The organism is Bradyrhizobium sp. LMTR 3, from assembly GCF_001693485.1.
In the GTDB taxonomy this organism is placed as follows: domain Bacteria; phylum Pseudomonadota; class Alphaproteobacteria; order Rhizobiales; family Xanthobacteraceae; genus Bradyrhizobium.
The window spans coordinates 344713-402383 of the sequence record NZ_MAXC01000051.1 but is presented as its reverse complement, the minus strand read 5'-3'; the positions used below and the strand labels follow the sequence as shown (position 1 = coordinate 402383).

General features: G+C 61.3%; 53 protein-coding genes and 1 tRNA gene (2 of these 54 only partly in view). 21 read left to right on the top strand and 33 right to left on the bottom strand.

The genetic code is table 11. The features are described from left to right. Window positions 1-237: the 3' portion of an RT0821/Lpp0805 family surface protein gene (locus tag LMTR3_RS32160; RefSeq protein ID WP_065749014.1), read on the top strand. 171 nt of this gene lie to the left of the window's left edge; only the last 237 of its 408 coding nucleotides appear in the window; its start codon lies off the left edge, out of view; the stop codon is at window positions 235-237. Between the two features lie 124 nt (window positions 238-361). Then, window positions 362-1330 carry a DnaJ C-terminal domain-containing protein gene (locus LMTR3_RS32155; protein ID WP_065748954.1) on the top strand — a complete coding sequence of 323 codons (969 nt, stop codon included), beginning with the start codon at window positions 362-364 and terminating at the stop codon, window positions 1328-1330. A gap of 426 nt (window positions 1331-1756) precedes the next feature. Here the strand turns inward: LMTR3_RS32155 and LMTR3_RS32150 are convergent, their stop codons facing one another. Next, on the bottom strand, window positions 1757-2527 hold the full coding sequence (locus LMTR3_RS32150; protein ID WP_065748953.1) for an anti-sigma factor family protein: 771 nt from the start codon (window positions 2525-2527) through the stop codon (window positions 1757-1759). Window positions 2528-2580: 53 nt separating this feature from the next. Continuing rightward, window positions 2581-3069: an RNA polymerase sigma factor gene (locus LMTR3_RS32145; protein WP_027537716.1), complete on the bottom strand. Its 489-nt coding sequence runs from the start codon at window positions 3067-3069 to the stop codon at window positions 2581-2583. Between the two features lie 199 nt (window positions 3070-3268). On the opposite strand from LMTR3_RS32145, the gene fabI reads away from it, so the two are divergent. From fabI to LMTR3_RS32120, 5 genes are all read left to right on the top strand, one after another. Next, complete coding sequence (gene fabI, locus LMTR3_RS32140; protein WP_065748952.1) at window positions 3269-4099, top strand: enoyl-ACP reductase FabI; 831 nt, start codon at window positions 3269-3271, stop codon at window positions 4097-4099. 12 nt (window positions 4100-4111) lie between these two features. Beyond that, the gene (locus LMTR3_RS32135; protein ID WP_065748951.1) at window positions 4112-4711 is read left to right on the top strand and encodes a histidine phosphatase family protein; all 600 of its coding nucleotides are present in this window, start codon (window positions 4112-4114) and stop codon (window positions 4709-4711) included. Between the two features lie 191 nt (window positions 4712-4902). Then, a complete protein-coding gene (gene aroC / locus LMTR3_RS32130) occupies window positions 4903-5988 on the top strand; it encodes a chorismate synthase (RefSeq protein WP_065748950.1) in 1086 nt (361 codons plus the stop codon). 75 nt (window positions 5989-6063) lie between these two features. Next, a complete protein-coding gene (locus LMTR3_RS32125; RefSeq protein WP_065748949.1) occupies window positions 6064-7251 on the top strand; it encodes an adenylate/guanylate cyclase domain-containing protein in 1188 nt (395 codons plus the stop codon). A 39-nt stretch (window positions 7252-7290) separates the two neighbouring features. Continuing rightward, window positions 7291-7827 carry an REP-associated tyrosine transposase gene (locus LMTR3_RS32120; RefSeq protein ID WP_065748948.1) on the top strand — a complete coding sequence of 179 codons (537 nt, stop codon included), beginning with the start codon at window positions 7291-7293 and terminating at the stop codon, window positions 7825-7827. 39 nt (window positions 7828-7866) lie between these two features. On the opposite strand, the gene clpS is transcribed toward LMTR3_RS32120, so the two are convergent. Then, window positions 7867-8172 carry an ATP-dependent Clp protease adapter ClpS gene (clpS, locus tag LMTR3_RS32115; RefSeq protein ID WP_065748947.1) on the bottom strand — a complete coding sequence of 102 codons (306 nt, stop codon included), beginning with the start codon at window positions 8170-8172 and terminating at the stop codon, window positions 7867-7869. Between the two features lie 341 nt (window positions 8173-8513). Here clpS and LMTR3_RS32110 point away from each other — a divergent pair, with 341 nt between their 5' ends. After that, the gene (locus LMTR3_RS32110; protein ID WP_065748946.1) at window positions 8514-9383 is read left to right on the top strand and encodes a DUF1194 domain-containing protein; all 870 of its coding nucleotides are present in this window, start codon (window positions 8514-8516) and stop codon (window positions 9381-9383) included. Between the two features lie 199 nt (window positions 9384-9582). On the opposite strand, the gene LMTR3_RS32105 is transcribed toward LMTR3_RS32110, so the two are convergent. From LMTR3_RS32105 to LMTR3_RS32070, 8 genes are all read right to left on the bottom strand, one after another. Continuing rightward, the gene (locus LMTR3_RS32105; RefSeq protein WP_065748945.1) at window positions 9583-10830 is read right to left on the bottom strand and encodes a class I SAM-dependent RNA methyltransferase; all 1248 of its coding nucleotides are present in this window, start codon (window positions 10828-10830) and stop codon (window positions 9583-9585) included. Beyond that, on the bottom strand, window positions 10823-11578 hold the full coding sequence (locus LMTR3_RS32100; protein WP_065748944.1) for a TlyA family RNA methyltransferase: 756 nt from the start codon (window positions 11576-11578) through the stop codon (window positions 10823-10825). The genes LMTR3_RS32105 and LMTR3_RS32100 overlap by 8 nt, the downstream gene beginning before the upstream one ends. Continuing rightward, window positions 11571-12143 carry a nucleoside 2-deoxyribosyltransferase gene (locus tag LMTR3_RS32095; protein ID WP_065748943.1) on the bottom strand — a complete coding sequence of 191 codons (573 nt, stop codon included), beginning with the start codon at window positions 12141-12143 and terminating at the stop codon, window positions 11571-11573. The genes LMTR3_RS32100 and LMTR3_RS32095 overlap by 8 nt, the downstream gene beginning before the upstream one ends. Before the next feature lie 85 nt (window positions 12144-12228). Then, the gene (dxs, locus tag LMTR3_RS32090) at window positions 12229-14175 is read right to left on the bottom strand and encodes a 1-deoxy-D-xylulose-5-phosphate synthase (RefSeq protein ID WP_065748942.1); all 1947 of its coding nucleotides are present in this window, start codon (window positions 14173-14175) and stop codon (window positions 12229-12231) included. 327 nt (window positions 14176-14502) lie between these two features. Next, on the bottom strand, window positions 14503-15801 hold the full coding sequence (locus LMTR3_RS32085) for a hypothetical protein (protein WP_065748941.1): 1299 nt from the start codon (window positions 15799-15801) through the stop codon (window positions 14503-14505). Window positions 15802-15948: 147 nt separating this feature from the next. Then, on the bottom strand, window positions 15949-16200 hold the full coding sequence (locus tag LMTR3_RS32080) for an exodeoxyribonuclease VII small subunit (RefSeq protein WP_028346794.1): 252 nt from the start codon (window positions 16198-16200) through the stop codon (window positions 15949-15951). Between the two features lie 130 nt (window positions 16201-16330). Further along, window positions 16331-17257 (bottom strand): histone deacetylase family protein, encoded by a 927-nt coding sequence (locus tag LMTR3_RS32075; protein WP_065748940.1) that lies wholly within the window; start codon window positions 17255-17257, stop codon window positions 16331-16333. 101 nt (window positions 17258-17358) lie between these two features. After that, window positions 17359-19026 (bottom strand): bifunctional metallophosphatase/5'-nucleotidase, encoded by a 1668-nt coding sequence (locus LMTR3_RS32070; protein ID WP_065748939.1) that lies wholly within the window; start codon window positions 19024-19026, stop codon window positions 17359-17361. A gap of 214 nt (window positions 19027-19240) precedes the next feature. Here LMTR3_RS32070 and LMTR3_RS32065 point away from each other — a divergent pair, with 214 nt between their 5' ends. Then, on the top strand, window positions 19241-20194 hold the full coding sequence (locus tag LMTR3_RS32065; RefSeq protein ID WP_065748938.1) for a ring-cleaving dioxygenase: 954 nt from the start codon (window positions 19241-19243) through the stop codon (window positions 20192-20194). A gap of 174 nt (window positions 20195-20368) precedes the next feature. Then, a complete protein-coding gene (locus LMTR3_RS32060; protein ID WP_065748937.1) occupies window positions 20369-20572 on the top strand; it encodes a type II toxin-antitoxin system VapB family antitoxin in 204 nt (67 codons plus the stop codon). Between the two features lie 571 nt (window positions 20573-21143). Here the strand turns inward: LMTR3_RS32060 and LMTR3_RS32055 are convergent. The 4 genes from LMTR3_RS32055 to LMTR3_RS32040 form a co-directional block, all read right to left on the bottom strand. Then, a complete protein-coding gene (locus tag LMTR3_RS32055) occupies window positions 21144-21932 on the bottom strand; it encodes a Crp/Fnr family transcriptional regulator (RefSeq protein ID WP_065748936.1) in 789 nt (262 codons plus the stop codon). 227 nt (window positions 21933-22159) lie between these two features. Further along, complete coding sequence (locus tag LMTR3_RS32050; protein ID WP_065748935.1) at window positions 22160-23902, bottom strand: adenylate/guanylate cyclase domain-containing protein; 1743 nt, start codon at window positions 23900-23902, stop codon at window positions 22160-22162. Window positions 23903-24148: 246 nt separating this feature from the next. Beyond that, the gene (locus LMTR3_RS32045) at window positions 24149-24490 is read right to left on the bottom strand and encodes a hypothetical protein (RefSeq protein ID WP_141686902.1); all 342 of its coding nucleotides are present in this window, start codon (window positions 24488-24490) and stop codon (window positions 24149-24151) included. Between the two features lie 570 nt (window positions 24491-25060). After that, complete coding sequence (locus LMTR3_RS32040) at window positions 25061-25276, bottom strand: hypothetical protein (RefSeq protein ID WP_065748933.1); 216 nt, start codon at window positions 25274-25276, stop codon at window positions 25061-25063. 622 nt (window positions 25277-25898) lie between these two features. Between LMTR3_RS32040 and LMTR3_RS32035 the strand changes: the two genes are divergently transcribed. Continuing rightward, window positions 25899-27035, top strand: a complete 1137-nt coding sequence (locus tag LMTR3_RS32035; RefSeq protein WP_065748932.1) for a hypothetical protein — start codon at window positions 25899-25901, stop codon at window positions 27033-27035. 89 nt (window positions 27036-27124) lie between these two features. Here LMTR3_RS32035 and LMTR3_RS32030 read toward each other — a convergent pair whose 3' ends face one another. Beyond that, entirely contained in the window at window positions 27125-28441 is a 1317-nt protein-coding gene (locus LMTR3_RS32030) for a D-alanyl-D-alanine carboxypeptidase family protein (RefSeq protein WP_065748931.1), read from the bottom strand. A gap of 202 nt (window positions 28442-28643) precedes the next feature. Then, a complete protein-coding gene (locus tag LMTR3_RS32025) occupies window positions 28644-30425 on the bottom strand; it encodes an acyl-CoA dehydrogenase family protein (protein ID WP_065748930.1) in 1782 nt (593 codons plus the stop codon). A gap of 275 nt (window positions 30426-30700) precedes the next feature. Here LMTR3_RS32025 and LMTR3_RS32020 point away from each other — a divergent pair. Next, window positions 30701-30775: transfer RNA gene (locus LMTR3_RS32020), tRNA-Gln, on the top strand. 7 nt (window positions 30776-30782) lie between these two features. On the opposite strand, the gene LMTR3_RS32015 is transcribed toward LMTR3_RS32020, so the two are convergent. Beyond that, window positions 30783-31172: a hypothetical protein gene (locus LMTR3_RS32015; protein ID WP_065748929.1), complete on the bottom strand. Its 390-nt coding sequence runs from the start codon at window positions 31170-31172 to the stop codon at window positions 30783-30785. 113 nt (window positions 31173-31285) lie between these two features. Here LMTR3_RS32015 and LMTR3_RS39910 point away from each other — a divergent pair, with 113 nt between their 5' ends. After that, window positions 31286-31411 carry a hypothetical protein gene (locus LMTR3_RS39910; RefSeq protein ID WP_283809334.1) on the top strand — a complete coding sequence of 42 codons (126 nt, stop codon included), beginning with the start codon at window positions 31286-31288 and terminating at the stop codon, window positions 31409-31411. 556 nt (window positions 31412-31967) lie between these two features. Here the strand turns inward: LMTR3_RS39910 and LMTR3_RS40425 are convergent. Continuing rightward, complete coding sequence (locus LMTR3_RS40425) at window positions 31968-32306, bottom strand: helix-turn-helix transcriptional regulator (RefSeq protein ID WP_502686688.1); 339 nt, start codon at window positions 32304-32306, stop codon at window positions 31968-31970. On the opposite strand from LMTR3_RS40425, the gene LMTR3_RS32005 reads away from it, so the two are divergent. The 4 genes from LMTR3_RS32005 (at window position 32200) to LMTR3_RS31990 (ending at window position 35969) form a co-directional block, all read left to right on the top strand. Further along, window positions 32200-32433 carry a conjugal transfer protein TraD gene (locus LMTR3_RS32005; RefSeq protein WP_502686689.1) on the top strand — a complete coding sequence of 78 codons (234 nt, stop codon included), beginning with the start codon at window positions 32200-32202 and terminating at the stop codon, window positions 32431-32433. The two genes, LMTR3_RS40425 and LMTR3_RS32005, sit on opposite strands and share 107 nt — an antisense overlap. 1 nt (window position 32434) lies before the next feature. Beyond that, window positions 32435-32701, top strand: coding sequence for a conjugal transfer protein TraD (locus LMTR3_RS32000; protein ID WP_065748928.1), 267 nt, complete (start codon window positions 32435-32437; stop codon window positions 32699-32701). A gap of 817 nt (window positions 32702-33518) precedes the next feature. Next, window positions 33519-34508, top strand: coding sequence for a helix-turn-helix domain-containing protein (locus LMTR3_RS31995; protein ID WP_141686901.1), 990 nt, complete (start codon window positions 33519-33521; stop codon window positions 34506-34508). A 378-nt stretch (window positions 34509-34886) separates the two neighbouring features. Further along, a complete protein-coding gene (locus tag LMTR3_RS31990; protein ID WP_084029934.1) occupies window positions 34887-35969 on the top strand; it encodes a SphA family protein in 1083 nt (360 codons plus the stop codon). Window positions 35970-36064: 95 nt separating this feature from the next. Here LMTR3_RS31990 and LMTR3_RS31985 read toward each other — a convergent pair whose 3' ends face one another. After that, window positions 36065-38200, bottom strand: coding sequence for a tetratricopeptide repeat protein (locus LMTR3_RS31985; RefSeq protein WP_065748926.1), 2136 nt, complete (start codon window positions 38198-38200; stop codon window positions 36065-36067). 695 nt (window positions 38201-38895) lie between these two features. On the opposite strand from LMTR3_RS31985, the gene LMTR3_RS31980 reads away from it, so the two are divergent. From LMTR3_RS31980 to LMTR3_RS31970, 3 genes are all read left to right on the top strand, one after another. After that, on the top strand, window positions 38896-41706 hold the full coding sequence (locus LMTR3_RS31980) for an ABC transporter substrate-binding protein (protein ID WP_084029932.1): 2811 nt from the start codon (window positions 38896-38898) through the stop codon (window positions 41704-41706). Further along, window positions 41670-42101 carry an adenylate/guanylate cyclase domain-containing protein gene (locus LMTR3_RS39905; RefSeq protein ID WP_176722032.1) on the top strand — a complete coding sequence of 144 codons (432 nt, stop codon included), beginning with the start codon at window positions 41670-41672 and terminating at the stop codon, window positions 42099-42101. Before LMTR3_RS31980 ends, LMTR3_RS39905 begins: the two co-directional genes overlap by 37 nt. Before the next feature lie 81 nt (window positions 42102-42182). Beyond that, window positions 42183-43292: an HlyD family secretion protein gene (locus LMTR3_RS31970; RefSeq protein ID WP_065749012.1), complete on the top strand. Its 1110-nt coding sequence runs from the start codon at window positions 42183-42185 to the stop codon at window positions 43290-43292. A gap of 74 nt (window positions 43293-43366) precedes the next feature. Here LMTR3_RS31970 and LMTR3_RS31965 read toward each other — a convergent pair whose 3' ends face one another. The 13 genes from LMTR3_RS31965 to LMTR3_RS31910 all read right to left on the bottom strand — a co-directional run bounded on the left by LMTR3_RS31965 (window position 43367) and on the right by LMTR3_RS31910 (window position 56953). Then, entirely contained in the window at window positions 43367-43801 is a 435-nt protein-coding gene (locus LMTR3_RS31965; RefSeq protein WP_141686899.1) for an Ig-like domain-containing protein, read from the bottom strand. A gap of 227 nt (window positions 43802-44028) precedes the next feature. Further along, the gene (locus LMTR3_RS31960) at window positions 44029-44457 is read right to left on the bottom strand and encodes a hypothetical protein (protein WP_065748922.1); all 429 of its coding nucleotides are present in this window, start codon (window positions 44455-44457) and stop codon (window positions 44029-44031) included. Between the two features lie 344 nt (window positions 44458-44801). After that, window positions 44802-44993: a hypothetical protein gene (locus LMTR3_RS38770; protein WP_084029930.1), complete on the bottom strand. Its 192-nt coding sequence runs from the start codon at window positions 44991-44993 to the stop codon at window positions 44802-44804. A 400-nt stretch (window positions 44994-45393) separates the two neighbouring features. Then, window positions 45394-46452 carry an HAD family hydrolase gene (locus tag LMTR3_RS31955; RefSeq protein WP_065748921.1) on the bottom strand — a complete coding sequence of 353 codons (1059 nt, stop codon included), beginning with the start codon at window positions 46450-46452 and terminating at the stop codon, window positions 45394-45396. A 106-nt stretch (window positions 46453-46558) separates the two neighbouring features. After that, a complete protein-coding gene (locus LMTR3_RS31950; RefSeq protein ID WP_065749011.1) occupies window positions 46559-47350 on the bottom strand; it encodes a hypothetical protein in 792 nt (263 codons plus the stop codon). Between the two features lie 131 nt (window positions 47351-47481). Then, complete coding sequence (locus LMTR3_RS31945) at window positions 47482-49140, bottom strand: arylsulfatase (RefSeq protein WP_065749010.1); 1659 nt, start codon at window positions 49138-49140, stop codon at window positions 47482-47484. A gap of 296 nt (window positions 49141-49436) precedes the next feature. Further along, on the bottom strand, window positions 49437-49814 hold the full coding sequence (locus tag LMTR3_RS31940) for a hypothetical protein (RefSeq protein ID WP_065748920.1): 378 nt from the start codon (window positions 49812-49814) through the stop codon (window positions 49437-49439). 135 nt (window positions 49815-49949) lie between these two features. Next, entirely contained in the window at window positions 49950-51659 is a 1710-nt protein-coding gene (locus LMTR3_RS31935) for an arylsulfatase (protein WP_084029945.1), read from the bottom strand. 166 nt (window positions 51660-51825) lie between these two features. Next, window positions 51826-52788 (bottom strand): AraC family transcriptional regulator, encoded by a 963-nt coding sequence (locus LMTR3_RS36970; protein ID WP_084029928.1) that lies wholly within the window; start codon window positions 52786-52788, stop codon window positions 51826-51828. A gap of 251 nt (window positions 52789-53039) precedes the next feature. Then, window positions 53040-53291, bottom strand: coding sequence for a hypothetical protein (locus tag LMTR3_RS31930; protein ID WP_141686898.1), 252 nt, complete (start codon window positions 53289-53291; stop codon window positions 53040-53042). Between the two features lie 176 nt (window positions 53292-53467). Then, the gene (locus tag LMTR3_RS31925) at window positions 53468-54211 is read right to left on the bottom strand and encodes a S1 family peptidase (RefSeq protein ID WP_065748918.1); all 744 of its coding nucleotides are present in this window, start codon (window positions 54209-54211) and stop codon (window positions 53468-53470) included. Between the two features lie 405 nt (window positions 54212-54616). Next, the gene (locus LMTR3_RS31920; RefSeq protein ID WP_065748917.1) at window positions 54617-55636 is read right to left on the bottom strand and encodes an AraC family transcriptional regulator; all 1020 of its coding nucleotides are present in this window, start codon (window positions 55634-55636) and stop codon (window positions 54617-54619) included. Between the two features lie 777 nt (window positions 55637-56413). After that, window positions 56414-56953 (bottom strand): MarR family winged helix-turn-helix transcriptional regulator, encoded by a 540-nt coding sequence (locus LMTR3_RS31910; protein ID WP_084029927.1) that lies wholly within the window; start codon window positions 56951-56953, stop codon window positions 56414-56416. Between the two features lie 599 nt (window positions 56954-57552). Here LMTR3_RS31910 and LMTR3_RS31905 point away from each other — a divergent pair. Continuing rightward, window positions 57553-57671: the 5' portion of a LacI family DNA-binding transcriptional regulator gene (locus LMTR3_RS31905; RefSeq protein WP_065748914.1), read on the top strand. Its footprint extends 925 nt past the window's final position; only the first 119 of its 1044 coding nucleotides appear in the window; it begins with the start codon at window positions 57553-57555; its stop codon lies off the right edge, out of view.

The window sequence follows — 57671 nt, the reverse complement described above, 5'->3', positions numbered from 1 at the left end:
GTGCTGACCAAAGGCGACAAGGATTCCAGCCAGCCCTGGGAAAATCCGGAGACCGGCGCGCGCGGCTCGGTGACGCCGCTATCCCAGGCCTATTCTGCGGAAGATGGGCGCACCTGCCGGGATTTCCTGGCGAGCTATGTCAACGGCCGCTCGGAAAGCTGGCTGCAGGGCGCCGCCTGCAAGGCAGGTCGTGGTAGATGGGAAATCCATACGATTAAGCCGTGGACGAGGGGATAACGCCTCAAAGCGACTTCAAGCGACGTGGTAGTTGCAAAAATGCAACTGGCTCCCCAGATGAAGCCAAAGCGGGCGAATTGCCCTAAGCTTCAAGAACCGAATTTCCGTGAAGGAGACGTGACGGATGCGCGACCCCTATGAGGTCTTGGGGGTGCCGCGAGGCGCCAGCGCTACGGCGATCAAGAGTGCCTACCGCAAGCTCGCCAAGAAGCATCACCCCGACAACAACAAGAACGATCCGAAGGCTGCGGCGCGATTTTCCGAGATCAACGCAGCCAACGAGATCATCGGCGACGAAGACAAGCGCAAGCAGTTCGATCGCGGCGAGATCGATGCCGATGGCAAACCGCGCTTCCAAGGTTTTCCTGGTGGCGGCTTTTCCGGCGACCCGCGCGGCCGAGCCGGTGGAGGCGGTTTCGAATCCTACACTTTCCGCAGCGGCGGCGGCCCTGGCGGCATGGGCAGCGCGGGCTTCGAGGACATCCTCAACAGCATGTTCGGCGGCGCAGCCAGGAGCGGACGTGCCGGCGGCGGCCGGACCTTTGAATTCGACACCGGTGGAGTCGGCCTCGATCTCGATCTGAACGTCACCATGACGGTGTCGCTCGAGGAGTCGGTCAAGGGCGGGGAAAAGCGCGTCCGTTTGCCAACCGGCAAGGAGCTCAACGTCAAGATCCCCGCAGGCGTTACCGCCGGTCAGCAGATCCGGCTGAAGGGGCAGGGCGAAACCGCGCCGGGTCACCCGCCGGGTGATCTCCTGATTACGGTCAGCATCGCCCCACATCCCTTCTTCAAGGTCGATGGCAGCGATTTGCGCCTGGATCTGCCCGTCACGCTCTATGAGGCGGTGTTGGGCGGCAAGGTTCGCGTGCCCACCCTGGGTGGAGCGGTCGAGCTCTCGATCCCTAAAAATACCTCGAGCGGCCGGACCTTCCGTCTCAAGGGCAAGGGCCTGCCCAAGCCCGGGGAAACCGGGGACCTGCTCGTCACCACCCGAATTATTTTGCCCGACGGGAACGATAGCGAGCTCGAGGCATTGATGCAGAGGTGGCGCGATGGCCACCCGTACAATCCGCGCAGCGATTTCGGCTGATTCGGCCGGGTTCGCGGCGCAGATTTTGCGTGGAGTTGGATAGCGGGGTTCCGAGCAGGAGTTTCCCAAAAAAGCGCAGTTCTTTCCTGGAAACAAAGGGTTTCCCGGAAAAGGGGCGGCCTCGAAAGGGGGACCAGCGCGGTACCAAACCCCGATCGAGGCCGCTTGCGCCGATCGGCGGATCGAGCGCTACTCATTTTCGCGTGATCACCCGGTGCATTAATGAGACGCGCCGGTGTTTTGATTCCAGATTTTCGATGTCAGAATTTGGACAAGTGGCGCGGGTGTTGCCAATTCGTCGCTTTTCGCCGTCGTAGCCCGGCGCAATCCGGGAACACGTGATCCCGTCGCAACGATCCCGAGGTTTCGCTGAGCCTGTCACGGGCGCGCATTCGTGCCCGTTGGCTTCCCACCTGGGCTACTTTGTCAGCCCTTCTTCTCCAACTGATCGTAGACGGCCTGGGCGATCTGGGTCAGCCGCCCCCGGTCGGCGCCGGTAGACACTACCGCATAGACGACGCCGTCGTCGGCCCAGAACAGGGTGCTCTCCTTGCCTTTCGCCGCGTACCGCATCTGCGTCGCCTCGGCGTCCGACTTTGCGGTGTAGATCGTGAAACGTTCGCCTGAAGCGCTCTCATACATCATGAAGGATGCCGGGCCCCCGGAACCCGGCAACAGCCGTCCGCCGACAAGTTTCAATCCGGCCCCCGCCAGTTCCGGCGCGCGGACGACCCAGCCGCAGCGCTTGGTCAGCCATTGCTGCAGATGATGGCGTTCGCTGCCCGGCACCTCGACGGGATGCCGCACTTCCACCACGTAAAGCCGGTGCGCTTCGATCGCATCCACCGTCAAATTTTGGAAAGCCGAAGGTGCAGTCGCCGCGCCGCGCGCGAACCAGCCTGTGCCACCGCCGACGATGAATGCTACAAACGTCGCCGCCACCGCGCCGTATACCCATCTGCGCGGCTGTCGCACCAGCCGTTCGATATCGAGCCGTTTCGGTACCGCCTCGTCGACAACCGAATCGTACCTGGTACGCAGCGCTTCCGCCATCGCGCGCCACGACTGCACCCGCGCGGCATCGTCGGGATGCGAGGCGAGCCACGCTTCGACGTCGCCACGGCGTTCCGCCGGCAGTTCGTCGTCGACGTAAGCATGCAGCTCGTCTTCGGTGACGGGAATGTTGCGATCGGTCATTGTCGTCTCTGTCTATTCTTGATCTGCTGCGTAACGCGTTTCATGCGCCTTCGTCATTTCACCCGCCTGAGCGCCGCGCGTTCGCCCTCGAGCGAAGCTTTGACATGGGCGCGTGCGCGGGCAAGCCGGGACATTACGGTGCCGATCGGCACGCCCTGGATGTCGGCGACCTCGCGGTAGCTCAGCCCTTCCAGCATCACCAGGAGCAGCACCGAGCGCTGTTCTTCCACCAGCGTTGCCAGCGCACGCGCAATGTCGCGGCCCTCCGCCTCGGTGCCGCTGGCGTCCGGGTTGTTGTCGAGCAGCGGCATGAATTGCGGCCGCCGCGCCAGCGACCGCCGCCGGTTCTTGTTCAAATTGGTCAGGATCGTGTAGAGCCAGCTCCTGACGTCGCCGCCGAGAAACAGCCGCTCGGAACGCAACGCACGCACCAGCGTATCCTGCACCAGGTCGTCGGCGATGTCGGCATCGCGCGCGAGTGCGCGTGCATAGCGACGGAGCGCCGGAATCATGGCTTCGACACTTTGACGAAACGCGCTCATCAGCACCAGATTGCAAGAGTTACGAGGCGCGAACGCCTTACCCAACATAACACCCAATTGACGCGTCTATTCCAGCCATTGAGCCGCACCCGAAACAGCGTTAATCCGAACGGCGGATTTGGGCTCGACCGCGTGGGAGTGCTGGTGTACCTCCAAGCCTGGATGGAAAGCCCTGAATGGAAGCGCGATTGGAAAGCAGATGTCGCAAAAATCAGGTCTGATGCAGGGCAAGCGCGGGGTGATCCTCGGCGTTGCCAACAACCGCTCGATTGCCTGGGGCATCGCCAAGGCATGCCACGACGCCGGCGCGGAAATCGCGCTCACCTGGCAGGGCGATGCGCTGAGGAAACGGGTCGAACCGCTGGCCAAGGAGCTGGGTGGCCTCCTGCTGGGCCATTGCGACGTCACCGATGCCGCGACGATCGACGCGGTGTTCGATGTGCTCCGCGAAAAGTGGGGCAAGATCGATTTCGTGGTCCACGCCATCGCGTTCGCCGACAAGGACCAACTCGACGGCCGCTATCTGGAGACGACGCAGGACAACTTCTCCAGGAGCATGCTGATCTCCTGCTATTCACTGACCGCGATCACGCAGCGCGCCGAGAAGCTGATGACCGATGGCGGCTCGATCCTGACGCTGACCTATTACGGCGCCGAGAAATGGATGCCGCATTACAACGTCATGGGGGTTGCGAAGGCAGCCCTGGAAGCCAGCGTGCGCTATCTCGCCGCCGATCTCGGCGAGAAGAACATCCGCGTCAACGCGATCTCGGCAGGGCCGATCAAGACGCTGGCGGCGTCGGGCATCGGCGATTTCCGCTACATTCTGAAGTGGAACGAATACAACGCGCCGCTGCGCCGCACCGTGAGCATCGAGGAAGTCGGCGACAGCGCGCTGTATCTGTTGTCGGACCTGTCGCGCGGCGTCACCGGCGAGGTGCATCACGTCGATTCCGGCTATCACGTCGTCGGCATGAAGCGCCCCGACGCGCCTGACATCTCGCTCTCCAATTCGGTAGCCAAGGAATAGCCGTAAAGTCCGATGCCTGCGCCCGTGATCTACTACATCCGCCATGGCGAGACGTCGTGGAACGCGGAAGGCAGGCTGCAGGGCGCGCAGGACATTCCACTGAACGATCTCGGCCGCAAGCAGGCGGCCCACGCCGGCAATGTCCTCGCCGAGCTCCTCGCGCGCGATGGCCGCGACACGTCCTCGCTGCCGTTCGTTGCAAGCCCGCTTTCGCGCGCACGGGCGACGATGGAATTGGTGCGCGGCGCCATGAAACTGCCGCCGGAGAGTTATGCGCTCGACGATCGTCTGCGTGAGATCGGCTATGGCGTCTGGGAGGGCTCGACGTTGGCCGAGATGCAGGCCGCCGACCCCGTGCTCTATGCCAAGCGGCTGACAGCGAAGTGGACGATGGCGCCGGAAGGCGGCGAGACCTATGCCGAGGTGCAGCACCGGATGCGCGACTGGTATGATTCCGTGCGCGCGGATACCGTCGCCGTGGCCCATGGCGGCACCGCGCGGGCGTTGATGGTGGCGCTCGGTATCGAGACGCCGGCAAGCGCCGCCGACCTCGTGATCGAGCAGGGCGCGGTCTACGTGTTCCGCGACGGGAGCCTTAGGAAGTATAGTTAAGGAAGACCGTCATTCCGGGGCGATGCGTTAGCATCGAACCCGGAATCTCGAGATTCCGGGTCTGGTCCTTCGGACCATCCCGGAATGACGGCGTGCGGAAGGGAGGCATTTGACCCCTTATTCAGGGCGAGTTACCACACGTTGACAATCAACATAGCCGTAAACAATCCACGTAAGCCGACACATAGCAAATGTCCCACAATACCTTCGGCCATCTGTTCCGGGTGACGACCTTCGGCGAAAGCCACGGGGTCGCGATCGGCTGTGTGGTCGACGGTTGTCCGCCGCTGATCCCGCTGACATCAGAGGACATCCAGCACGATCTCGACCGCCGCCGTCCGGGCCAGTCGCGCTTCACCACCCAGCGCCAGGAGCCGGACGCGGTCAAGATCCTGTCCGGCGTGATGGCCCATCCGGAAACCGGCGCGCAGGTGACGACGGGAACGCCGATCGCGCTTCTGATCGAGAACACCGACCAGCGCTCGAAGGACTATTCCGAGATCAAGGACAAGTTTCGCCCGGGGCATGCCGACTTCACCTATGAGGCCAAATACGGCCTGCGCGATTATCGCGGCGGCGGCCGTTCGTCGGCGCGCGAGACCGCGACGCGGGTCGCGGCCGGCGCAATCGCGCGCAAAATTCTCCCCGAGGTGAAGGTGCGCGGTGCGCTGGTGCAGATGGGGCCGCACAAGATCGATCGCGACAAGTGGGACTGGGACGAGATCGCGCGCAATCCGTTCTTTTGTCCCGACAAGGACAAGGCCGCCTTCTTCGAGCAATATCTGGACGGCATCCGCAAGAACGGCTCCTCGATCGGCGCAGTCATCGAAGTGGTCGCCGAAGGCGTGCCCCCGGGATGGGGCGCGCCGATCTACGCCAAGCTGGATGCCGATCTGGCGGCCGCCATGATGAGCATCAATGCGGTGAAAGGCGTCGAGATCGGCGCAGGCTTCGGCGCGGCTGAATTGTCGGGCGAGGAAAACGCCGATGAGATGCGCACCGGCAATAACGGCACGCGCTTCCTGTCCAACCATGCCGGCGGCGTGCTCGGCGGCATTTCGACCGGCCAGCCGGTGGTGGTGCGTTTTGCGGTGAAGCCGACCTCGTCGATCCTCTCGCCGCGCAAGACGGTGGATCGCGCCGGCGCCGACACCGACATCATGACAAAGGGCCGCCACGACCCCTGCGTCGGCATCCGCGCGGTGCCGGTCGGCGAGGCGATGATGGCCTGCGTGCTGGCGGATCATTTCCTGCGCCATCGCGGGCAGGTCGGCTGACGCCGGACGCTTCTCAACGTCAAGCATTCCTGTCGCCTTGACGCGCGCCGAACTTGCGCGGCAAATACCGCCGTGATGAATGTCGCAGAACTGCAGAAGCTGACCGACTGGCTGATCGACGGCGGGCGAACCGCGACCAGCCCGCGCGCGTTCATGGCCGAGTGCAGCGAGCGGATGGTCGCGGCCGGCCTGCCGCTCTGGCGCGTTGGCGTCTTCGTCCGCACGCTGCATCCCGAAATCTATGGACTCAGCTTTATCTGGAGGCCAGACTCCGAGGTCGACGTCGGTTCGGTCGATTACAATATCCTGCAGTCACCGGATTTTCACACCAGCCCCCTGATCATTGTGTTCCAGCAGGGGGTGGAAGTTCGGGCCCGGCCCGATGATCCCCAGAGCAGGCGTTTTCCAATCATCGATGACCTTCGCGCCGAAGGTGTCACGGACTATGTCGCCCTGCCGCTGCCCTTCATTGGTGGCACGGTGAACGCATCGAGCTGGACCACGAAGCAGCCGGGTGGGTTCACGGATGAACAGTTGGCGGCGCTGCGGAGCCTTGCGAAGCCGCTGGCGCGGGTGGTCGAGATCCTCAGTTTGAACCGCATGGCCGCGAATCTTCTGGACACCTATGTCGGCAACAGCGCCGGCGAGCGGATCATGGGCGGGCAAATTCGCCGCGGCCACACCGAGACGATGAACGCCGCGATCTGGCTGTCCGATCTGCGTGGCTTCACGGCGTTGTCGGACCGGCTGCCGGCCGAGGCCGTCGTGGACATTCTGAACCAGTATTTCGATTGCCAGGTTGCCGCGATCAAGAAGCATGGCGGCGACGTGTTGAAATACATGGGTGACGGGCTGCTCGCGGTTTTTCCGATCGACGAATATGTCGGCGACGAGCAACAGGTCTGCTCGCATGTGCTGGAGGCCGCCCACGAATCCCGCGCCAGGGTAGCCGAGCTGAATTACCCGTTTGGAGACGCGGTCGAACGTTTTCGTTTCGGCCTCGCCCTCCATGTCGGACGCATTCTCTACGGCAATATCGGCGGCGGCAATCGGCTCGACTTCACCTGCATCGGCCCCGCGGTCAATCTCGCGGCGCGGCTCGAAAAGATCGCCAGTCAACTCAGACGCACGGTCGTGGCGTCCGAAGGTTTCGCCGGTATCTGCCGGGGAGGGTGGAGCGATCTCGGCGAGTTTCCGGTCGCCGGCTTCTCCAAGGCCGCGCGGGTCTACGGATTGGCCGACGAAAATTCGGCGAGCCCGTAGCCCGGATGGAGCGCAGCGCAATCCGGGTAGACTGGCTCCATGGTGCACTATCGACGCAACTTCGTCCCCGGCGGGACGTTCTTCTTCACAGTCACGCTGGATGATCGAAGATCATCCGCGCTGATTGATCATGTTGTGTTGCTGCGCGCGGCATTTCGGAAAGTGCGGAACGAGCGGCCTTTTGTTACAGAGGCCGTCGTCATTCTCCCGGACCACCTACATGCAATTCTAACATTGCCGCCCGGCGACTCGGACTTTTCAGACAGGTGGCGCCGGATCAAGGGAAGCTTTACGCGAAGTGTCATCGCGACAGGCGCGCAAGTTTCGCGCGACCATCGCGGAGAATACTCGCTCTGGCAGAAACGCTTTTGGGAGCACACGATACGTGATGAACGGGATTTCGAGCGCTGCGCCGACTATGTGCATTTTAATCCCGTCAAGCATCAGCTCGCAGCATCTCCGTCCGATTGGCCGTTTTCATCGCTGCATCGTTATGTCCGTGCGGGCATTTTGCCTCCGGATTGGGGCGGCGACGGGAGTGCCGATACGAGCAATTTCGGTGAGCGGAAGGACTGACCCCGGATTTCGCTGCGCTCCATCCGGGCTACGGGAGAATCATTCCTCCGGCTCGGTCGTGAACAATAGTGGATAGCCCTTGGCGCGGCCGGCGTCGGTGGCGCGGGTCGCCTTGGTCTCGGCGACGTCCCTGGTGAACACGGCGACGACGCAGACGCCGCGGCGGTGCGCTGTTATCATCACCTTGTGGGCCTGGTCCTCGGTCATGCGGAATTCGGCCTTCAGCACCGTGACGACGAATTCACGCGGCGTGAAGTCGTCATTGATCAGGATGACCTTGTGCAGGCGCGGCCGTTCGACCTTGGTTTTGACCTTGGTTTTTGGCGTGACGACGGTATCTGCCATTTGTAGTCCCGAAGCGAAGGAAATCCGACGAGCCCGCCGCGTTCAGTTGGCGCGGCAGTCTGCCAGGCGCTGCGCCATGGTCTGATCGCCGCGGCTGACGGCCGTCTCGATCAGTTTACAGGCTCCCGGCCGGTCCTGAAACCGGGGGAGTCGAGAGTTTCAGCTCGATCGGGGCGGCCATCGCGCCGGATTCCGACAGGCGCTCGCGGCGTGGAACCGGCCGAGCACGCCTGCTATGGACGAGGTCGATCCTAACCCGAATGTGAAGGACAAATGATTTCAGCGCTTTGCGCCGACGGTTTTGCATGTCACCATTGCTGACGTTCGACGGGAGGGCCGCAATGCGCTGGTATGTCTCGATCGGGGTGCTGCTTGTAGCCGGCATGCTCGCTGGCGGCGACGTGGCAGGTGTCGCCGCGCCGAACCCAACGAACCGGCCGAGCCACCAGGCGAACGCTGCTGGCCAACTGGCCGACAAGGACGCCAATCCGACCGTCGACCTGGAACTCGTCCTTGCCGTCGACGTCTCCTATTCCATGGACATGGATGAACTGGCGCTGCAGCGGGAGGGCTACGCGCAGGCGATCCTTTCCAAGGAATTCTTGCAGGCGCTCAAGAGCGGGCCGAACGGCAGGATCGCGATCACCTATTTCGAGTGGGCGGCATCAACCGACCAGAAGATCATTATTCCCTGGCGCGTGATCGACGGACCCGAGACGGCTGACGCCGTCGCCAACGAGATCGTCAAGACCCCGATCCGCCGGGCATCGCGCACCTCGATTTCGGGTGCGATCAACTTCGCCATGCCGCTGTTCGACGAGAGCCCGCACCGCGGTTTGCGGCGGGTGATCGATATCTCGGGCGATGGCCCGAACAACAACGGCGCGCCGGTCCTGATCGCGCGCGATGCCGCGCTGGAAAAGGGCATCGTCATCAACGGCCTGCCCATCATGGTGAAGGAGCCGTCTTATTCCACCATGGATATCGACAATCTCGATTTCTATTACGAGGACTGCGTCATCGGCGGCCCCGGCTCGTTCGTGGTGACTATCAAGGACCGCGACAAGTTCAAGGAAGCCATCCGCACCAAGCTGCTGCTCGAGATCGCCGGCCGCACGCCCGAACGCCCGGTGGTGCCTGCAGCGGGCCGAGAGCCGCGCGTCAATTGCATGGTCGGCGAGAAGATCTGGCAGGACCGGTGGGGGAGGTGACTTCCGGAATTCGGACTTGTTCACCCTCCCCTGGAAGGGGGAGGGTCGACGCTCATGAAATGAGCGGCGGGGTGGGGTGATGGTCTCTCCGCATCCAGCAGTGCCCGAGTTGAGAGATCGCCCCACCCCGTCTCACATTTTCGCTGCGCTCAATGTGAGCCGACCCTTCCCCTCCAGGGGAGGGTAAGCAAGAAGCGCCTTATCGCCTGAACCGCGCCACCAATTCCACATGTGGCGTGTGGCGGAATTGGTCGACGGGCGTGACGCCTTCGATTTTGAAACCGCCGTCGATCAAGATCTTCGCATCGCGCGCGAACGTCGTGACGTTGCACGAGACCGCAACCGCCGTCGGCACCTTGCTCGCCGCAATCTGCGTCACCTGCGCTTGCGCGCCCTGCCGCGGAGGATCAAACACCACCGTATCGTAGTCTCGCAACTCCTGCGGCATCAGCGGGCGTCGGAACAGGTCGCGCGCTTCGGCCTTGACCGGCTTCAGCCCTGAGGTGGAGGTCGCGGCTTTCTGCAAGGCTGCTACCGCGCCGGCGTCGCTGTCGAAAGCGGTTACACGCGACTTCGCCGCAAGCCGCAGCGCGAAGGGGCCGACGCCGCAGAACAGGTCGGCGACATGCTTGGCGCGCTTGCAATGCTCGAGGACGAGCGCAGCCAGCGCCTCCTCGCCCGCCACCGTGGCCTGCAGGAACGAGCCGGGCGGCAGCGTGACCTGCGCCGCGCCAATCGAGATTACGGGCGGCGTTCGCATCAGCACCAGTTCGCCATGGCGCGTCAGCCGCGCCAGCCGGTGCTGTTCGGCGATGCGCGACAGCCGCGCGATCATGGCTGAAGATACCGGCCCGGAGCCACGCACATCGACGTCGAGGCCGCTATTGGTCGCGGTGATCTGGATGTCGAGCGGCTTGCCCATCGCAATCAACGGCTCGGCGATGGCCCACGCGGCCTCGATCGCGCCGCTCAATTGCGGGTCGAGGATCGGACAGCGGTCGATCGGAATGATGTCGTGCGAACCGGCCGCTGCATAGCCGACCTTGAGCACGCCATGCGTTCCCATCCGCGCGTGCAGGGTGACGCGCCGGCGGCCCGCGCCATGGGCATCGACGAGGGTTGCGACGTCGCAATCGATTCCCGCCTGCGAGAGCGTCGTCACCACGGACCCGCGCTTCCAGGCGCGATAGGGTTCGGCGTCCCAGTGCTGGATCGCACAGCCGCCGCAGACGCCGAAATGCGGACAGAACGGTGCGACGCGCTCGACGCTCGCCGTCTCGACCTTGAGCAATCGCCGGCGGTCGGGATGGTGGCCCGGAACCGGACCGGCCTCTATTGTTTCGCCGCCGAGCGCGTACGGCACATAGACGTTGCCGCCGCCTGATATGGCGACGCCGTCGCCGTGATGGCCGACATGGTCGATGACGAGGCGCTCGCTCTCAGCCACGGCGCGCGCCCATGAAGAACTCCATATTGCCGTCGCCGCCTTTGATCGACGACGGAAACACCTGGATATCGGTGCAGCCGAGCGAGGCGGCGAACGCCGAGATGTCGTCGCAGATCGCCTGATGCACCATCGCGTTGCGGATGATGCCGTGCTTGGAGTGCTTTCGTTCCGCCTCGAACTGCGGCTTGATCAGCGCGAGCAGGTGCATCGGGGCTGCGGCCAGCGACAGCGCCACCGGCAGCACCGCCTTCAAGGAAATGAAGCTGACGTCGATAACGACGACATCCGGCCGGGCGGGCAGGCGCTTGCCCTCGAACTGGCGGATGTCGGTTTCTTCCATCGACACGACTTTGGGATGGCTCTGCAGCGAGGGATGCAACTGGCCGCGCCCGACATCGATGGCGAAGACGAGGCTGGCGCCGTTCGCCAGCAGCACCTCGGTGAATCCGCCGGTGGAGGCACCGACGTCGAGGCAGACATGATCCTCGATCTCGATCGGATAATGCTCCAGCGCGCCGGCGAGCTTGACGCCGCCGCGCGAGACGTAAGGGTGCGCGGGCTGGGCGGACAATTCGGCATTGACGGCGATCATCTCCGATGCCTTCAGCACGGGCCTGCCGTCAGCCGTCACGCCACCGGCGTCGATCGCAGCGCGTGCGCGGGCGCGGCTTTCGAACAGGCCGCGCTCGACCAGCAGCACGTCCACGCGCGTGCGGGGAGAGGTTTCGCTGTCGCTCTTGTCAGCCAAGTTCAGTCCGATTTGCCGTGGCGCGATCCGCCGCCACAGCGACGCAGACCTCGAACGAGGTGAGATCGTGCCAGATATCTTGCGGCCGCTGCCGCGGCGTCACCAGTCTAGCACCATGCAGATCGAGCGTGTGGATCATCATGAGATTGTCGGGCAGGCCGAAATCTTCCACCGCCAGCCCGTCGCCGTCGATCAGATGGCCGGTGGCGGATTTGGTCACATCGTAGTTCCGCTTTACCCGCTCAACATAGGCTGCGGGGTCGTTGCTATAGGCCAGGCAGAGCTTGCGGCGACCGGCCATGTAGCCGAGTTCATAGACCGTGCCGGCGTCGGCACTGGGGCCGCGAAACGGCGTAAGATTGGCAATGATTGCGTCCGCCGCATCCATCATTGCTTCATTGCCCTTGAAGATCGAAAGCGACGCGTCGGCGGCGGCAAGGTCAACCGCGTTGTCGAGCGGGTAGAGGCCGGTCAGCCCATACTGGGCGCAGATCGCGGCTTTGCGGCGCCCGATCTCGATTGAATCAGGCAGGAACACATCGGGACCCGCCAGATAGATCTTCATGGGATTACCGGCGCCAAGGAACGATGCGATCCGACCTCCCCCGCAAGCGGGAGAGGTGAAGCGTGTCCGCGGATAGACCTTAACCCTAGGCGAGCTTGACGGTCTCGGTCTTGTAGTCCTTGCCGAGCGCGTCGAACACCTTGGCGACGATGCCCTTGGCGTCGAGCCCGGCATGGGCATACATCGCGTTCGGCGAGTCGTGGTCAATGAACTCGTCGGGCAGGATCATCGCACGCATGCGCAGGCCGCCGTCGAGCATGCCGTGTTCGGCCAGCGTCTGCATGACGTGCGAGCCGAAGCCGCCGATCGAGCCTTCCTCGATGGTGAGCAGCACCTCGTGGTCGCGCGCCAGCTTCAGCACCAGATCGACGTCGAGCGGCTTCATGAAGCGGGCGTCGGCGATGGTGGTGGACAGGCCGTGAGCGGCGAGTTCGTCAGCAGCCTTTTCGCATTCGGCTATTCGCGTGCCGAACGAGAGCAGGGCGACCTTGCTGCCCTGGCGGACGATGCGGCCCTTGCCGATCTCGAGGGGGATGCCGACCTCGGGCATTTCGACGCCGCGGCCTTCTCCGCGCGGATAACGCACCGCGCTCGGCCGGTCGTTGATCGCGACTTGCGTGGCGACCATGTGCACCAGTTCGGCTTCGTCGGACGCCGCCATGATGACGAAGTTCGGCAGGCAGCCGAGATAGGCGTTGTCGAACGAACCGGCATGGGTGGCGCCGTCGGCGCCGACCAGGCCGGCGCGGTCGATCGCGAAGCGGACCGGCAGGCTCTGGATCGCAACGTCATGGACCACCTGGTCATAGCCGCGCTGCAGGAAGGTCGAGTAGATCGCGCAGAACGGCTTGTAGCCTTCGGTGGCAAGCCCCGCCGCAAACGTCACCGCATGCTGCTCGGCAATGCCGACGTCGAAGGTGCGCTCCGGAAATGACTTGTTGAAGATGTCGACGCCGGTACCCGACGGCATCGCGGCGGTGATGGCGACGATCTTGTCGTCCTTCTCGGCTTCCTTGACCAGGCTCTGGCCGAACACGTTCTGGTAGGCCGGCGCATTCGGCTTGGCCTTGGCCTGCGCGCCGGTGGCGACGTCGAACTTGACGACGGCGTGATACTTGTCGGCGGAGGCTTCCGCCGGACCGTAGCCCTTGCCCTTTTGCGTCACGACGTGAACCAGGATCGGGCCGGTTTCCATGTCGCGGACGTTCTTCAAAACAGGCAGCAGATGGTCGAGGTTATGGCCGTCGATCGGGCCGACGTAATAGAAGCCGAGCTCCTCGAACAGCGTGCCGCCGTCCATCATGAAGCCGCGGGAATATTCCTCGACGCGGTTGGCGCGGTTGGCGAGGATTTTCGGCAGGCGCTTGTTGATCTGCTTGGCTGCGTCGCGCAGCGTGCGGTAGGTCTTGCCGGAGTAGAGGCGGGAGAGATAGGCGCTCATCGCGCCGACCGGCGGCGCAATCGACATGTCGTTGTCGTTGAGGATGACGATCAGCCGCGAATTCATCGCGCCTGCGTTGTTCATGGCTTCATAGGCCATGCCGGCCGACATCGCGCCGTCGCCGATCACGGAGATCACGTTGTTCTTGCCACCGGAGAGGTCGCGCGCCACGGCCATTCCGAGGCCGGCGGAGATCGAGGTCGAGGAGTGCGCGGCGCCGAACGGGTCGTAGTCGCTCTCGGTGCGCTTGGTGAAGCCGGAGAGGCCACCGCCGGTGCGCAGCGTGCGGATGCGGTCGCGGCGGCCGGTCAGGATCTTGTGCGGGTAGGCCTGGTGGCCGACGTCCCAGATCAGGCGGTCGCGCGGCGTGTCGAAGATGTAGTGGATCGCGGTGGTCAGTTCGACGACGCCGAGGCCGGCGCCGAAGTGGCCACCGGTCACCGAGACGGCGTCGATGGTTTCCTGGCGGAGCTCGTCCGCGACCTGCCGCACCTGCTCGATCTTGAGCTTGCGAAGATCCTCGGGCGTTCGGATGGTATCGAGAAGCGGCGTTTTACTATATGTGGTCACTGCGATATTCCAATTTTGCATGTCGGGATAAAGGCCCGACGCGAGACGGGAAGCGCGTTAACCGCGCCGCGAAAATCCGGACCCACCTGCCAGTCCGGCAGGCCGGTACCTGATTTGAAAGCCTAGATGCACTCCGGTTTGAACCCTGTGATATGCATCACTTAGTCGCTTCTAACCCTTCCCGGTTCAGTTTCTTTAGCTATTTGAAGCGCTTGCTGCCGTCGAAAATCACCCGGCAGGCTGCTCTCCCAGCGGATTGAACCGCAAGCTTTACACTAAAGCCGCCGCCAAAGCCAACCCGGCGCGCCGATTCGGTCCTGGGGCCCGGGGCCGAAAAGGCCAGATTTCTCAACCGCTGCGGCGGGCGGATGGTTCCTTTTTGCTCAAATCGGCGGCACTTGCGGCGGCCGTGGTGGCGGCTTGGAGCCTTTTCCAGGCCCGGTCGCGGGCTCCGGAATCGCCAGTGGCGACATCGAGCGCAGCGTCGGGGACGGCCATGCGCGAGCTGAGCGGGACCGGCCCGCAGACGATCATGAAGAAGTCGTAGGCGTTGGGCCGTTCGTTGGCCATCACGAACTGGAAATGCACGCGGAAGAACTGCCAGCGGAATTTCTCGTAGTGCTCGGGCCGGATGATGTCACGGAAGCGAACCGGCACGATCTTCGGGTTGCGCCGCGCCGCCCCGACGTCGATGCCGTGGCTCGTGATCGGATCGAACTGGTAGAAATTCATCACGTCCTTGCGGGCCTGACAGTCGATCCAGTCGACCGACGGCTCGACCGCCAGCGTCCGCAGATGCTCGCGAAATTCTTTCGATACGGCGTGATAGCCGACGATCGGGAAATTACCGCCGATCGTCAGCAGCACGATCCGCGGCCCGTGACGGCCGAGCGCGGGATCGAGCCTGAGCGCACGCGCCAGCATTTCCGTGCTCAAGAACGATCCGGAACTATGGCCGACGATGACGACCTCGTCGGCGTCGGTGCTCCTGGCGACGTTGACCAGATGCTGCGCAAAGCGGTCGATGCGCTGGTCCCATTCCGGGCGCTCGCGATGCGAGAATTCCCAGGTCCAGATCGTGTCGCACAGGAGATAAAGCACGTAGGTGGCATTCTCGGTGTATTTCAGCACCGTGCCGAGCAGGGCAACGAAGAGGGCGGCCGCGATGGCGATGCTGATTGCGTCGGGAATGCCGATGGCGTTCAGGCCCTTCTCGAACACGAAGGCGATGGCGCCGACGCACACGGCCTCCAGCAACAGCATCAGGTGCGGATAGGTGATGAAAGTCGCAAAACGCCAGTTCGCCTTGCCGAAGCGGGCAATGGTGCCGGCGAAGACGAGGCGCCAGTAGATCCAGACCGCGCTGAACACCGTGCGCCAGATCGGCGACGCCAGGTCTTGCTGGATGAAGTCCTCGAACCGGAGGAAGTCGTAGGACGTGCGTGTCTGCCAGTCGGAAGCTGTGGTATCGATGGTCCAGGACGCGATCTCGTCGTCGGACGCCACCTTTGGCCGGCTGATGGTGGCCTGGAGCTGATAAAGCCGGCCGAACTTGCGCAGCTCGGTCCGGAACATGCGGTAATATTGCGCCAGCCCGCGCGGATCGTAACCCTGAATATAGATGATATGGCGGTGCTCGACGCGCACGTACTGTCCCCAGATGTCGGCGGACTATATCAGGCTGTGCGGGGGGCAAAGAACTAATTCGGCTGGTCCGCCTCCCGCGGCCGGGAGGGCGGAATTCGCCCGATATTCCCGATTGTTGCGCGAACCCCGAAAGAACGGACGGCAGGCTTACTGCACGTCGAGCGGCTCGGTCCCCGTGACCTGGCCGTTCGCATCGGTCGTGATTTTGTCGACGCGGGCCTCCGCCTGCCGCAGCAATTCTTCGCAGCGGCGCTTGAGCGCCTCGCCACGTTCGTAGATCGCGACCGATTCCTCCAGCGGCACCTTGCCGTCCTCGAGCCGTTTCACGATCGATTCGAGCTCCTCGATCGCCCGCTCGAAGGAGAGTTTTTTGACGTCCATCTGGTTATTTTCGGCCATATCGAGTTCCCGAATGCGCGCCGTTCAGGCGCGGAATCAAACTATAACGTTTTCAAGCGAAGTGGGTACCGGCTCGCACGTAGAAAACGCGTCAAAACAAAGGGTTTTACTGATCTATTGTGGCGGAGGTTTACGCGCCCATCAGCGCCGTGACATGCGCCGCCACCGACTCTTTCAACCCCTGCAGGTCGTAGCCGCCCTCCAGCACCGAGACAACCCGTCCGCCGGCGCTATGGTCGGCCACTTCCATCAGCTTGCGGGTGACCCAGCCGAAATCATCCGCCTTCAGGTTGATAGAGGCGAGTGGGTCGCGATAATGCGCGTCGAAGCCGGCGGAGATGATGATCAATTCCGGCGAGAACTTCTGCAATTGCGGCAGGATCAGGTTTTCGAACGCGGCGCGGAATTTGGCGCTGCCGTCTTCGGAAGCCAGCGGCGCATTGACGATGGTGTCATGCTCGCCGCGCTCGCCGCTGGCGCCGGTGCCCGGAAACAGCGGCATCTGGTGCGTCGAGCAATACATCACGGTCGGATCGTGCCAGAAGATGTCCTGCGTGCCGTTGCCGTGATGGACGTCGAAATCGACGATCGCGGCGTGACCGATGCCGTATTTGCGCTGGGCGTGACGTGCGGCGATCGCGACATTGTCGAAGAAGCAGAAGCCCATCGGCTTCGAGACCTCGGCATGATGGCCGGGCGGGCGCACCGCGACGAAGGCGTTCTGGTGGGTTCCGGACATCACCGCATCCGTCGCAGCCACCGCGCCGCCGACGCCGCGCATCACCGCTTCCCAGGTGCCCGGCGACATCGATGTATCGCCGTCGATATAGATCATCCCGCTCTGAGGGGCGATGTGGCGGAGTTCGCCGATATAATGTTCGCCATGGCACAGCGTGACCGAATCAAGATTGCCCGCCGGCGCATCGCCGCGCGAGAGCGGTTTGAAACGCTCTTCCCCCAGCACCTCGGCGACCGCGCGCAGCCGGTCGGGGCGCTCGGGGTGCCCCGGAGGCGTGACATGGTCGAGACAGGCAGTATGGGTCAGAAGCAGCGTCATGCAAAATCCTGGCGTTAGGGCGCGCGCCGGTAAGGAGCGGCTAATCTAGGCGCTTAGAGGCCGCTCGGAAAGGCCCGAGGGCCGGACCCTTCGCGTCGCTGCTAATTTACCCTGGTGATGCGATCGGCGGCGGTCGGACTGACCGGGCTGTTTGCCGCAAAATAGGCGTGCAGCGCGTCGACGTCGTAGATGCCGACCTGCGGTGCGGTTCCCTCCGTCAGCACGGTGAAGCCGTCGCCGCCGACGAACAGGAAGTTGTTCACGGTGACGCGATAGCGCGCAGCGGGATCGATCACTTGCCCGTTAAGCGACATTCGTTCTGCGAGCACGCGTTCGCCGCCGGGCTTCGATGCGTCCCATGCGTAGCTAAAACCCTTCGACACCTGCAGGATCCTCGGGCGCTTCGGATCGAGCCATTGCTGCTCCAGCATGTCCTTGATCTGCTTGCCCGTCAGCGTCAGCGTCACCAGTTGATTGCGGAACGGCTGGCTGGCGAACACGTCGCCATAGGTCACCGCGCCATCTTCCTTCCGCGTTACGTCGGCGCGCACGCCGCCGGGATTGGTGAACGCGATGACCGCGCCGCCTTTCGTCTCGCTGCTGGTCGCGGCGAGTTGCGCATCTGCGATGATGTCGCCGAGCGGGCTTTCGCCGGCGGCATTCGGCATGCGCGATAGCGTTGCCGTCACCGAGCCCGCCGGACGGTTGGCGATCGGCGCGGCAAGCCTGTCGTAGGATTCGATCAGCGCGGTCTGTTGAGCGTCCTTCGCCAGCGTTGCGGTGTGGACGATGGTGTTGTCGGCCTTGGCGCTGATGACGTCGCGCGTGACGGGATCGAGCTTGAGATCGATCGCGGTGACGAGCGTGCCGTACTTGTCGCCGGAGGTAACGAGCCGTCCGTCGATCTCGCAGACATAGGCGCGATGAGTATGGCCGGAGACCACGACATCCACCGCTTTGTCGAATTTCTTCACGATATCGACGATCGGCCCCGAAACGCCGGGGCATTCGTTGTAATCGCCGGTCGGCAATCCGCCTTCGTGGATCAGGACGACGATCGCCTCGGCGCCGCGCGCCTTCAGTTCCGGGATCAGCGCGTTCACCGTATCAGCCTCGTCGCGGAATTCGAGATCGGCAACACCGACAGGTGCAACGAGGCCAGGGGTGCCCTTCAAGGTCAGGCCGATGAAGGCGACCGGGATGCCGTCGAATGTCCGGATTTCGTATGGAGGAAACACCGTCTTGCCGCTGCTCTTCTCGATCGTGCTGGCGGCGAGATAGCGGAATTTCGCGCCGGTGAACGGGTGCGGCCCCTGGCATTTGTCGACCGGATGGCAACCGCCGTTCTGCATGCGCAAGAGTTCGTCCTTGCCCTCGTCGAATTCGTGATTGCCTACGGAGGAAAGCGCCAGCCCCATCATCGACAGCGCTTCGATCGTCGGCTCGTCGTGGAACATCGCCGACAGGAATGGGCTGGCGCCGATCAGGTCGCCGGCCGCGACGAAGATCGAGTTCTTGCGCCCGTCGCGAAGCTGGCTCACCAGCGTCGCCATATGCTCGGCGCCGCCGGCGGCGACGGTGATCTTCTTCGTCTTATCTTCGGGATCGGCGATCGTGATTCCGCCCGGCGGCGGACGGAGGTAGCCGTGAAAATCATTGATCGCGAGAATGCGCAGGTCCACCGGCGCGGTGGTTTGCGCGCCTGATGGCGTCGCAGCCAGTGCCGTGATGATCGCCAATGCAAGGATAGGACGGAAAAGAACTTTCATGGATACCGAAGTGGTAGCCCGCATGAGCGCAGCGACATGCGGGACCGGCGGGAGTTAAAAAAGTCCCGGATGTCGCTGCGCTCATCCGGGCTACGTTTGTTATTGGCGGCGACAGTGCCGCTGGCCAATCATCCGGTCGCATCCTACATGATCCGGCAGAAGGCCCAACTTTCCCCGGCGATTTTTTCAGGGATGTGACTACAAGGATAACGCAATGCAGCTAGGCGGAATTCATCACCTGACCGCGATCTCGGCGAAGCCGCGGGAGAATTTGGCGTTTTACACCGGCCTGCTCGGCATGCGGCTGGTGAAGAAGACCGTCAACCAGGACGACGTCAGCGCCTATCACCTGTTCTATGCCGACGGCAAAGCCAGTCCCGGCACCGATCTCACCTTTTTCGATTTTCCCGCGGCCCCCGAACGTCGCGGAACCAATTCGATCTCGCGCACCGGGCTGCGCGTCGCCGGCGAGAAGACCCTCGGCTACTGGCGGGATCGCCTCAAGAAGGCGGGCGCGGCGACCCGCGATATCGTCGAAGTCGACGGCCGCCTGACGCTGCCGTTCGAGGACGGCGAGGGGCAGCGGCTGGTGCTGGTCGACGATGGCGGCGTGGGCCCGGCCTCGCCATGGGAGCGCAGCCCGGTGCCATCAGAGCACCAGATCCGCGGCCTCGGTCCGATCGTGCTGACCGTGCAGAAATTGTCGCGCGCCGCCTTCGTGCTGACCGAGGTCATGAACATGCGCCGCGTGCGCGAGTATGCCGCCCACGGTGCCGAGATTCATGTATTCGAGATGGGCGAGGCAAAGGGACAGAGTAGCCCCGCCGCGGAGCTGCATGTGCTCGAAGACAAGGCCTCGCCAATCGCCCGCCAGGGCGCCGGTGGCGTCCACCACGTCGCGTTCCGTACCCCCGACGAGACGCAGTACCACGCCTGGACGCAGCGGCTGAACGAGCTCCGCGTCCCCAACAGCGGCGAGATCGACCGCTTCTATTTCCGCAGCCTCTATTTCCGCGAGCCCAACGGCATCCTGTTCGAGATCGCCACCGACGGCCCCGGCTTTGCGACCGATGAGCCGATGGAGGCGCTGGGTGAAAAGCTGGCACTGCCGCCGTTCCTCGAGCCGCGGCGCGCGGCGATCGAGGCGGGACTGAAACCGATTATGTAGATTTCGTAGGATGGGTGGAGCGAAGCGATACCCATCACTGTTTTGCGCCGCCGCTGATGGGTATCGCTTCGCTCCACCCATCCTACGGACTCCGTCGCCGCAACTCCGTGCCGCCCGTTAGTTCAGATGTGTATAGTATTGTCTATCCATACACATCGCGACGGGACGTCGTCCATGCGCACCAATATCGAGATCGACGACGCGCTGATGGTGGAAGCGCAGAATGCCTCCGGACAGCAAACCAAGAAGCAGACGGTGGAGCAGGCACTTCGCATGATGATCCGGTTGCGAAGGCAGCGGGAGGTCGGCAAGGCCTTCGGCAAGTACCGCTGGCGTGGCAACCTCGCCCGAAATCGCAAGGGGCGAGGGACCGGGTGATCGTTGTCGACAGCAGCGTCTGGATCGACTTCCTCAACGGCACTGGCACCGCAGTTTTCTAGCCTCGCCGAACCTCGCGCCAATATTCAAGACATCAGCATTGGATCGAGCGCAGCCGACTAGAGGCGGATGAAACAACGTAAGCCAATGGCGACGCTAAGGGCGAGTCGGGCGAACGTCTGTTTTGGGGTCACAAGCGGCGGTCGAAGGATCGCTGATGCGAAGTCCGGACTGCCCACATTGGACTGCCCACAATACCAGACCAGCCGCAAGAAACGAAGCTGGTCGGCTTGGGGCCAACAACAGACTCATGCACTGCAGCAAGACGCTGTTGATTTTGGCTTCGCTTTAGCGGCGATGGCCGCAGGCAGCGTGTAATGATCGGACTTCAAGCCCTCCCAAGCGAAGGATGAGCGGGAGGACTGTTGCCAAGCTGCTCACCAATGTGGCGCTCGATCCGTTTGGAAAGATCCCCGAATTCAAGTTCTGCGCCATGCGCGCAAAGCCAGTGGGAATTAGGACGGCGGCGGCGGAGCACGCGACGGCCGGGATCAATCGCCCCGGACCGCTGTTAGTTGGCGAAAGGCGTCTGCGGCGCGATCTTGTTCTGCGCGACGATGGCTTCGGCCCGCGCGAGATTTTCCAGCAGGCGTTGGCTGGTCAAGACAAGGAAGTAATAGCCGAACTGCGGGTTTTGGAAGTAGATCTCGAGCAGCTTTTCGTAGCTGATAGTCAGGACGCGGCCATCCTCGATACATTCGATCGTCGCGGTCCGGCGGTTGTCGGGTGTGAGGAAACCAAGCTCGCCCATCAAACGCCCCGGCGGAAGTTCGACGTTGATTTCGATGACCCGGAATTTGCCGGTAACGGTCAGCAGCATTTCGTTGGCTGCGTCACCTTTCTTCATCAAGATATCACCCTTGCGATACTTGCGGTCGGTCATGAACGGCTTGAGCCACTCCATCGACATGTCGCCCTGTGTTGCGGTGCGCGCCTTCTTCACGAGAGCGAGCATTTGACGGAGACGGTAGGCATTGATGGGAATCATCAGGAGATAAAGAAGAAAGATCGTGACGGCTCCGGTGAGCGCACCGAAGATGGCGAAGAATGCGCAACCGATCATGTTCGCGACCCGCAGCGGCACCATCGTGTGCGTCAGCAATGTGGCGACGAAGAAGATCGCGCCGACCAGGGCGAACATATTGGCAAGCGTGATGTTGTGCAGAAAGAGTTCCAGCAGGCGGTTGAAGATGGCGTCCCAGGTCACGTTGTTCGGATCGAGACCCATTTGGACAAGAATCTTCGCGAACCTGAGGTTGTCGGTTGCTGCATCGAGAATGCGGTCCAGCATGATGGACATATCTCCTTTTGGAGCCGGTGAGGCCAGCTTACCGGAAGTTGTTTTTTGCAGCGCAGCAAACTTGGCCACCCCACTTCCGAGATGGGTCATGAGCGCCGTTTTGGCAGCCGAGCCGCCACTTCCGGTCTACCCTGAGCAGCGAACCTTGTGACTGACCGGGCAGGTCTCTTGCGGACTCATGCATCGCAGCAAATCGCGCCTATAGAACAGCTCACTGTGCAGGCGCGCTATTCGGGCAACCCCGCTTTCCGGAGCCCCTCAATCAACAGCTTCGCGTTTGATAGTCCGCCCCGGGCGATAAGCGCCGATACTGTAAAGGCGGGATCGATCTCAAGCACACGCTCCGCCGCGTCGTGCGCCTCAGCGTCACGTCCGAGATGGGCGAAGGCGGACGCTAGGCAGCGGTGAGTTGTCACGAAGAGGTTCTGACGAAGGGCTTTCTTCGATACGACGATGGCCTCGTCAAAGCGGCGAAGCTCAACAAGGGCCAGCCCGATGCCAGTAAGCGTCAGGTATAGCAGCGGGTCTACCGGGCTCATGCGAACGGCACGTTCAAAGCTCCGGATCGCGTCCTCCTGCAGCCCCGCAATTCTATAGACATGGCCTCTGCTGTTCCATGTGATCCATGAATTTGGGTTGAGCGCGACCGCCCGGTCAGCCATTTCGATCTCGGCTTCACTATCGCCGACCATGAAAGCCAAGACTACGGCAGCCATTGACAAAATCTCTGGATCGTCATCGTCGAGGCTCAATGCCAAACGAGATAGCCGAATTGCTTCCTTGCGTTCGAACTGCGGGTCGGCGGCATAGCCCAACACAACGTTGTTCGTGTGACAGAGAGCTGCCAGAGCCGCGACCGAGCCAAACTGAGGGTCCAGCTCCAAGGCGCGATGAGTCAACCTTATCGCCTCGGCCAGACTCTCGCGGGTCAACGAATAGAACTGGTGCAGAGCTCGAAGAAAGAAATCATAGGCAATGAGGTTCTCCGGTCGTCGCCGCGTCGCCTTTGCAATCTCTGTGTGAAACAGTTTTGGTTGAACGGCTGAGACAACCGCTACGGTGACTTCGTCCTGAAGAGCGAAAACATCAGTCAGGTCACGCTCGAACCTGTCCACCCAAATGTGCGCGCCTGTTACTGCATCAATCAACTGGCCTGTGATGCGAACTTTCCCCTCTGCTTTGCGCACAGACCCCTCAAGAACGTAGCGCACGCCGAGCCTACGTCCGACCTCCTTTATGTCGACGGCTTGGCCTTTGAAGGTGAAACTGGAGTTGCGAGCGATCACGAATAACGATTTGAACCGCGAGAGCGCGGTGATGATCTCCTCGACCATTCCATCCGCAAAATACTCCTGCTCGGGATCACCAGACATGTTCTGAAAGGGCAGAACCGCGATGGAGGGCTTATCTGGAAGTGGCGGGGCCGCACTTAGCCTCTCGCTTAGCGCGCCGTGCGCTCCCGGGCGTACAGCAAAAGCGCGGACCGGCTTGGATATGTTCTTGAGCTGCTGTCCGCCTCGGTCCTCGAAGTCAAGGTCCAGCTTACCCTCGACCTCGCTGTACACCTTTTCGGAAATCAGGATGCCCCCTGGATCGGCCGCTCCCTCCAGTCGGACAGCAATATTGATACCGTCGCCATAGAGGTCTCCGTCTTGGCCAACGATAACGTCACCGAGGTTAAGCCCTACGCGCAACATCAGGGGACTACCGCCTGACGCGATGCTTTCCTGTATCTCCACCGCGCATCTCATGGCCGCCAACGGACTCGCGAACTCGGCTAGCGCCCCATCACCCGTCGTCTTGATAAGTCGCCCTTCGTGGCGGGAAAGATTAGGCTCGATCAATTCTCGCTTGAGCCGCTCGAACTCGGCGTAGGTGGATTCCTCAGCACGCTGCATCAACGCGGAGTAGCCGACCACATCGGCAGCCAAGATTGCCGCTAATCGCCTATGAACCCGCTGCTCGGTCATAGCGCCCTCCGAACGGCAAGACCAACCACGCCGCTGGGACAGGGAGGAGCCTAGCACTTTGTTGCGGACCTGGGGGCGATAATTGTGGGAGGCCAGATTGCCTCAAGTGGGCATTTGCCGGGCCTTCGGCGCGGCGGCAATGAGCGTGCGTCAACTCGGGGGTCCGATATGGGTCTTGGTTGTGTCACACAGCCAGGGTCAGAAGCGGACCTTCGGGGCGACGCCATGAACAGCAGCCTGGAATAACTAGAACATGCCTCCGGCCCGATAGTACGCGGCTCCCACACAAACCGGAACGCCGATGACGAAAACCAATGCATTGGCAAGAGAGTCTCGTCTGTGATCTGACATTTCAAGTCGATTGAGCAGGAAGAGCAGAACGACTGCGATGACGATTGCCAGGGCGATAGCCACTGCAAAACTCACCGTCTGGGTAGTCCGGCCATCAAAGCCCATTGCTGATACGCAGGCCTGAAGCTGCGCAACGTTGCGCCAAAACGTTAGTTTCCCAAGCCAATTCAACGCGATTTGCCCTGTCCAGTCCCCGCCGAAAAAACAATTCGCTTCTCGGCCACCCCAAATCAGCACTAAAAATCTCGCCGTCTCATCCCTCACGAGGGGCGGATCGCGATCGTCACGAACGCGGGGTGAGATGCGGTGGACGCTGGCAGCGTCAGGCGCGAGACGTTGTTCGCAGGGCGGTTATCCGTGAGCGAGCACGGCGCGCAGGACGTATGGCGCTGAAGCGTACGGCAAAACCGTGTGGTCCTGACACCCGTGGCTGGTGCCAAGCTGCCGGTGGCGAAGTTGGTCCAACCGGATCGATCTCGCCATCAAGCCGGCAGTGATGGAGGCAAGAGGAATTCGTCTCCAGGGAGAGCACGGCATAAGCCGTCAAACCATTGCGCAGGGAATGCCGGAGTGCTCCGGCTGTACCTGTATGCTCGTGTGCGCATCTCACTCCATCTCTTGCACACGAGACCGCGGGTGCAGCAAGCACCCGGCATTCCCTGCTCCCTCTGTTTGAGGGAAAAGGTTCATGCAAACCTCGGGCGCCGTGCGCCGCGAGAAGGTGAGGCCATGTCTACGAACGTTGACGCAGACGAATTCGTTACGCCCGGCAAAGAGCCGCGCCAGCGTGAGGCAACCTGCGACGCCTCAGGCTTCGTTCTTCGGAACGTACTTTCCGAGGACGCATTTGTAGCCCTGCAATCGCCACGCGTGATACGGCCCCTTGGCGAGCCAATCGGCAATTCCGATTTGCGCGTTGACCGCGCAGGCGCCCATCGTGATGCCGGACTGCTCGCTGGTGGTAACGACCTTTTCGAGACAGAGCTGGCTGTTACAGAGAACGGCGATAAGAGTGACGAGCATGGGTGACCTTCGTTGTTGAATACCCGGTTCGCTCACGCCATGCAGGGTTCGTGCCAGCAGGGTGCGCGCTCGGCCTTTAAGGAGATCGGCCCGTAAAACTACGCACTGCAAAGCCGCGCCGTTTTCGGCGCGGGACGATCTAGTCGAACGCTCAAGGGAAACAATTGCGGTGAAAGTAGAATCCGGGCGTGGGCGATTCGCAAAGCGTAGAACTACGGTCTCGGCGGCGGATTAGCCGGACTGTCATTATGCAGCAACAGTTATGCATGGCGTTGTTCGCAACGTATTGACGCTCAGCCGCATGGAAGACTTGGATTGTCCGACTGATTTTCTTCTCGACAACATTTCGGACTCAATCCTGACATCGCGCCATGTTCGCCTGCGCGCGCAACGTGTGAAGCGGTTTCGCACGACGAGCAGGATGAGACATTCGTGCAACAACCGGCGTCCTAAATTCCGGAGGGCGAATCGTTGAGCAGCTACGGCCCGCTCGTGGAGATATAATCGCATCGACGAATCCAAAGGAGTTTTCGATGTCGAAGTTTGCGATTGGCGAGCAAGTCGAAAACGTTGCCAACGATCACGAGTCAGGGACAGTTGTCGCCGTGGTTCCGAGGGCTCCATGACAGGCCGTGCAACCACGCGAGCGATCTCCGCGACCGAACTGACGGACGGCGACAACGATGCTGCGCGCATCAGGCATCAGCTTGATGCCTGGGCCAATGCCTCAACTCGCGCCCCCAGATTGGTCGCAACACCGGCGGAAGAGTTCAGCACTGAACCGTCCGGTAAGACGCCCCCAGCAGCAAAGAAACGTGGCCGCTCCGCTTCAGCGGCGGGGCGTGCCAAGGCCGGCAGGGCGACTAAGGCCAAGGCAACGGAAGTCAAAGCAACGGAAGACAAGGCAACGGAAGACAAGGCTACTGAGATCAGTAGCGAGCCGGAGGTGCCCAGCGCGCCGCTTGAGCCACCGCCCGTTTCCGCCGCGCCTGCTGTGCCTGAGATCGTTTCTCCCGTTCCCGCCCCGCCAAGGAGCGAGCGCACCAGCCGGACCTTTGCCATTGCCGCGGCGCTCGCGCTGGCAACGGTTGCGGCCTATTTTTCAGTCGCGGGCATGGCCGAAATATTTCCCGGTGATCCGGTTGCCGTGATGGTGCTCGCCGCCACGATGGAGGTCGGCAAGCTGGTGATCGCCGGATGGCTGGCGGCGCATTGGCGCCGGACCAATTGGAAAATGCGCTCGGTCATGGTCGCGCTCGTTGCCGGCCTTGCGCTGATCAACGCCGCCGGCGTGTTCGGCAAACTGGTGGAGGCGCATGTCAGCGTCGCGGCGACGGCGCGCTCCGGCGTCACCGAGCGCATCGAAGCGATCGACGCCCGCGTCTCGGCGCAATCGGCTGCCGTTACCGATTTAACCAACCGCATCGCGCAAATCGACCGTGCCGTGGATGAATCGACACGGCGCGGCCGGGTGACGCGGGCGATCAACATCGCAACGCAGGAGCGCGCGACGCGGGACGGGCTGGATACGCAGCGCCAGGCGGCCACCGCAACGCTGGTTGGACTGCAGGCGCAACGCGCGGCGCTGGCCGGCGAACGTTCGCGCATCGAAGCATCCGCCGGACCGATCCAGTATCTCGCGATGATGGTCGGTGCCGCACCCGAAGCCGCGGTTCGCTGGCTGATATTGTTGATGGTGCTCTGCTGCGATCCCGCAGCGATCGCCTTGACGGTCGCTGCGGCCAGTTCGCGACGCTAAGGAATACACTTCAATTTCAGTCGATCCCGCATGTTGCTGCGCTTGCGGGCTACGCGCTCCCGTTCAGCGGGAAGGCCTGCCCGGACCGGTTACATGGTCCTGCCTTTCGACAATTTTGCAGTTTTCGCCTGTTTTGCGGTTTTCGCCTGTTTTGATGCCTTGGGATCGTGCCGCTTGTGATCGTGCCGCGCGGTCACATGGACGCGCTTCTTTGCACTCGCTTGCGCGTCTTGCGTGTTCGTTCCGCCGCGGCGGGAGGCATATTCCTTGCCGTCGATCGGCCCGACGTGCGGCGGATCCCTGTCGAGGTAGGGCCGTCCGATTCCAAATTCCTTGCCGTGCTCATCGATCCATTTCCAGAACTTTTCCGTGGAGACCCATCGCTGCGCCCGGCTTGAGCCCTTGACGCTCACCACGTCAGCCGCGAGTCCGCGGCCGTAGCCGCCACGCAAACTCCCGCCATGGTAGGACCGATCGCTTGCCGCCTTCAGGCCGCTAGCGATTGATTGACGGTAGTCATCGCGAAACGCGCTGGTGATGCCGGGCGAGAGCCCGGCCTGCTCCGCCGCGTGGAGCATATGAAAGAGCTTTAGCTTGAAGCTCTTGTCCATGCCGCCGATCACGTAGTCCATCATGGTCATGCCGGCTCTTTCCGCGGCCTTCGGGTCCTTCCACGCAAATTCCTCGTCGACACGCCTGGTAAAGGTTTTGGTGACGGTCACCGTCTTGCCCTTCCTCTTGACGGTCACTTTCCTCCGCTCATGCACCTTGATGGCGTCGACCTTGGGCGCGCGCTCGTAGAGAGCCCACAAATAGCGATCGATGCAGGGCTCCGCGACCAGACATTCCTCGTTGATCTCGATGGTGCGCACTGCCTGCACGGCATTGTCGGGTGCAGAATCGGGCGTGATCGTCGTTGCAATCTCGGAGGAAGAAACTTCCGGCGGCAGTACCTCTGCCGGATCGGTCAGTGCGGCCACGACAACAGGTTTCGGCTCATCCGAGCCCGCGGTCGTCGTGTCAGGAGCTTTCGTCGTATCAAGAGCTTTCGTCGTATCAGGCGCTTTCGTTGTGTCAGGCGCTTTCTCGATCACGGATGCTGTAGGGATCGGCACATCGATGGCATCGATGGCGGCGCTTGCCAGCGCGATCACAGGCGGCGTGCGCGTAGGCTCGGCGGTTGCGATGAGAGATGGTTCTTGGCGTTCCACGACTGAAGGCGCGTCGGCGCTCTCGATGGAAGCAGCGGCATTCCTGGTGGAAGCGCTGATGACAGACGCGCTGACGCGTTCGGTGGAAGCCGAACCGAAGCCAGCGAGACAAACGAGAATCCAGCTCACGAGAGCCAGGGCCGCGAGAACGTTGATGCGGCGCTGCGCCGTCGTCGCCAATTGCCAGGGGTCCATGATCCGGCCTCCCAAGGCTCCGCATGAGCCTGATTACACAAGCACGCGACAGGGTTCATTCTTCGGATTGCGAAATGAATCCGCAACGGCCGAAGACTACGGGACTATCTGTTTTTTCAAGGGTGTTGCCTCAAAACAACGAGCGGCACAATGGAACTTGTTGTGTATTTTTGGGATTCTGGTGCGGTACTCCGACAAAGGCTTACCCCAGCAGTGCCGCATCCGCGCCGTTCACCGCATCGGCGCTGTCGGTCACCGTCTTCTCCAGCGATCCCGCCTGCACGGTAATATTCTCCGCAAAGAACCGCGCGACCGTCACGTAGCGCTGCGGATCGCCGGCATCGCCATGGCTCTTCGCGGCCAATGCTTCGCCGGCCAGCATGCAGCCGCCAAGCGTCGAGCCGAACAGGCGCAGATAAGGCGTGGCGCCGGCGAGCGCGTCGTTCGGCGCAGACGCCACGCGCTCCAGGAGCCACTTGCTGGCGCGCTCGAGCGAGCCGAGCGCCTCGCGCAGTTTCGCGCCGGTCGTGCCGAAGGCGGGATCGTTCGAGGTTTCGACCTGCTTGACGATGCCGCCGAGTTCGTCGAGCAGCGCCCACACCGATGCGCCGCCATTCGCGGCGAGTTTTCGCGTCACGAGGTCGATCGACTGGATGCCGTTGGTGCCCTCGTAGATCGAGGTGATGCGCGCGTCGCGATAATGCTGCGCGGCGCCGGTCTCCTCGATGAAGCCCATGCCGCCATGAATCTGCACGCCGAGATACGTCACCTCGTTGCCGATGTCGGTGGAGAATGCCTTTGCGACCGGAGTCAGCAGCGCGCCGCGCGCGGCCGCGTCGGCGCGCACCTTCGGGTCCTTGGCGCGGGCGGAGATATCGAGCGCCACCGCTGTCGCGTAACAGATCGAGCGCGCCGCGGCCGTCATGCTGCGCATCTGCAACAGCATGCGCTTGACGTCGGGATGCACGATGATCGGGTCGAGCCCGTCGCCCTTCTTGCCGATCGCGCGGCCCTGTTTGCGCTCTTGTGCAAAGGCCAGCGCCTGCTGATAGGCGCGGTCGGCAATGCCCACGCCTTCGAGGCCGACGCCGAGGCGGGCCTGGTTCATCATCGTGAACATGCATTGCATGCCCTTGTTTTCCTCACCGATCAGGTAACCTATCGCGCCGCCATGATCGCCCATCGTCATGGTGCAGGTGGGGGAGGCGTGCATGCCGAGCTTGTGCTCGACGCCGGACGGATAGATGTCGTTGCGCTCGCCGAGCGAGCCGTCGGCATTGACGAGGAATTTCGGAATCAAAAACAGCGAAATCCCCTTGGTGCCCGCGGGCGCATCGGGCAGGCGTGCCAGCACGAAATGCACGATGTTGTCGGTCATGTCGTGGTCGCCATAGGTGATGAAGATTTTGCTGCCCTTGATGCGGTAGGTGCCGTCGCCGGCGCGTTCGGCACGGGTGCGCAGTGCGCCGACGTCGGAGCCGGCCTGCGGCTCGGTGAGCTGCATGGTGCCGGTCCATTCGCCGGAGACGAGCTTTTGCAGATAGATCTTTTTCAGTTCCTCGCTGCCATGGGCGTCGAGCGCCTCGATCGCCGAGAGCGTGAGCAGCGGGCAGAGGCCGAAGGCGATATTCGACGCGCTCCAGATTTCGGTGCAGGCGGCGTTGATGGCCAGCGGAAGGCCCTGGCCCCCAAACGCTTCCGGACCCGATACCGCGTTCCACCCGGCGGCGGCCCAGCGCTGGTAGGCGTCCGGCCAGCCCGGCGCGGTCGTCACCTTGTTGTCCGCAAGCTTGATGCCGTGTTCGTCGCCCACGCGGTTCAGCGGCGCCAGTACGTCGCCGGCGAATTTGCCGGCTTCCTCCAGCACGGCGGCGGCGATCTCGGCGTCGAAATCGCCGTAATGGCCGGCCTTCACAGCCGCCTGCAGGCCTGCGCCGTGGTTGAGTGCGAGCAGGATATCGGAGATCGGCGCGCGGTAAGTCATGACGAAAATCTCGCTTTTTGGGTAGTGAGCTGCCGCCGTCTTCCCACGAAACCGGGGTTCTCTCAACTCTCCGGTGGGCGGTATCGGTCCCGCCCGGGCGCGAAAAACCAGCCCCGGAGACCGGAAGCAGTGACGCTTTATTAAAGGGTCGGATCGAGGGAGCTGATTTTGGGTGAAATTCGCCCCCGCTGCCTGTTGAAATGGCGGGGCTCCCTCTATAGACCGGCGGTGCCGGATACGGATCGCGTCGGTCCCCGCATCCCGGCCCGGCCTTTTGGGGCGTAGCCAAGCGGTAAGGCAGCGGATTTTGATTCCGCCATTCGGAGGTTCGATCCCTCCCGCCCCAGCCAGTTGAAATCACTCGGCAATCGCACTTTGTTCGGGGGGATCATTCTGAACGCTTTTCTGCTGCCCATTCTGAACGTCGGTCGCCATTTCGTTCGCCAGCCTGCGCGCGTGCCGCTTGCGAGTTGCCGCCAGCACTCGCTTCTCGGTGCGCTTGGCGTAGCCGATGTAGCTCTGCTGCGTCCGGTGCGCTGACAGCGCGCGCCCCTGTCCATCGGTCAGCTCTGCCTCCTCCAGCTCGGTCATGCCGCCATGCCGGCAGGCGTCGAAGGTGAAGTGCGAGGGCAATCCTAGCTTCACCCGCATCCGCTGCACCTTGTGTTGCATCGTGCTGAAACCGAACGGCTTGGCCTTACCTTCCTCGACCTCGTGCAGGACCATCGGCGTGCCGAGACGCTTCAAGTGCTGCGACCTTATCGAGATAGGCCCTGCTGATCTTGTATTCCCGAAACAGCCAATCCACCGTGCCGTGCTTCGGCATGTTGGGCGCGCTAATCGGGAGCCCTTTGCGCTGCGTGTCCCATTCATCCAACTGGCCGTTCAACACGCCGGCGCGCTTCGTCATCACGGCAAAGTCGGTGCCGAACGGCTCGCCCTGGACGGAACACTTCAGCTTCCGGTACTTTGTCGGCACATTGTAGTAGTAGGCCGTCTCGCCGCGAGCACAATGCGGTCAGCACTTGGTCGTCACCTTTCGATGCCTTCTTACTGGTGCGGCGCTGGTTCGGCATCCAATGCTCCCGGCACAGCGTCTAGAGAGGCAACTCTCGCGCTGTTCACTGACATGCACGTTGAGCCTGCGGGGATATCCTAGATCGGATGGCGGCATGGACCCTTTCACTACGACTCTGAGGGTCGGACGTTCGAACCGTTCCAGGCGCCATCTATCTTATTCATATGTCATCGATTTTCAGAACGCTCTAAAATGTCCCCAGACCAAAAATTCGCCGGTTAGTCAGAGCGATCCGCTGTGTCACTGTTCCGGATTGGAAGCGCGATCGCTCCCAATCCCCACGGAGAGCCCAAACCGGGGCGACGTCAGGCCGTCAAGGCCGAAGCCGCGAAGCGGGGGCGCGACAGCGCCAGCCTTTACGGTTTGACGCCGGTCCGATTCCTGTCGTCAGGCAGCAAGCGACCACAGATCTCGTCAGCCCGCATCTGACTCGTGCTTCGGGCGCCATGCGACGGGATCGGCAATCAGTGGTTGATGTCGGATTCATGCCAGCCGCTCCCGTTGACGCTGATCCTGATCTGCGGCGGGAACGTGCCCTCGGCGATCTTGCGGTAGATGGTGGACCGAGACAGTCCGGTTCGAGCGAGGACGGTTTTCAAGCGAATGATACGGTCTGGTTCGCGCATGGCCGCGAGCTGAAAGCGCTCGAAGACAGGGCGCGCGGTGAAAACTCGCAAGGTGCGGCAGCTCGGCGAACTGGTCATCGCCACCGGGGCTGACACACTCACCGCGAATGAACTGGCGGGTGCACTGATCACGCTGACCGATACGAAAGAGGCCGGAAAGAGGGAGGCATGGGCCAAGCGCGGGGCCGCGTTCTTTCAGGGACGATCGCGGCGAAATGCACCGACAACTGACCGCGACACGGACGGCGCTCCGGCGCAACCGGGCGGCGCGCAACCGGTATCAGGCCGCAAGGGCGCGATATGATATGCGCACGTGGCAGGTCGAGCGCCGCAAACGCACGCGGCACCTCATCGAACTAGATGGCCTCGTCGTCAAGGCCGGCACCGTCGACCTGACCAACGACGATCACGCCATCATTCTCGGTGCGCTGCTCTGGATGGCTGAGAAGCTCAAAAGCGATCAACACGAACAGGCGCGGGCACTTTGGGCGGCAAAGGGGAAACAGGCGTTCGAGGCAGTCCCGGCGACGCACAAGGTGACAGATCGAACTGGTCCAGCAGCTCTTCGTTGATGCAAGACAATGGCATGTCAGCCAAGCGACGACGGATGGTCGCGAGCAGGAACCGGATGACAATTTCCGAGACTATCTCGGGGACAGAATCGATGGTGCTAGAACAGATACGAAAGTCGTCTTTCGAAAGCACTAGGGAGGCACAAAGCGTCGGTCTGCTTCCCACCAGCCACACTTGCTGCGATCGAGCGGCCGGAACGCCTGGTCTGGCGGGATGGTGGCGACGAGCTGGTAGTGTGCGGGAGGTTCTGCAATAGCTGAGAGGCTGAAGCGGTCATGGTAAGTCCGGTGGTTGCAAAGATCACTGCTCATAGAGGAGCAAGGACCACCATGACCCTGACAAAGATTAGGACGGATGTCTCTGCCGTCAAACAGCTTTTGGCGTCGGACAAGGAGTTCCTGAACCTCCTCCGAATGAGGGGACACCTGTAGTAGGCTCCCCCAATAAGTAGCCGCGACGCCAATCGAACCATCTTGTATGGGTGCGCTGGATCGGTACCAAAAGGTTATTCCCACGCACAAGGCATAACTTCCAGCATGCTTGATGGCGCAAACAAAATGGATATGTCCATATTTCTAGATCTGGGATAACCTTATCGTACGGGATGCTTGGCGATTGCCCTTTCGGAATCAAAATCTGCCGCGTGCCGATACGGTTGCAGTGATTCCGCTCTGGCAAGGGCCTGTTTTCGCATTTTGCCTTTTCTGAATATTCGACACGCTGGTTTATCTTCAAGTCTACGACGAAAGAATGCTCCTATTGATTGTTATGCGTCATTGATTCCACGCCGGGGGAACGAAAGTGGCCTGGAGTAGAGTGCTTCGTTTTGATGATCCATTTTCTTATTCGGCAGCCGTCCAGACGATAAATGTAGAGATTCTGCCCACCTCGCGAGGCGCCTTCCATGGCGAGCTGACGCAAGTTCGAATGGATAGGCTGTGGATGCAGCGCTTTCGGTTAAATCTGCCGCAAGTATCCGCCGGCGCACTGAGTTCGGACCGCAAGGTCTTCTCGTTCTTGTCCGACTCATCCTCTGGCAAGGTCCGGCACTGCGGCCTGGATGTTTCATCTGGAGATATTCTTGTTACCGGCTTTGATGCTTATCACGTGCGATCGGAGGCCGACCTTCGATTGGCGTCGCTGTCTTTGCCGGCCGACGAGTTTCCGGTCGCCTGCAAGGCGATTGTCGGTCACGAGATTTCGGAGGCGCAGAATCGATGTCTCGTTCGTCCGAGCCCAGCGCTGATGTCTCGATTGTCGCAGCTTCACAAGGCGATCGGACAGCTCGCTCACGACACGCCCGATATTCTTGAGTTGCCGGAAGTCGCTCGGGCGCTAGAGCAACACACAATTCACCTGTTGGTCAGATGCCTTGCGGAAGGCGTTTCCCGGAAAGGCAGCAAGGGTTTCTATCGCCATGACGCAATCATTGCGCAATTCGAAGAATTCCTGGCGGCTCATCCGGACCAGCCTCTGTACATTACCGAGATTTGTGGGGCCCTCGGAGTTTCTGAACGAACGCTTCGTGCCTGTTGCGAAGAACGCCTTGGGATGGGGCCAATCCGCTATCTTACCTTGCGGCGCATGCACCTCGTGCGTCGTGCGCTTCTGCGAGGGGATCCCTCTAGCGAAACCGTTACCACTATCGTTACCGATCACGGCTTTTGGGAGCTCGGACGCTTCTCAGTCGCTTATCGATCCTTGTTCGGCGAGACACCTTCCCAAACCCTGCGGCGTCCCGCCCGGTACTCGTCACTGCCGTTCATTGAAGCCGCAGAAGCGACATTGATTGGTCGAAGTTCGTGATCTCTTGGTGATGAGAGCGCATCGTGGCCTCCTGAATAAACAATCAAAATGATGCGGCTTCCGCTGCGCCATGCTGAGCCGTGTTCGCTCATAGCCATCGTGACCTCGCTGGCAAATGGATGGGCGAAAGCAGAAGGGCCGCTGCATTGGATTTTGCGGGAGTCGATCTGTGCGGCTATGCGAAATCGGCAAGAGCAGCAAGTAGTTGCATCCGGAAATTGTGATATGAAAGGCACAGTCTCTTCCTAAACGTGCAGAAGTCAGGATAGCGCGGATCACGTGTAAGCGCGCTGTGATAGTATCTCCTCAGTTCCGGTCCCTCGCACGCCGGATCGTGCTTCGGTTGTAAGTGGACCGTGGAAGAGAGGGAGATTGGACATGGAGGGCAGGAAATCGATATCGACGGCCGGCTTTGTCTGCCGGTTGGGTGCGGTAGCAATTGCGAGCCTGGTTGTGCTCCCCGATCAGCTAGCGCGCGCCGATGAAGGGGGCATCAGCTTCTGGATACCTGGGTTCTTCGGCTCCCTCGCGGCCGTTCCCTCGAGGGAGGCGGGATGGCAGCTCACCACGATATATTATCACACCTCAGTTTCCGCTGGCGCTGAAGTGGCGCGGGCACGCCAGATCACGCTTGGTCGCATTCCCGCGAACCTGACGGCGACCGTCGACGCCAACGTCAAGGCAAATGTGAATCTTGGCATTGTGGCCGGGACTTACGTCTTTGCCACACCGGTGCTGGGTGGTCAGGCCTCTGCCACTATGTTAGGAATCTATGGCTCAAACTCGACCTCGCTCGCGGGATCGATCACGGGAGCATTGACGACGCCGGGAGGCACATTTCCCTTCTCGCGCTTCGATACGATCGATAGCTCGATCACGGCATTTGGCGACCTGATCCCGCAGTTCGCGCTGCGCTGGAATGCCGGTGTTCACAACTACATGGCTTACATCACGGGGGACATCCCGGTCGGTGCCTACCAGTCGACTCGCCTTGCGAATCTGGGACTTGGGCACTGGGCAATCGACGCTGGCGGCGGCTACACCTATTTCAACCCACAGACAGGGCATGAATTTTCGGCGGTGCTCGGATTCACGTACAACTTCATAAACCCTGCTACTCAATACCAGAGCGGCGTCGACATGCACCTCGACTGGGGCGCCTCGCAATTCCTGACCAAGCAGTGGCAGGTCGGCCTCGTGGGTTACCTCTATCAAGAGATCGGCTGCGATAGTGGCTCGGGCAATCGCGTCGGCTGCTTCCAGTCGCGGGTAGCCGGCATCGGACCGCAGGTCGGCTACATTTTCCCGGTCGGAGACATGCAGGGCTATCTGAACCTGAAGGGCTACGGCGAATTCGCCAACGAAAACCGGCCAGCGGGCTGGAACGTCTGGCTGACGTTCAATCTTCAGCCGACCGCGGCAACGCCGGCAGCGCCCTCAAGGCCGAGGTTCACGAAATAGGATAGCTGGCAGATTCCGCCGGGTTATGGGGCTGCGGAACCGCTGCTGGTTGAGGCTGTGGCGGATGGACCACGTTGCAGGCAGCCGTTGACGGTCTATCGCTTCAACCGTGCACGGAGATCGTCGGTAAGCCGAGTCAATTCACGGTCATTCGGGGCGAGGCGAGAGAGCCGCTCCGCGTATTCGAGGGCGACACCAATGTTCCCGGAATCGCGGTTGAACGTGATGAGGGCAGATAGCGTATCATGATCGTTCGGATGCTGGGTCAGGTTCGCCTTCAACACGTCAATCGATTCGCCGATGCGTCCCGACGTATGCAGCGCCACGGCGTAGACGTAGGCGTAGCGCGACCGGTCAGGTTCAAGCTCGCTTGCTGTTCGGAACTCGGTGAGCGCATCGTTCGGCCGTTTCTGCCGGGTCAAAGTGAGCCCGAGCGCATAGTGCAGGCCAGCGTCCTGTCGTGAAGACGCGATCGCGGTTCTCAGGACGCTCTCCCCGTCGCCATCGCGGCCCAGCTGCCGATACAGGTCCGCCAGATTGATCGCGGCAGGCGCGTATTGAGGACTGAGCCGCAGCGCTGCCCTGTACTCGCTCTCTGCCTCGGCAGTCAGCCTGCGCCGCACATAGAAGTTTCCGAGGGTCGAGCGGGCTTCGGGCCGGTCCGCGTTGAGGCGTTGCGCCGCAATGAACTCGGCGGCCGCGCGCTCAAATGCTGCGCGGTCAGACGCAGGCTGGTTCGCGGGGGGTACGGCGGCCAACACCGAGACTGCCCTGATACGCGCGCCGCGGCTTGGATCGGAAAGAAGCGGCGAGACAATTGGCCAGATACGTTCGTCCGGAAGGCCATCGAGCATGTCAAGCGCTGCGATCCGCACCATTGGATCGGGATCGGCCAGTCCCTTGCGGGCGAGCTCAATATTCGCGGGCGACACCTGCGAATGAAGTTCGCTGAGAGCGCTCGCGCGCGCGATTGCTGGTGCTGTTGGGCTGGCCGCAACCGCAGCCAGCAATGCGGCCGCATCGGTCCCGTTGGTCCAGGAAGCCTTGAAGGCCTCGGCGTAGTTAGGGAAACCTTTCCGAACTGGCCCGTGCCATTGCTCGATCGCGTCAGCCGCCCATTGTGCTGATTTGTCGGCGTGACAATTGTTGCAGGCGTTCGGCGTGCCAAGCTTCACGGAGATGTCCGGCCTTGGAATTCGAAGGCTGTGGTCGTGCCGCTTGTCCACCACCATGTAGGTGCTGACGGGCATGTGGCACGACGCGCAGGTCACCGCGGGCGTGACACCTTCGTGGCGCGTGTGCGAGGCCACTTTGTATTTGTCGGAGGCATGGCATTGCAGGCAAACGCCATCGCCTTCCGCCCGTAGCTTTGCGGCATGTGGTTCATGGCAATCGCTGCAGGTGACGCCGGCCGCGAACATCTTGCTCTGCTTGAAGGCGCCATAATTGTAGACCTCGTCGTGCATCTGCCCATCCGCATGATACAGGCCGCGAGCGAGGAGGGAGATGGCGTGCGTGTCGGACAAGGGTTGCCCAGGCACCCAGTCCTCGGAAAACGCGCCACGTCGGGCATGGCACAGCCCGCAAGTCTCGACTTCCCTGCGCGTCACCGCGGGAACGACGCTGCGTTGCGGATTGCCGGTCCTGGGATCGGGTTGCCACGTTACGCCGTCCCGCTCGTTCAGGAAGACGGCGAGCCCCTTGCGCGGGTCTTCGTCTCTTCCAAACCAGCTCCGCTGGCTCTGCGCCCAATTGACGTGGCGGGAGCCTTTGCCATGACACGCCTCGCAGCCTACGCTGATTTCCGCCCATGTCGTTTGGAAACGATCATTGGTCGCGTCGTAATTCTTCCGCACGCCGGTTGAATGACACTCCGCGCACATGAAGTTCCAATTCTGATTGAGCTTGGTCCAGTGCAACACGTCGTCGTGCTTGATCTCCTCGTTGGGATAGAGATGAAACCAGCGTTGACCGCCCTGATCCTTCGGTCGGCTGTCCCAGGAAATCGACAGCGCCTGCAGGCGGCCATCCGGGAATTCGATCAGATATTGTTGGAGCGGGTCAATGCCGAAGGTGTATTTGACCTCGAAGGTCGCAAGCTTGCCGTCGAGGCCGTCGGTTTCGACGAAGAACTTGTTGTTCTTTTTGAAGAAGCGCGAATGGACGCCGAAATAGTCGAAACTGGTGTCATCGAAATTGCCGAGCACGGTGGCGGCCGTAGCGTGCTGCATGGCGTGCTTATGTTGAGACTGTTTCCACAATGCAGTTTCGGCTTGGTGACAACCAGCGCAAGCTTCGCTGCCGACAAAGGTGGCAGGGGCCGTGCCGTTGCTGCGAAGAGCCGTCGGCAAGATGAATCCGTGCCCCGCGACGAGCACGATGGTCAGGCCACCTGCGAGGACCGCGACTGTCGCCAACATGGCCACGCGCGTCGCCGACTTCCACGAACGGCGAGATAGGCTGGGGATGCCCTCGCGCCGGCTATCTGTCGGGATTTCGACCGGGCTCGATGTAGGCGGGCGCTTGGAAAGCCTATCGCTCCCGCCGGCTCTGATGTCTTTGCGCGCCACGAATTGCTATCCGCTGTATGGCTGAGGGGGAATGCTTAGGATCATCATGTCTGAGTGCCTGTTCTGAAACGGCATGCTCCTGGTTTGTAACGTTGGACCCAGGCGATAAGTTGGGTCGAGTCGCCCTGGGTAGGCTATGCAGTTTCGGCAAAGAGCCGCATCTCAGCCGTCCTTTCAGCGCATCGACTTCACCTTCGTTCGAAGCGGATCGCGAAAGTTCCAACCCGTTTGCTAATGGCCAGTTCGGCGTCGGTAATTTCGCACTGGCCGAATCTGCATAGCGCGCGGCTCTCTCTCGGCGCAGGCTCGCTACTCAGGCCGATCGGAGGAATAGCTGAACTTGTTGTGAGGATTAGGTGAGCGAAGGAGAATGCGCACGGAATTTCGCGACGAGTGAGCGCGCGGCGGGACGATTGCTTCTTCGTCTGGCGTGGCTCAGCTGGTTCAGTGCGGGCATTCTCGCTTGCCTCGCCTTGCTATTGGCTGCACCCGCCGATGCGCTTGATCGGGTGTCCTTGCAGCTCAAATGGAAGCATCAATTTCAATTCGCAGGCTACTACGCCGCCCTCGAGAAGGGGTTTTATCGCGAGCTCGGCCTCGACGTCGAACTTCGCGAAGGCGGTCCAACGGTAGATGCCGGCGCAGAAGTCGCGGCCGGCAAGGCAGATTTCGGCGTTTGCACGACGAGCATTCTGGTGAACCCGGCCGAGCGCGCGAACAACGTCGTTCTCGGCGTGATCTTTCAGCACTCCGCGGCCGTCATTCTGGTACCGCACCGCGCCGGCATCCGCACCATTTCCGAACTGAAGGGTCACCGCCTGATGGATGTTCCCGGCGAAGGCGCCATTGCTGCCATGCTCAAACGCGATGGCGTCGATTACGCTCGTCTGCCGCGTGTCGACCACGATGGCAATCCGCGCGATCTGCTTAGCGGCAAGGCGGACGCGATGGTCGCCTACAGCACGAACGAGCCTTACCTTTTCGAAGAGTACGGTACGCCGTATCGGCTCTTCACGCCGCGCGCCTATGGTCTCGACTTTTATGGCGATAACCTGTGCACCTCGAAACAGCAGGTGGCGGAGCATCCCGAGCGTGTGGAGGCATTTCGCGCCGCGAGCCTCAAGGGCTGGGAATATGCACTCGACCACAAGGACGAGATCGTCGACCTGATCCAGCGCAAATATTCGACGCAGAAAAGTCAGAGAGCCCTGCTGTTCGAAGCGACGCGAACCGAGCCGCTGATCCGGCCGCATCTAAGGCCGATCGGCGACCAGAGCAGCGAGCGCTGGACCCGTATCGCCAGCGCTTATGTTGAGCTCGGCATGTTGAGCGAGGCGAAGCTGCCCGACGGATTGATCTACGCGGCCGACGGAGGCGGATTGCGGACGCGGCTGCAAGCGCCGCTTTTGTGGGCATTGCTCGCGGCAGCTCTGGCGTCCGCGCTGGGCTGGGCCCTGTACCGAAACGTCCGCCCGCTCGGATCGATGCGCCTGAGCACGGTGATGTCGGGATTGTTCGTCCTCCTCAGCATTCCCGTGCTGATCTTCATCCTCGCATACAACTACAGACAGAACGCGGCCGCAATCAGCACGACGCTGGAGGATGTTGTGGCAAAAACCAAGCACGCCAGCATCGAGAATGCGGGGAACCTGATTAATCCGGTCGCTGCCACGCTCCCGTTGCTTGCGGCGGTTGCCGCAGAGGATCCGGAGGCGTTTAGAAGGGAAGAGAGCCGGGATCTGCTCTACCAGGCGCTCACCTCGGCGCCGCAGATCGATGCGGTCTATGTCAGCTTCGAAGACGGCTACCATCGGGTCGTGACCCGGATCGACGACGACCGCAGACGCTCCGATCCGAAAATTCCGTCCTCCGCCAATTGGCATTCCAGCTATATCGACAGGTTCTCCGGCTCCTCCCGACGAATCCGGCATCGCACGTTCTTCGATACCTGGCCTCATGTGATCGAGAAATACGACGTTGAGACAATCACGGATATCAGGACCATCCGGGGATACCAGGCAGCGAAGGACGTGCGCACCTTCATCGTCGAGGAACCCTGGATCAATCCGGATACTGGTTTTCCGGTAATTCCTGTCAGATTTCCGATCATCAAGGACGGCGTGTTCATCGGCTGCGCCTCAGCCCACATCACGCTGGACGTATTGTCGCGCTTTCTCACTAGTTACCGCGCGAGCCCGCGCAGCACGACGATCATCGCCAGTGCGATCAATGGAACGATTGTCGCTTACCCCGACCTGAAGAAGAGCGTGCAGTTAGAGAACGGCCGCCTGACACTTACCAGGCTCGACACCATTGCCGACGATAATGTGCGCGAGGCCCGTCGCCTGCGAAGCGGGACCAAGAGCGATGACTTCTTCTTCCAGGCCCCGCAGAGCGGAGAGGAAATCAGCGCGTCCTTCACCCGCTTTCCTGTCAGCTTCGGACAGCCGTGGGAGATCGTCAACCTGACTCCGACCGACGACTTTGTCGGCACGCTGAAGCGAACGAACCGCCAGATGATCATTCTGATCACCGCCCTGACCGGGATCGAGTTGCTGCTGATCTTTGTCTTCGCGCGGCGGCTGTCGCGACCGATTGAAAACGTGTCGCGGGAGCTGCGGTCGGTCGAGGACCTGACGTTCGCGCACGCCGCACCTCCGTCATCGAATATCCTGGAGATCAAGGAGCTGCAAACGGCGCTGTCGCTGTTCGAGACGTCGCTGCGCTCGTTCTCCTCTTTCGTGCCGCTGGATGTGGTTCGCGAACTGATCAAGACCGGAACGCCGCTGACCCTCGGCGTCGAGCCGCGCTACATGACGGTGCTGTTTGGCGATCTGCGGGACTTTTCCAGCCTCGCGGAGCGGATGGCGCCGAATGACCTCCTCGCTCAATTGTCGGTCTATTTTGAGGTCGTCTCGCAAGCGATCACCGAGGAATCCGGTACGGTCGACAAATTCATCGGCGACGGCATCATGGCGTTCTGGGGCGCGCCGGCCCATCGCGACGACCACGTGCTGCGCGCCTGTTGCGGAGCGTTGCGGGCCGCCCGGCGGCTGCAACAGCTCAATGCGGCTGGAGCGCGGAAGGGCGCCCGCCGCTGCACCTGCGCATCGGCCTGCATTGCGCGAATGTGCTGGTCGGCAATGTCGGCTCAAGCGCGCGGCTGAGCTACACGGTGATGGGCGACGGGGTTAACGTCGCCGCGCGGCTAGAGGGTATCAACAAGAACTTCGGCACCACGATCTGCATCAGCAGCAACGTCGCCGCGGCTGCCGGGTCCGATATCGTTGCAAGACCTATTAGGAGAGTTCAGGTCAAGGGCCGCCAACACGAGTTCATGATTTATGAGTTGCTTGGGATCAGGGACAGCAGCGATCCCGAACTGGCCGCGGCCGCCGGGATCGAACGGTTGTGCCAGATGACCCGAACGGCTTCGGATCATTTCGAGCGCGGGGACTTCGATCACGCCGCCCAGCGTTATGAGGAAATATTGCGGGTGTTTCCGCAGGACCCGGTGGCCAAATCATTGCTGGCGATGTGCTCCGCGATGACGCGGGCCTGAGCCTTGCCGAAACTGCATAGCCCCTCCAACCATTAGGCGGGAGGATCGAATTTCGTCGGCGATCGCACGATGGAGCATGGCATGCTCATCATCCTTTGTGTCTATCTCATAGCCCTCTGGGTTATATTTCGGAAGTTCAAGCTGGTGCGTTGGGGATGGGCATCCGGTTCAATCGCAATATCGATTGGCATTCTCATCCTTGCGACGTTCCTCGCTCTTTTCAATTATCTCACGCCGTCGGGCAGATTGACCGTCACCGGACGGGTGGTGGAGGTGACGCCGAATGTGTCAGGTCAAATCATAGCCCTTCCGGTCAAAAGCAATGTGCTGGTGCAAGCGGGTGACGTCTTGTTTCAGATCGACCCGGCGCCGTTCAAGTATAAGGTTTCGCAACTGGAGGCATCCCTGGCGGCTGCGCGCCAGCAGGTCGATATCTTGAAGCAGAATTATCTCCAGGCAACCGCGAACGTGACCGGCTTGACCGCGCAAGTCGCCTTCAACGCGAAGCGGCTGGCTGACATCGAGCAGCTGGTAGCTGACGACGCCAACACTCAATTCCAAGCGCAGGACAGAAAGAATGCATATGAAACGGCCTTGGCGCATCTCAACGCGGCCAAAGCAGCGCAAACGAGTGCCAAGCTTGCGATGGATTCGGAGATCAGCGGCGTAAACACGACCGTCGCGCAGACACAGGCTCAGCTCGAAAATGCCAACTGGGAATTATCACAGACCACAGTACGTGCGCCGGCCGACGGGTACGTGACGCTGGTAACGCTATCGGTCGGCGATCGGGCCTTGCAGGCTCAGAGCGCAATGTCGTTTATCGTCGAAACGGAGATCACATTGGTTGCGCTGTTTTCCCAGAACGGCTTCCAGACCATCAAGGATGGTGCAGCGGTCGATATCGTGTTCGACAATATTCCGGGGCGTGTTTACCACGCGCGGGTCATCGCGATTCCAAAAGGTATCGGGCAGGGACAGGTCGCCGTGTCCGGAACGCTTGCCAAGACCAGCGCCATCGGCGGCGCGACAACCTTCCCGGCAGTGATCTCGATTCCTGATGACTTGAGCCGTGACTCGCTTCAGCTTGGAATGTCGGGCAGCGCCACTGCGTTTTCACCCAATGCCGGCGTGATTGGAGTCTTGGCATCCATCCTTGTTTGGGTCAGCTCCTATACGGCTTACCTGTAGCAGGGACAGTCACATCGGTCATTTGCGCCAGGCTGGTAGGCGACGCAGAGGACGGCCGTGCTTTTCGGGAAAGCTCAGCGGACCGTCGCATTCATGGTGATCACCGAGGTCCCAACTGGGCCGCCGATGTTCCTTCCTGTCGCCTCAATTGCAAACGCGTCTGTGCCGGTGAAGCCCGGATTGGGCGTGTAGGTGTAGGTGGACACGTTCACCATGTTCAAGCTCCCATTCGACGGCGCTTTTGAGACGGTGGAGCTCAGGATTTCACCTTGTATGTTGAGCGAGAAGAGGCAGGCGCTGCCGGGGGAAGCATCGAAATAACCTGTTCCAGGAAATCCCCAAGTGGATGCGCTTCCGATCACGGGGCACTGCGTCTGTGCCCGTGCCTGCGCTGTGACGAAGAAAGCGATCAATGTCAGGCTTGTGGCGAAGCCGCGGGCGATCTTGTTAATGCCAGTGCCCCTCGCCAACTGGGCGATCGTTTCCCTTTGCGGAACGAACGTCGCCAACAAGCTCCTTACGACTAGCGCTAAGCAGGGTTCGCGCCGCATTGTGCCCCTCATGTTGGGAACGAACGGGTCTGGATGGACAGCGCTTTGGCGCCAGTCTTGAAGCGCCTTCCTTCCCAATTTAGTTGAAACGCGATGCGGCGACTATGCAAGTTCGGCCAATCGAAAGCGTAACTCTCATGGCATCCCTGGTTTCCTCAGCGTTGCGCAGAGATCTTCGCATTAAATTAGCAGGAGCGATACATCGCCTGCAGCGGCTTGCCTCGGAGGAAGATTGTTCGCGGAGTCAACCCGCCGCGACGCGCGATCCAGCGCCGCACCTGCGCGGGATACATCGCAAAGAGCATCCGGGTTGCTTCACGGTTCGTGATGGCGCGTCCGTGGACGCCGAATTCCCAGGCGGCGTGGAAGGCGAGGTTGGCGTTTGAAGTTACGCATAATCTGTCGCGCGGGATCGCTGCAAGCACGATGGTGCAGGCCGAGGCGCAAAGGCCGTCGATCATCACCATTTGGCCAGAAGAATCCAGTTCGTCGTAGGTGTCCAGGTAGCTCTGAATCAGTCCGCCTTGGTCATTTGCAATCCGAACCACTGCGTGGCTCGCCCCTATACCTGCCAGCGAGAGCGCTGCCGCGAGCATTCCACTCAAAAGATTCATGTTGCGCCCCTTGGTGAATATGATGCGTCAGCGCTCCTTTGATTTTTTCACCACCAGTAGCCGTAAGATTGATAGCAGCCGTTCACCCAGGCGTAGCCGTTCCAGAACAGACCCTGGCTGTAGCCCGGAGTACGGATAGCCGTAGCCCCAAGGGCCAGCCGCGGCGATACCGGCAGCGACGCCAGCCGCAACCGGCCAGCCCCATCCCCATCCGCCCCAGCCACCGCGCCAGGCGGGCCGCCATCCAGCCCAGCCTCCGCCCCAGCCCGGGCGCCAGCCACCACGCCATGCACCGCCCCAGCCGGGGCGGGCTACCAGACCGCCTCCGCGAAAGCCGCCGATCGCTACGGCGCGGCCTCCCGTCCCGCGAAACCGCCGCCCCTAAATCCGCCGCCGAAACCTCCTCCCGCAAAGCCGCCACCACGGAATCCGCCGCCGCCGAAGCCTGGTCTTGCTGCGGCAGGATCGGGAGTCAGCGCCAGTATTGATGCGGCGATCGCAACACCACTTAAGATTGCGAATCCCCTGTTGCGCATTGCATGCCTCCTGTTCATTCGAACCTCCAAAATCGGACTCGGACCTGGCTCCGCCGAACATGGCGCGCAAGGGTGTATCCTAACAACTTCACCGATTATCACTGCAAACTGGGTCGCAGTGCCGGGTCAGCAGTGGACCGGTCCTGATCGGTGGACGCTTGGTCGAGTGTTCAAGCTCGGCTCCCCACTCAGTGAATGCGTCGACCGCCGGCTACGGCAAGATTGGTCGAATGCCCTAGGATGCGCTATGCAGCTTCGGCAAGTCGCGTTTATTTCTGCTGGAGTACGTTGCAGCGTGGTCAATCTGCGCAGCCCGACCTCGGCCGCCTTTGACTCAAATCATGCGACTGGCCGAATCATAGTCGTAGGGTTCCTCGAAAACATCCCAGCGGAGGGAGTGCTACTGCTCGAACGGGAATATTCGCTTCCAGTCGTTCTTCATGCTGATCACCGTCCAACCGTCCTTCTTCGCCTCGTCGTAGAGCGCGGGGGAAAAAGTGCCGACCTTGCTGTCCGGCAGGCCTTGCGCCGGGCCGTAGGCGTATTCGCGGGCGGCATCGTCATGCAGCACCAGCATCTTGAGCCGCGCGCCGGCACTGGCACCGGTCCACTCCAGCATCTCGCGATCGCCATTCGAGTTGCCGAACGCAGCATACGGCCGGCGGCCGATCATGAGGTGAATCCCTTCCGGCTTGCCCGCCTTGTCGTCATTCAAGATGAGCTTCGGCTCCTTGGTGAGGAACGGCTTGCCGTCCTTGCCGTAGCCGTATGTCGTTCCGCCCGCGGTGCCAACCACCTGCTCGGGCGGGATGCCATAGACTCGCTCGGCGTAGACGCGCACGAAGTCCTGACCTCCACCGGTCACGATATAGGTCTTGTAGCCGTTGTCGCGCAGGTATCGCAGCACTTCGAGCATCGGCTGATAGACGAGTTCGGTGTATGGACGTTTCCAACGCGGATGCCGGGCGGCTTCGATCCACTTCTTCGCTTCGCTGTTGAACTCCTCCACTGACATGCCGGTCAGCGTCGCGGCGAGAACTTCCTCCAAATCCCGCATCGAAAGCCTGGCCATCGCCTCCCGATCGCCCGAGAGCACGGTCTTGAACGGCTCGACGTTCTTGAGTTCCGGCTTTTTTTCGACCACCGCCGGGACACGCTCAAGACAGTAGATCACTTGCGTGTACATGGGATGCTCGACCCAGAGCGTACCATCCTGGTCAAAGACGGCGATGCGTTCCTCTGTTGGCACGTGGTTCGGGCTCGCGCTATCGGTTGTGGTACGCACGAAGTCGCGGATCGCCTGCTTTGCCGCCCCGTCGTTCCATGAAGGTAATGGGGCCCCGGGGGACGTCTGCGCCGATGCGGAGACCGTCAGGAGCGGCCCGGATAACGCTGGCAACAGCGTGAGCGTCGAAAGCAGAACGCGACGGGTGGTGATGTAGTGCAGGAGAGATTCCATAGTCGCCTCCTATTTGCTCGACGGCGGATTCCTCAGCTTCTCCGTGGCTGACCAGCGGGCTCCATTGGGCCACTGATCCAATAGAGCCCGCATCACCCGCGTTGCCTCAGTAGCAGGGCGGGTAGGGGTAGTAGCCGCAGTAGGGATAGCCACTTGCCGCCGTTGCCGCCGCCGCACCCAGCGCAGCTCCACCGAGCGCCGCGGCGCCGTAGGCGTATGGAGCCCCGCGATACCAGGCGCCGCGAGCGACGTAGGGACGATGCCAGACGCCAACCGCGCCGACGCGGTCGACACCGACGCGACCGACGCCGACAGTCCCCACACGGTCGAAGCCGCCGCGGAAGCCGCCAGCGTGGAAGCCACCGAAGCCGCCAGCGTGGAAGCCGCCGAAGCCGAAGCGGTCGATGAAGAGCGCCGCCGGCCCGTCACTGCCGGCCAGGTCACCCTCGAGCACGTCCACGTCGAAGGTCAGCCGGTCGCCCTCGAGCTTCGCGGTCTTCAGCACCACGACCGCATCACGGATTTTAGATCCGTCCGTGCTGAGCACCGAGACGGTGGCGTTCGGCGGATCCTTGGTAAAGCTCTCAGCGCTGTCATTGGTCGGCGACCATTCCGCCAGCAGGTCGCTCGTGAGCGAATGCCCTGCCGCCCGCACCGGGCGATCCGCGAAAACGATCGAGTTGGGCCCAATGCCGGTAAGTGTCAGCTTGCCGCCCTGCAGGCTGGCGCCGCGGGCGTTCATTACGATCAACGACGGCACGATCTCCGGGCCGGCTTGGCCGATTGTCTTCTGCAGCGGCATGTGCTGCGGCGTCGAAGGCGTGGTCTGGGCCAGCGCCGGCGCTGCCCCGCAGAGCAGGAGGGCGATGATCATGCAGCCAGTTCGATTCTTGGCCATGAGCAACTCCTTGGCTTTGATTGACGGTCTCTCGAAGGGATTGCACGGGAAGCGCATTCATCGCTTCACCTGCCGTGTGCGGACGCCCCATTGGGACGTCCGCTTGGTCATCTCACGCTCGCTTCACGCAGCTAGTCGCTGCGACCAGCCGTCTTCATATTCTTAACCTGCTGCATGACCTGTTCCAGGTTGTAGCTGGCCGGGTCCTGCAGCGCCGGGAATTTGATGTAACTCTCGAGGTGCATCAGCCACAGTTGCTGCCCGATAGGCAGCAAGTTCCAGTCATAGACATAGGCGGTGGACGGAGAAGCAATCGCCCCGCCCATACCGAACAGCGTCTTCTGCTGCGAGCCAACGGAGGTCTCGAAGGGATCGCGCTTGATGTTGACGACCTGGGTCCAGGAGTAGGGCTGCACTCCGGAAACGAAGCCCGCTGGGTTGTCGGACACCATCGCGAAGTACATCTTCCAGTTCTTGTAGCGGACGGCCGACGGCGTTGTGCTGGACCAATACAGGAAATGGTCGCGCGCCGACTTCTCTGACTTGCCGCTCAGATAGTCGATCTGGTTCACGCCATCGAGCGTGGTCTTGACGATGCCGGGATACTGACCGGCCTCGATCCGTTGCTTCAGTCCGTTGCCTTTGGGTCCGCCGGCGATCTCGACGAGAGTCGGGACCCAGTCGAGGGCGGCAAACATTTCGTTCTTGACCGTGCCGGGCTTGATGACGCCCGGCCAGCGGATCACCATCGGAGAGCGCAAACCGCCCTCCCAGGTGCTCAGCTTGCCGCCCTTGAACGGCGTGACGCCACCGTCCGGGAAGGTGATGGTCTCGGCGCCGTTGTCGGTGGTGAACACGACGATCGTGTTGTTGAGTTGGCCCATGTCTTCGAGCTTCTTCAGCACCACGCCGATGTTGTCATCCATCTGCTTCATGCCGGCTTCGTTGACGCCCCAGTCCTTGCCGCCGGGCTCGCCGATCATGGCCTCATACTTCGGCGGCAGCACGGTCGTGACGTGCATGCGCGCCGGATTGTACCAGACGAAGAACGGCTTGTTGGTCTTCTTCGGGTCGTTGCGATCGAGGTAGTCGACGACCTTTGCCGAGATTTCCTCGTCGATACCCTTCGACCGCTCAAGGGTCAGCGGGCCCTCGCTCCTGCACGTTTGTTTAGCGCCACTGCCATCGACTGACGTGCACGCGAGCATCGGACGCGGTGGCGTCAGGCAGACCGTGGTCTTGGGATCCACCGCGCCGGGAGCCTCGGGCACTCCGGGGATCGGCGTGTTCTTGCATGGTGGCGCGACGGTCTGCTGGGTCGGGGTCTTGTTGATGTCGGGAAAGCTCACCCCCTGCATCGCATCGAGGTGATAGAGGTAGCCCCAGAATTCCTGAAAACCATGCGCGGTCGGCAGCGATTCGGTGTGGTCGCCGAGATGGTTCTTGCCGAACTCGCCAGTGTTGTAGCCGAGATCGAGCAGGAACTTGGCAAGGTGCGGCGTGCCGGTCCGCAGATAGGACGGGCTGCCGGGAATTTCCGGCAAGGTCATGCCCACGCGGACCGGCTGCATGCCCGTGATGAAGGCGGTACGCCCGGCCGTGCAGCTCTGCTCGGCGTAATAGTGCGTGAACATCGCGCCTTCGTTGCCGATGCGATCGATGTTGGGCGTCTCGCCGACCATCAGGCCGCGATGGTAGATGCTCGGCTGCATATAGCCGATGTCGTCGCCCATGATGAAGAGGATGTTGGGTTTCTGTCCCTGCTGGGCGGAGGCAGGAATGCTGGCCATTGTCGTTGCGGTACACAGCACGACAAGAGCGCCCCAGATTGGTCTGAACTTGCGCATGGTTGCTTCCCTTGATGTCGGCTGCCGAAGGTCGGGCCGCAGCCTTCGCCCAACTCCACCCACCAACCGACTTCGCTGCCGATCCACGCAGGAGCGCATTTCAGCAATCGGTCGGACGCCTCGCAGACGGGAAGTTGGCCGAAACGCCCCGGATGCGCTATGCGCTTTCGGCAGGTTTAGGTTTACGGATCGCGTTGGCATGCCGAGCACGGCGAGCTGGGGCGCGCCCGGCGGCTGGCCTAGTTCTTGTTTCGCTTCTTGCTCGCGCCCCTCAAGGCCGGCGTTGGTGAAAATGTCGCCGGGTCTGTCATCTGCATGCAGGTCAACAGATCGACATAGCTGCCCATTCCGGCAATGGTCGCTTCCTGCGCGCAGCGGTTGCGAATGGAAGCGGAATAGTTCGACCAGATGGCAGTGACCTGCTCTCGCGCGGTATTCTCGTCGCGCAGGCAACTCTCGACAGATTGTGAAAGATCGAGATTCATAGCCTTGTCCGTGGCCGCCGTTTCTTTGCAGGTCTGTTCGACGTTGATGACCGGCACACGATCTGCGACGGGTACCGCCAATGGACTTCCAAGCTGGGCGACAATTGCGAATGAGAAGAACGTGATGCTCATGAGGGGCTCCTTCCGGGTGCCTCAAGCTGCGACGATGGCCTCGAAAATTCGAAGCTGCGCTGGAAGGTGGTATCGCCGTGGGTTGCGGGCGCTCTCACGAGAGCGCCCGCTTGTTGAAATATAGGGCCGGGTTCCTCACTGACCTGGGCGATTCTTGATCATCTCCTCGACCTTCTTCTTCACCGATTCGAGATTGAAGGACGCCGGATCCTGCATCGGTGGATACTCGACTGCAGTCAGTGCCAACTGCCCGACAAACTGCTGGACCTGGACGAAGCGCCAGAACTCGCGGGCGAAGAAGTCGTTGGTGTAACCGGGGGCGCTAGTGTTCCACGACTCCCCGCGAAGATTGGGCGTGCGCTCGAACGGATCCTGGCGAATGTTGACCATGGAGGGCATGTCCGTGGTGGTCTTTTCGCCGGGCCAGCCCCAGGGCTGCGCAAAGAACGTGAACTTGAAGTTATCAACGCGAACCGCACCCAGCGACGCTCCGCCGAAGTAAAAGATCTCGCGCCGCTTGGACGGGCCCTTGCCGGTGAGCAAATCCATCTGGTTGTATCCATCGAGATGGTTCTTGTAGCTGCGATCGCCAAGCTTGACGCCCTTCAGCAGTTGATCGGTGATGTTGGGGTTGCCCGCGGCGGCCGTCAAAGTTGGGAACCAATCGAGGCCCGAGAAGATTCCGTTCTCGACGGTGCCTGGCTTGACCCGACCCGGCCAGCGGATGATGCACGGCACGCGGAAGCCGCCTTCGCCCACGGTACCCTTGGTGTTCTTGAACGGCGTCATACCGCCGTCCGGCCACGTGAATACCTCCGCGCCATTGTCCGTCGTGAAGATCACGATGGTATTGTTGGTCTCGCCGATGTCGTCGAGCTTCTTGAGCAGGGCGCCGACGCTGTCGTCCAACTGTGCCATCCCGGCTTCTTCAAGACCATAGTTGGTCTCGGAGTTCTGCATCGCGCTGTACTTTTTCGACAGGAAGGTCCAGACGTGCATGCGCGTCGTGTTGTGCCAGACGAAGAACGGCTTTCCCTCGCGCTTGGCCTTGTCCATGAAGTCGCCTGACGCCTTGACCAGCACCTCGTCGAAGGTCGTCATGTCGTACTTTGCCTTCAGGAATGGCAAGTCGTGCATGTTCTGCACGTTCGACATGTCCGAGAACGGCGGCAGGGGGCCTTCGTCGATGATCCTCTGCTTGCCGATTTTGCCCCAGCGCGGCATCTCGGTCTGATCGTCGGTATCGGTCGCATAGCTGCGGATCAGGCTGCGCGGCCCGTACTTGTTGTAATAGTCCTGGTTGACGGGGAACGAGTACCAGTACGGATCGGACATCGCGTCGAGGTGATACAGATATCCGAAGAACTCGTCGAAGCCGTGCAGGGTCGGGAGATATTTGTTCAGGTCACCGAGATGGTTTTTGCCAAACTGACCAGTGGCGTAGCCCTGCGCCTTGAGGGCCGTGGCGAGCGTCGCTGCCTGGGCCGGGATTCCCACGTCTGCGCCTGCTTGGCCCACTGTCGTCAGCCCCGTTCGGATCGGCAACTCGCCGGTTATGAAGTTCGCGCGACCCGCCGTGCAGCTTGCTTCGGCGTAGTAGTCGGTGAACATCATGCCTTCGGACGCCAGCTTGTCCAGGTTCGGCGTCTTCCCCGACATCATGCCACGATGGTACGCGCCGATGTTGAACCAGCCAACATCGTCACCCATGATCACAAGGATGTTGGGTGGTCGTTGCTGCTGCGCGGACGCCGGAGCGTTCACAATGACTGCAGCGGCGAACAGCGCAAACACACCGAGGCAGACGCTCCCGAGAGCGCCCCGGATGATTCTGAACAGACTCATCATGATTATCCTTCCCTTGGTGTCGGCTGCCAAATCCTGGGCGGCGGCCTTCGCCCTTCCACCCCACTGGCGGTCCTTGCCTTTGCCGATCCACGCAGGATCACGTTTCGGGCAACCGGCCGGACGCCTTGCGAACAGTAAATTTCGCCGAACGGCGCGTGAGGCGCTATGCGACTTCGGCAGATGGCGCGCGGTTGCGGCATAGCGTGGCTGAAGGCGATTCACCGAAGGTGGTGCGGTAAGTTACGGCAAAGCGCCCAAGCTCCAGGAACCGATGGTTTCGGGCGACCTCCGCGACCGTGGCTATCGACGGATCGGCACGTCGCAGCGCCGAACGAGCCTTGTTCAATCGTCGCAATAGGAGATATCGCGCGGGGCTTACGCCGAGGAATTTGGCGCAACACATCCTCAAGCTACGCTCCGGCACGCCGATTTCTGCACAAAGTGCAGGTATTTTGAGTTTTTGATTAATGCGTTTGCTTAAGGTTTCTTCAAAACGACCCATGACGATGGTGCGGTGGTGTCTTGTCTTGGGGTTAGCGTCGGTCTCGCAGGCGGCTAGGCAATTGATGATCGCGTGAAGTAATTCCTGCTCCAGCGCTCTCGCTACCTCGGGGCGATCGATCAATTTCCGTTTGGCCTCCGCAAGATGGCAAGCTTCTCTAAACAGACGCCGAAACCTTGATAGATCCGCGCGGGCGGGGCGGGCTATTCTGCTTGCGTACAGCGGTGCAATGTCTCGTCCGGTCAATGCCTTGCTGCAACTCTCAAATTGCTCGGGCGACAGGGATATCAAACCCCACTGGCAGGCAGCGTCGGATCGTTGATGTGTGCTCTCGCCACGACCGTGCAAAACCATGTCGCCGTTCCGCACTGCAAATCCATCGGATACAAGGGACGTCGTACCGAGCGGAAACGACAAAAGAATCTGTCCGACGGGCAGCGAGATATAGGCGATGCGCGGAAGGCTTTCGTAACACCGATACACTTCGAGATCGTTCAGTTGCAGCCGTGTCAGCCGTGCCTTGAAATCCCCCGCACCCGTTATCGTGAGATTGATACGTGCAGCGCCGAATCCGGCTACGTAACCATCAGGATTGTTAAAGGTACGTATACAAATCTCTGCCATGTGCCCCGTCCCGTCGGACCGGCGGACAGTTTCTTGACCCGTTGAAGTTTGGTCTCACCGAGGCAGGCAACGTTATGTGATCGACCGGCCTTCGACTATGCGAGTTCGGAACTTCGAAGTTGGTGGCGGCGCCGGACAAATATGCAATTCCGGCAAGCCGGCGGATCTCGACCGGGTGCTGCGATCACAGGTGCTGCGCAATGGAAAGACCGCCTATTGGCGGTCTTTCAGAATCGAAGATGGCCGAGTGGCTATGGCCGTATGCCCATTTTGCGGGCGCACTGGGTATAGGCAGCCGCTCCAGCGGCGTTCCTTTCGGTAGCAGCAGCCGGATCAGCAGAAGCGCCGCCAAAGGTCGCCTTGTCTGCTGCCGCATTGGCCTGCCTGAAGCATTCAGCGCGTGCGGACTTGGCATCCATCTTTTTTGCTGTTTGTGCCGGTAGCGAGGTTGCAAGGAATGGAACGAGTAGAGCGCCAACGAAGAGTGTTCGGATACTCAGCATGTTCGCCTCCTGAAGGACACTGGCCCAGCCGAGCCGGGACGAGCTGAGCGTTTCCCGGATAATTGTCAGCCTGGCCAAGGCAACGATAGACGGCGGAGCAAAGGCCGCTATGCAATAACGGCAAGGAGAACGAGATTGAGGGCCCGGACGGCCGAGGGAAGGGAAAACCCCAGGTCTCAGTTGGCGGCTTGCAGTTCATCCAAGACCTGGATTGGCACGGACACGACGTTGGGCATTCCCCACGCCGTCGAAATCCTTATCTCGCGGTGCCCCCACTGAAAACTCTGGGTGAACACGTTGCTGATGACCGCTGCGACGCGGCCGTTGCAATCGATCACGGGTGCTCCCGAAGCGCCGTGATCGACGACAAGTCGGTTCTCGCCTTCATACATCTCCAGGAGCGCCATGCCGGCAACCTTTCCGCCATCTCCGAACCGAACGAACCGTCCCTGCACGAGACGAAGGCTGCCCGTCGGATAGGCAAACGTCATGACTTGCTCTTCCGGCACGAGCGGATCCCGGCGGACTGCCACGCTCCGTGCATCGGAAACGGCATGTTGCAACTCGATGACGGCCAGCTTTTCCGCTTGCGATCCCGCCACGCGCTGGATACGCGCGGCGATGACCTGACTGTTGTCTCCATCCACGATCTCGAGCGGCTTCCAGTCGTGAGAGGACAGATTCATGCCGGCCGTGACATGCTCGGCGGTGACGATCGTCGTTGGCGACAGGAACCAGCCGGTGCCTCGAACGCCGACGTAGCCGCGATGTGAATCGCGCTCCGCATCATCAAAATGTCTGACGATGCTGACGGCCGAGTGCGCAAGCTGTATGGGATCGACGCAAGCTGCAGGGACGGCCTGTGTGTTTGCAAACAGAACGAAAAGAACAAGCACCCCACGACCAAAGCGTCCGCGCATGCCAAAGAAGCTCCTCTGCCCATCGCAGGGGAGGATGGACGCTGCGACTGGGCAATAGATCGGGTCAGGTTATCCGGAGGTTTTTCCCGGAGCTGGCGATTTTCGCGGGCGATGTCACGCTTTTGTCACAAGTGCTCGCGTCGCGCTCTGATCAATTAACTTTCGTGAAATCAAATGGTTCCATGGTCACTTGCCACTCATCAGGCATACGCTCAGTTCGCCGGCTATTGTCCCGACGGCGTGAGGAAAGACAGGGATGGGCAGAGATTCAAACAACCGGTCCCGCCTCTGGGGCTTGTCCAGTTTCTCGACCTGGCGGGGATGTTCGACGCGATGAGGCCCGGGATCACTCGCAGTGAGCTGGGCCGGTCGCTTGGCGGTCCAGCAGGCCCCTGTGCGTCTCGCTCAAGCGACTTGCAAGTCTTTGACGGCCAAGTCTGTGGCTGTGAGCGATGACGGGCGGTTGAGATGGACTTCCGGCTGCTCCGCGGGGTGCCGCAAGGTGCACGACGGCGACTCTCCGAACTGCATGCGGTAGGCAACCGAAAAGCGTCCGAGCTCCCAAAAGCCGTGGTTGGTAACAATCTGCGTGACCGTTGCCTTGGAGGGATCCGAGCGCAGGAGCGCCCGCCGCACGAGGTGCATTCGGCGCAGGTTGAGATACCGGATTGGCCCCATGCCGAGATGCTCTTCGCACGAGGCGCGAAGCGTTCGCTCGGCAACGCCGATCGTTGCGCAGATTTCGGTTAGATAGAGCGGCCGGTCGGGATTTGCCTCCAGGAATTCCTCAAACCGCGCGATGATGGTGTCGTGACGACGGCCGCCGGCGGTCGACTCTACAGCGTCGCCTTCAAGGCACCTCACCATGACGTGGATGAGTTCATTCTCCAGCGCCCGGTGCACCTGCGGCAGCTCCAGCACATCCGGCGTGTCATGGGCCAGTTGCACGACGCTTCTGTGCAGCTTTAGTAACCGGAGCATCGGCGCGGAGTCAGGACGAATGACTCGTTTGTACGGCGTTCTCGGCAACTCACGCCCGATTATTGCTTCAGCGGCAGCATCCAGATCATCCATCAAAAGAGACATCGTGCCATAGTGAAGGTTTGCGTCAGATCGTTGGTGTACGACGTCGGACCTGTTCACGACGATGTCGCCAGGCGAGACTTCCAGGCCACAATGCAGGAATGGCGAGGAATCAAGTTGAGTCAAAAAACCAATCGATCGGCGCCCGGGCTTGACCGCCAGAGTGTTGACCTGTGGCAGAGATACATGGAAACGCTGTATCCAAAGCCGCTTCGTGCCGATTTGGGTAATCTCGGTATGAAAATTTCCTTTTGCTGTGGGAAACAGCGCCAGATCAGCAAACGGAATGGCCGCCTGGCAGGCCGATGGATCAGAAATACTGACAACTCTACTCAACGCCATTTCTGTTCTCCCCCAGGACAGAAATTACTCTTGATCACACAATGCTGCGTCGCGAAGGCGAACGTCAGGAGACATCAGTTGCGGATCTCAAACGCAGATGGGGCAGCGCGAAGGGGGCGATCCAAAATCACAGTTGTACTTTGTTTTCGCCATTACCTCTGATCAACAAACAAATTGTTGACCGCGAGCTTTGACGTAGATCAATGTCTGGATGCAGATGGCAATATCGCACCGTAGGCTAGCACCTTCAATCCTGGGATGCCAGTGCTTGTCCGATTGACAGGTTCATCATCAAGCCTCCATCGGAGCTGCCTGATCCTGGCACAGAAGAAGTCCGGGAAACGGGGACCCCAAGCAAAGCTGGAGCAAGGATCGCTTGCTGCCTATGCAATTCCGGCAGGCTTCGCTGGCGGACGCACACCAGCAGGTCAGACTGAGGAGAACTATCTGCAGGCGACCGCGAATGTGGCGCAGGTCGCGTTCGGCGCTCTGAGCCATTTCACACGTGATGATCAAAATCGCTCAAGGCGATTCGCGCCTCATGCGCGAGATTGACCAGAGGGCAAGGACCCGAGAAGAGATTCAGCACCGCACTTTCGTGAACCAAGCCACCCGGCGGCTCGCCGAGTTTCGCTATGGTCAGTCAAAGCTACTGCACCTGAACTGTGGCTCGACCGTGAAAGGTGCGCGCAATCACGCTTGCTAAAAAAGTTCATCTGGAGCGCCGGTCGCCTAGAATCGACATAGGCCTGAACTGGCCTGACGTAATCCCGAGAATCAGATGCCTATCGTGACCTTCAGGAGGGCCTTCTCGAGGCGGCTCTTCAAGGCAGCGAGCCTGGCAGTGAAGTCGCTGAGTTCACGGTCGCTAAATTCGGCAAAGATGAAGTTGTTGAGTTCCTCCTGCTTCGAGGCCAAGCCAGCGATGTGCTTGTAGCTCTTATCGGTGAGGGACATCTGCACGACCCGGGCGTCCTCGTCCGACGTTTTTCGGCGCATGAAGCCCTTCTTTTCGAGCAGTTTTGACTGGGTCGTAACGAAGGAGGGGTCGACATGAAGCATCTTCGACACGATTTTCACCGGCACGCCCTCGCCCCGATCAAGATCGGCGAGCGCCATCAGAATCATCCATTGCGGGCCGCTGACTCCGAGGGCTTTCGCCCAGAAATAGCGAATTTCTTGGAGATGCATGCTGATGGCGGCGATCTCCCAGGCGAACTGCCGGGCGACGTCGTGATCCTTCCCACCGAGCGCATTTGGTCCGCCACGTTTGGCGCGGCTTGGCTGGTCAGGGCCATTGCGCGGTTCCTGTCCCATGGCTTGCCTTGGATCCAGTGAAGCAGCTCAATTAATCTACACCAAGAAAACTCACCGGTGCACTCTTATGCAACCAGCTTGAGAATTTCCCACCCGATCAATCAGCCCATGGCAGCGTGGGATCCGGCAAGGCCACTACGGTAGCGCTTGTCCCGTATCGCATGCGCTTACAGACCTCGCACGTTCTGAACGCGGGAAATTCACCAATGGCGTCAACGGGCGAACGTAGGGCGAAAGTTCAGAAGGCTCATTAATTTTACTCATGTATTCAGCGGATTTTGATTCCGCCATTCGGAGGTTCGATCCCTCCCGCCCCAGCCACGAGCCAACGCGCTAGGTTGGCTTCGCGGCTTCATCCCAACATATACCGCAGAAGCTACTCGGGCAGGTCTGTTACGCCCTTATCGTAGAATAGGGCATAACGGCGAACAGATCGGACAATCAGTCGAAATGATGCACGTGTGCGCAATTGGCGCCGTGCTGCAATTCGCCCAGCGGCTTGCCTCGGGAGTTCGAGTCGCTCCAGTTGCCAAGTCTGCGGCGTCGTGTTCCTCAAAATGAGTTGCGTACCTCAAATAACCTCTGCTAGCCTTCAGCCCATGAAGGAGCCGGACGGCAACAGCCCCCTCACGCTCAGGGACATCGCCCGCCAGGCTGGCGTCAGCCTCGCGACGGTCGATCGCGTCCTGCATAATCGCCCCGGCGTGCGGCCGGATAC

Coding starts and splice junctions, on each gene's coding strand:
- LMTR3_RS32155 (WP_065748954.1), top strand. CDS start 362: ATGCGCGACCCCTATGAGGTCTTGGGGGTGCCGCGAGGCGCCAGCGCT.
- LMTR3_RS32150 (WP_065748953.1), bottom strand. CDS start 2,527: ATGACCGATCGCAACATTCCCGTCACCGAAGACGAGCTGCATGCTTAC.
- LMTR3_RS32145 (WP_027537716.1), bottom strand. CDS start 3,069: ATGAGCGCGTTTCGTCAAAGTGTCGAAGCCATGATTCCGGCGCTCCGT.
- fabI (WP_065748952.1), top strand. CDS start 3,269: ATGTCGCAAAAATCAGGTCTGATGCAGGGCAAGCGCGGGGTGATCCTC.
- LMTR3_RS32135 (WP_065748951.1), top strand. CDS start 4,112: ATGCCTGCGCCCGTGATCTACTACATCCGCCATGGCGAGACGTCGTGG.
- aroC (WP_065748950.1), top strand. CDS start 4,903: ATGTCCCACAATACCTTCGGCCATCTGTTCCGGGTGACGACCTTCGGC.
- LMTR3_RS32125 (WP_065748949.1), top strand. CDS start 6,064: ATGAATGTCGCAGAACTGCAGAAGCTGACCGACTGGCTGATCGACGGC.
- LMTR3_RS32120 (WP_065748948.1), top strand. CDS start 7,291: ATGGTGCACTATCGACGCAACTTCGTCCCCGGCGGGACGTTCTTCTTC.
- clpS (WP_065748947.1), bottom strand. CDS start 8,172: ATGGCAGATACCGTCGTCACGCCAAAAACCAAGGTCAAAACCAAGGTC.
- LMTR3_RS32110 (WP_065748946.1), top strand. CDS start 8,514: ATGCGCTGGTATGTCTCGATCGGGGTGCTGCTTGTAGCCGGCATGCTC.
- LMTR3_RS32095 (WP_065748943.1), bottom strand. CDS start 12,143: ATGAAGATCTATCTGGCGGGTCCCGATGTGTTCCTGCCTGATTCAATC.
- dxs (WP_065748942.1), bottom strand. CDS start 14,175: ATGCAAAATTGGAATATCGCAGTGACCACATATAGTAAAACGCCGCTT.
- LMTR3_RS32080 (WP_028346794.1), bottom strand. CDS start 16,200: ATGGCCGAAAATAACCAGATGGACGTCAAAAAACTCTCCTTCGAGCGG.
- LMTR3_RS32075 (WP_065748940.1), bottom strand. CDS start 17,257: ATGACGCTGCTTCTGACCCATACTGCCTGTCTCGACCATGTCACGCCT.
- LMTR3_RS32070 (WP_065748939.1), bottom strand. CDS start 19,026: ATGAAAGTTCTTTTCCGTCCTATCCTTGCATTGGCGATCATCACGGCA.
- LMTR3_RS32065 (WP_065748938.1), top strand. CDS start 19,241: ATGCAGCTAGGCGGAATTCATCACCTGACCGCGATCTCGGCGAAGCCG.
- LMTR3_RS32060 (WP_065748937.1), top strand. CDS start 20,369: ATGCGCACCAATATCGAGATCGACGACGCGCTGATGGTGGAAGCGCAG.
- LMTR3_RS32055 (WP_065748936.1), bottom strand. CDS start 21,932: ATGTCCATCATGCTGGACCGCATTCTCGATGCAGCAACCGACAACCTC.
- LMTR3_RS32050 (WP_065748935.1), bottom strand. CDS start 23,902: ATGACCGAGCAGCGGGTTCATAGGCGATTAGCGGCAATCTTGGCTGCC.
- LMTR3_RS32040 (WP_065748933.1), bottom strand. CDS start 25,276: ATGCTCGTCACTCTTATCGCCGTTCTCTGTAACAGCCAGCTCTGTCTC.
- LMTR3_RS32035 (WP_065748932.1), top strand. CDS start 25,899: ATGACAGGCCGTGCAACCACGCGAGCGATCTCCGCGACCGAACTGACG.
- LMTR3_RS32030 (WP_065748931.1), bottom strand. CDS start 28,441: ATGGACCCCTGGCAATTGGCGACGACGGCGCAGCGCCGCATCAACGTT.
- LMTR3_RS32025 (WP_065748930.1), bottom strand. CDS start 30,425: ATGACTTACCGCGCGCCGATCTCCGATATCCTGCTCGCACTCAACCAC.
- LMTR3_RS32000 (WP_065748928.1), top strand. CDS start 32,435: ATGCGCACGTGGCAGGTCGAGCGCCGCAAACGCACGCGGCACCTCATC.
- LMTR3_RS31990 (WP_084029934.1), top strand. CDS start 34,887: ATGGAGGGCAGGAAATCGATATCGACGGCCGGCTTTGTCTGCCGGTTG.
- LMTR3_RS31985 (WP_065748926.1), bottom strand. CDS start 38,200: ATGCAGCACGCTACGGCCGCCACCGTGCTCGGCAATTTCGATGACACC.
- LMTR3_RS31970 (WP_065749012.1), top strand. CDS start 42,183: ATGCTCATCATCCTTTGTGTCTATCTCATAGCCCTCTGGGTTATATTT.
- LMTR3_RS31960 (WP_065748922.1), bottom strand. CDS start 44,457: ATGAATCTTTTGAGTGGAATGCTCGCGGCAGCGCTCTCGCTGGCAGGT.
- LMTR3_RS38770 (WP_084029930.1), bottom strand. CDS start 44,993: ATGCGCAACAGGGGATTCGCAATCTTAAGTGGTGTTGCGATCGCCGCA.
- LMTR3_RS31955 (WP_065748921.1), bottom strand. CDS start 46,452: ATGGAATCTCTCCTGCACTACATCACCACCCGTCGCGTTCTGCTTTCG.
- LMTR3_RS31950 (WP_065749011.1), bottom strand. CDS start 47,350: ATGGCCAAGAATCGAACTGGCTGCATGATCATCGCCCTCCTGCTCTGC.
- LMTR3_RS31945 (WP_065749010.1), bottom strand. CDS start 49,140: ATGGCCAGCATTCCTGCCTCCGCCCAGCAGGGACAGAAACCCAACATC.
- LMTR3_RS31940 (WP_065748920.1), bottom strand. CDS start 49,814: ATGAGCATCACGTTCTTCTCATTCGCAATTGTCGCCCAGCTTGGAAGT.
- LMTR3_RS31935 (WP_084029945.1), bottom strand. CDS start 51,659: ATGAGTCTGTTCAGAATCATCCGGGGCGCTCTCGGGAGCGTCTGCCTC.
- LMTR3_RS36970 (WP_084029928.1), bottom strand. CDS start 52,788: ATGGCAGAGATTTGTATACGTACCTTTAACAATCCTGATGGTTACGTA.
- LMTR3_RS31930 (WP_141686898.1), bottom strand. CDS start 53,291: ATGCTGAGTATCCGAACACTCTTCGTTGGCGCTCTACTCGTTCCATTC.
- LMTR3_RS31925 (WP_065748918.1), bottom strand. CDS start 54,211: ATGCGCGGACGCTTTGGTCGTGGGGTGCTTGTTCTTTTCGTTCTGTTT.
- LMTR3_RS31920 (WP_065748917.1), bottom strand. CDS start 55,636: ATGGCGTTGAGTAGAGTTGTCAGTATTTCTGATCCATCGGCCTGCCAG.
- LMTR3_RS31910 (WP_084029927.1), bottom strand. CDS start 56,953: ATGGGACAGGAACCGCGCAATGGCCCTGACCAGCCAAGCCGCGCCAAA.